22 protein-coding genes and 6 pseudogenes (1 of these 28 cut by a window edge) are annotated in these 57,671 nt (G+C 71.8%); 22 read left to right on the plus strand and 6 right to left on the minus strand.

What is annotated here, in order from left to right; all coding sequences use genetic code 11:
* The first annotated feature begins 1,530 nt into the window (after window positions 1–1,530).
* From UK82_RS25280 to UK82_RS25305, 10 genes and pseudogenes are all read left to right on the plus strand, one after another.
* Window positions 1,531–1,974 carry a YbaB/EbfC family nucleoid-associated protein gene (locus tag UK82_RS25280; RefSeq protein WP_044888453.1) on the plus strand — a complete coding sequence of 148 codons (444 nt, stop codon included), beginning with the start codon at window positions 1,531–1,533 and terminating at the stop codon, window positions 1,972–1,974.
* An 8-nt stretch (window positions 1,975–1,982) separates the two neighbouring features.
* On the plus strand, window positions 1,983–2,312 hold the full coding sequence (locus UK82_RS25285) for a hypothetical protein (protein WP_236706420.1): 330 nt from the start codon (window positions 1,983–1,985) through the stop codon (window positions 2,310–2,312).
* A gap of 103 nt (window positions 2,313–2,415) precedes the next feature.
* Window positions 2,416–3,885, plus strand: a pseudogene (locus UK82_RS40070) (hypothetical protein); the annotation flags it as partial.
* An 18,336-nt stretch (window positions 3,886–22,221) separates the two neighbouring features.
* Window positions 22,222–24,666: pseudogene (locus tag UK82_RS40080) on the plus strand (hypothetical protein); the annotation flags it as partial.
* 246 nt (window positions 24,667–24,912) lie between these two features.
* A partial coding sequence (locus UK82_RS40085; RefSeq protein ID WP_236706421.1) for a hypothetical protein occupies window positions 24,913–25,971 on the plus strand: 1,059 nt, incomplete at its 3' end.
* A gap of 90 nt (window positions 25,972–26,061) precedes the next feature.
* Window positions 26,062–27,474: hypothetical protein (locus tag UK82_RS40090; protein WP_236706422.1), on the plus strand; the 1,413-nt coding region annotated here is incomplete at its 3' end.
* Window positions 27,475–31,040: 3,566 nt separating this feature from the next.
* The gene (locus UK82_RS25295; RefSeq protein WP_152990017.1) at window positions 31,041–32,486 is read left to right on the plus strand and encodes a hypothetical protein; all 1,446 of its coding nucleotides are present in this window, start codon (window positions 31,041–31,043) and stop codon (window positions 32,484–32,486) included.
* A gap of 25 nt (window positions 32,487–32,511) precedes the next feature.
* The coding region (locus tag UK82_RS25300) for a right-handed parallel beta-helix repeat-containing protein (protein ID WP_236706423.1) at window positions 32,512–35,003 on the plus strand (2,492 nt) is incomplete at its 3' end.
* A gap of 1 nt (window position 35,004) precedes the next feature.
* Window positions 35,005–36,021, plus strand: a pseudogene (locus UK82_RS40095) (AAA family ATPase); the annotation flags it as partial.
* A gap of 79 nt (window positions 36,022–36,100) precedes the next feature.
* Window positions 36,101–36,874 carry a DUF6461 domain-containing protein gene (locus tag UK82_RS25305; RefSeq protein WP_055409750.1) on the plus strand — a complete coding sequence of 258 codons (774 nt, stop codon included), beginning with the start codon at window positions 36,101–36,103 and terminating at the stop codon, window positions 36,872–36,874.
* A gap of 151 nt (window positions 36,875–37,025) precedes the next feature.
* Here UK82_RS25305 and UK82_RS34450 read toward each other — a convergent pair whose 3' ends face one another.
* On the minus strand, window positions 37,026–39,170 hold the full coding sequence (locus UK82_RS34450) for an Hsp70 family protein (protein WP_055409752.1): 2,145 nt from the start codon (window positions 39,168–39,170) through the stop codon (window positions 37,026–37,028).
* A gap of 424 nt (window positions 39,171–39,594) precedes the next feature.
* On the opposite strand from UK82_RS34450, the gene UK82_RS25315 reads away from it, so the two are divergent.
* The 4 genes from UK82_RS25315 (at window position 39,595) to UK82_RS43355 (ending at window position 46,961) form a co-directional block, all read left to right on the plus strand.
* Window positions 39,595–39,975, plus strand: a complete 381-nt coding sequence (locus UK82_RS25315; RefSeq protein ID WP_044887775.1) for a hypothetical protein — start codon at window positions 39,595–39,597, stop codon at window positions 39,973–39,975.
* Window positions 39,972–41,438, plus strand: a complete 1,467-nt coding sequence (locus tag UK82_RS25320) for a hypothetical protein (RefSeq protein ID WP_055409756.1) — start codon at window positions 39,972–39,974, stop codon at window positions 41,436–41,438. The genes UK82_RS25315 and UK82_RS25320 overlap by 4 nt, the downstream gene beginning before the upstream one ends.
* A 1,479-nt stretch (window positions 41,439–42,917) precedes the next feature.
* The gene (locus UK82_RS33160) at window positions 42,918–45,431 is read left to right on the plus strand and encodes a hypothetical protein (RefSeq protein ID WP_152990018.1); all 2,514 of its coding nucleotides are present in this window, start codon (window positions 42,918–42,920) and stop codon (window positions 45,429–45,431) included.
* Between the two features lie 513 nt (window positions 45,432–45,944).
* Window positions 45,945–46,961, plus strand: a complete 1,017-nt coding sequence (locus UK82_RS43355; protein ID WP_396230647.1) for a right-handed parallel beta-helix repeat-containing protein — start codon at window positions 45,945–45,947, stop codon at window positions 46,959–46,961.
* Between the two features lie 6 nt (window positions 46,962–46,967).
* On the opposite strand, the gene UK82_RS25345 is transcribed toward UK82_RS43355, so the two are convergent.
* Window positions 46,968–47,528, minus strand: coding sequence for a sigma-70 family RNA polymerase sigma factor (locus UK82_RS25345; RefSeq protein ID WP_236706424.1), 561 nt, complete (start codon window positions 47,526–47,528; stop codon window positions 46,968–46,970).
* Window positions 47,529–47,828: 300 nt separating this feature from the next.
* Between UK82_RS25345 and UK82_RS25350 the strand changes: the two genes are divergently transcribed.
* From UK82_RS25350 to UK82_RS40105, 8 genes and pseudogenes are all read left to right on the plus strand, one after another.
* Entirely contained in the window at window positions 47,829–48,824 is a 996-nt protein-coding gene (locus UK82_RS25350; protein ID WP_044887781.1) for an ATP-binding cassette domain-containing protein, read from the plus strand.
* On the plus strand, window positions 48,821–49,657 hold the full coding sequence (locus tag UK82_RS25355; protein WP_055409762.1) for an ABC transporter permease: 837 nt from the start codon (window positions 48,821–48,823) through the stop codon (window positions 49,655–49,657). Before UK82_RS25350 ends, UK82_RS25355 begins: the two co-directional genes overlap by 4 nt.
* Before the next feature lie 97 nt (window positions 49,658–49,754).
* Window positions 49,755–51,125 (plus strand): sensor histidine kinase, encoded by a 1,371-nt coding sequence (locus UK82_RS25360; protein WP_236706425.1) that lies wholly within the window; start codon window positions 49,755–49,757, stop codon window positions 51,123–51,125.
* Window positions 51,122–51,820 (plus strand): response regulator transcription factor, encoded by a 699-nt coding sequence (locus UK82_RS25365; RefSeq protein WP_044887797.1) that lies wholly within the window; start codon window positions 51,122–51,124, stop codon window positions 51,818–51,820. The genes UK82_RS25360 and UK82_RS25365 overlap by 4 nt, the downstream gene beginning before the upstream one ends.
* 117 nt (window positions 51,821–51,937) lie before the next feature.
* Window positions 51,938–52,798, plus strand: coding sequence for an SAM-dependent methyltransferase (locus tag UK82_RS25370; protein WP_044887784.1), 861 nt, complete (start codon window positions 51,938–51,940; stop codon window positions 52,796–52,798).
* Window positions 52,799–52,927: 129 nt separating this feature from the next.
* Window positions 52,928–53,842, plus strand: a complete 915-nt coding sequence (locus UK82_RS25375; protein WP_044887785.1) for a hypothetical protein — start codon at window positions 52,928–52,930, stop codon at window positions 53,840–53,842.
* A gap of 644 nt (window positions 53,843–54,486) precedes the next feature.
* The coding region (locus UK82_RS40100) for an ABC transporter substrate-binding protein (protein ID WP_255354361.1) at window positions 54,487–55,165 on the plus strand (679 nt) is incomplete at its 3' end.
* A gap of 1 nt (window position 55,166) precedes the next feature.
* Window positions 55,167–55,659 (plus strand): annotated as a pseudogene (locus tag UK82_RS40105) (ABC transporter substrate-binding protein); the annotation flags it as partial.
* An 11-nt stretch (window positions 55,660–55,670) separates the two neighbouring features.
* Here the strand turns inward: UK82_RS40105 and UK82_RS43360 are convergent.
* The 4 genes and pseudogenes from UK82_RS43360 to UK82_RS25395 all read right to left on the minus strand — a co-directional run.
* Window positions 55,671–55,741: pseudogene (locus UK82_RS43360) on the minus strand (ferredoxin); the annotation flags it as partial.
* A gap of 1 nt (window position 55,742) precedes the next feature.
* Window positions 55,743–55,913, minus strand: a pseudogene (locus UK82_RS43365) (ferredoxin); the annotation flags it as partial.
* Window positions 55,914–55,943: 30 nt separating this feature from the next.
* Window positions 55,944–57,146, minus strand: a complete 1,203-nt coding sequence (locus UK82_RS25390) for a cytochrome P450 (RefSeq protein WP_055409771.1) — start codon at window positions 57,144–57,146, stop codon at window positions 55,944–55,946.
* A 220-nt stretch (window positions 57,147–57,366) separates the two neighbouring features.
* Window positions 57,367–57,671 carry the 3' portion of an APC family permease gene (locus tag UK82_RS25395; RefSeq protein ID WP_055409773.1) on the minus strand. It continues 1,402 nt past the right edge of the window, so only the last 305 of its 1,707 coding nucleotides appear in the window; the start codon falls outside the window, past its right edge; its stop codon occupies window positions 57,367–57,369.

Below are 57,671 nucleotides of genomic sequence, written 5' to 3' on the forward strand. Positions count from 1 at the left end.
GGTCTGAACGATCTGGGTGGCGGGCTGAATGGCCTGAACGACAACCTGGGTAACGGCCTGAACGGGCCGGGGGGAGACCTGTCCGGCGTGGTCGGCGGGCCCGGTGCCCTCGCCGGGCTGAACAACCCGAACGGCCCGAACAGCGTCACCGGTGGCGGGCTGAACGGCCTGGGCGACGGCCAGAACCTTGGCGGTCTCAACGCCTCCGGACCGCAGACGCTGGGCGACCTCAGCCCCCAGCAGCNCAGCACACTTCAGCAGGCCGGGCAGCTCGACGGCGTGCCGTTGACCCCGGAGCAGTCGGCGGCGCTGGAGCGGGCGGGTCTCGGCGCTCCCGGCGCCCACACCCTCGGCGACCTCAGCCCCGAGCAGCTCCAGGAACTGCAGCGAGACGGCCTGCTGAACGACGTTCCGCTCACCTCGCAGAATCTGCAGACGCTGGGTGACGCCGGCCTGCTCGGAGCGACCAACGGCACGCCGCACACCCTGGGCGATCTCAGCCCGGCGCAACTGGCCGAGCTCGGCTCCTCCGGGGCGCTCGACAACGTGCCCGTCACCGACGCGCAGCTCAACCAGCTACGTCAGGACGGACTGCTCGGCCCCAACGCGACCGGCCTCCATTCACTCGGGGACCTCAGTCCGGCCCAGCTCGCCGACCTGCAGCAACACGGACTGCTGGACTCGGTGCCGGTGACCCCGGGCGAGTTGGACACGTTGCGTCAGGCGGGTCTGCTCAGCCCCCAGGCCACGACCGGGGCCGGCATGAGCGATCTGTCGCTCAACCCGGGCTCCGTCGGCGGCATCGGGTCCAGCGACAACGGCCTGCTCAACCCGTCCGATCTGACTGGTCAACAGACGCCGAGAACGTTTTTCCCCACCCCCGTCGACGGGCTGGACGTGAGTACCCCCGATCCGCACGCCCTCGCCGCCGGCACGGGAGTGCAGGTCGGGAACATCGGGCAGCCGATGGCCCGGGCCCTTCCCGGAGCCGGCGGCGGCTTCGGGACGGCGGGCGTCACGCTGCCGGGTTCGCAGCCGCTCGTGACGGGCGACAGCTCCATCCTCGGCCGGGACGGCACCAGCGGACTGAACGGCTCGGGGGGTGCCAACGGTTCGGCCATGTCCGGCGGGATGCCGTTCATGCCGATGGGCGGAATGGGCGGACTCGGTGGCGGCGGCCAGGGCCAGCAGCCCAAGGAACGTCAGCGCAACACGTGGCTCACGGAGGACGAGGACGTGTGGGGCACGGAACCCGAATGTGCGCCGGCCGTCGTCGGCCGCGGCGACGGCCCCGCCGACGGCGAGCCCGACCGTCCCGCCAGCCCGGTGCTGGTGCCGCCCACGCCGGATCGCAGGACCCGCCGTGGGCGTTGACCTCCCCGGCACCCGCTGAGCCAGCGTGGCCCGCCTCGAGGCGGCGAAGGCGCCCCCCCCGGGGCGGGCCACGCGCGGTGTCTGGACATGGGTCGCGCAAGGACCCCGGTAGGACGCGATGACCCCGACAGGAAAGGGACAGGAAGGGGAGACGTGATGGCGATGTTCGACGAGCACCAGTTGGAAGCCGCGATGGCCGAGCTGGCGCACACCGAGGAGGTCACGGAACGGATCCGGCGGCGGGGCGAGGAGACGACCTACCGGACGACCGACAAGAACAAGCTGCTCTCGGTGACCGTGGGCGGGCGAGGCGAGATTCGTGATCTCACCTTCCGCGGCGACGGCTACCGGGACCTCGCCCCGGCCGAACTGGCCGATCTGCTGGTGAAGACGATCGAGCGGGCCCGCAAGGAGGTCCGTCGGCAGGTCCTGGCCGGCGCGCAGGAGCTGATGCTGGAACTGCCGTCCCCCGTGGGCAACCTGGCCGAGGTCGACTCGGCGGAGAGCCTCGTGGACGAGCTCCTGCGGATGTTCACCCGGAACATGCCCGACGACGGTCGTGAGCTGGCTCCGCCCGAGGGAAACGGGCTGTGGCGATGAGTGACGGCGTGATCAGGCACGACGGCGACGAGATCGCGCAGAAGGTGCCGGCGCTCGGCGCCTTTCGCCAGCACGTGACCGATCTGGGGGGTGAGCTGGCCGACACCCTCGGCCGGAACAAGTTCGCCGACGGCGCGAAGGACGAGGTGTCGCTCTACGCGCAGGAGACGTTCCAACAGCTGATGGACGCCTTCGGGAAGATCTACGGGGCGCTCGGGGAGGCGATCGGACTGCAGGGCGACCGGCTGTCCGTCGTACGCCAGATCGGTGACAACACCGAGGGCGAGACGACCGAGCAGGCCGGCAACTGGCAGTCTCCGGGCGGCCACCACGGCTGACAGCACGGCTGACAGCACTGAGGGCCCAGCGGGACAGGCCGCCGCGCGCGGCGGCCCTGCGCGGGCGTTGTCCTGATCGGCGCCGGGTCGGGGAGGTGAACGGATGTCCAAGTCGATGGACGAGGCCATCTATGTCTTCACCGGCATGCGCCTGCCCGGCGCCGATCCGAAGAAGATGTGGGCCCTGGCCGACGATCTGGACCACTTGGGCGACGTCGTTCTCAACACGTTGTCACCGGAGTTGACAAAGATCGTCCGCGCGGTCCAGACCTCCGTGCACGGTCAGGCCGGACGGCGGTTCACCGCCCAGACACTGCCGTTCGTCATCAGTGACCCGAAGCTCCTGCTCCAGGCCGGCATGCTGCTGAAGTCCGCGGCCACGCTGCTACGCAGCCAGGCACTGCAGGTGGACTACAGCCGCAAGCAGGGCTTCGTCATGTTCATCTTCATGCAGATCCAGCTCGCGATTGCGGCTATCGAGGCCGCGCTCGGGGACGAGGCAGATGCGGAAGCCCGCATCATCCAGACCCGGACGATCATCCAGCGCGTCCTGTCCAAGGAATCGGCCAAGACGGTCGGCGAGATCGGCGCGATGCAGATGCTGTTCATGCCCGGCTCGTCGATCGTGGCCCAGGCGTGGCAGATCCTGGCCGGCAAGCGGAGCGGCCTGGACGGCGGCGAGATCGGGCATATGGTCGAGTACGGATTCGCCGCCGCCGCCTTCTCCATCCTCTCGCTGCCCGGCATGAAGTCCGGGATGGGCAAGCTGGACCAGTGGCTGAAAAACGCGGGCCTCACGAACGGCCTCAAGAACCCGCTCGCCGGACTGGCCGTCGCGACTCTTGTCTCCGGATTGACGGAAACCGGCGGCGGGATCTTCGCCAGCGGCGTGGTGGATGGTCAGTGGGGACTCTCCTCCGTCATCGACGACCTGATCTCCGGCGCCGTCGAGGGCAGCACGGAGCATGCGGCCCACCTGTTCGGTAAGGGGGTGCGTGGCGGGGGCAAGGGAGCCCACATCAATCCGGAAATCGCCGCGCTTCTGAACAAGCTGAATCTCAACAACGGCGGCCCCGGACCGGCGGACTCGGGTCCCAACCTGAACCCGGCCGACGGGTCCGACGACGACGGCAGCGATGACGGCCCCGGCGTCGGCCATGACAAGGGCGGTCCGTCTGCCGGCATGACCGGACCGGCCGACGGGGCGGACTCGCATCTGCCCCCCGCCGGTCCGCTCGACGGTCCCCCGGAGCACACGCCGAGCCTGCACAACGTCGACCTGGACCCGTTCTCGGATTCCGATTCAGACCTGTCGAGCGTGTCGGACCTGTCGAGCGTGTCGCACCTGCCAGACCTGCCAGACCTGCCGGACCTGCCAGTCTTGCCAGACCTGTCGGACTCGTCGAGCCTGTCAGACCATTCGGACTCGGACTCTCTTTTCAGCCAGGCCTCGGACGGCTCCACCAACACCGACCTGAGCGACCTGGACCTGACGTCGATCTCCGACCTGGTCGGGCCCGAGCTGCACGGGCCGAACCTGAAACCGCACCTGCCGGATCTGGATGCGGCGGGGNTCGACGGCCTGGCAGAGTTCGACGACCATTTTGTCGCTCCGTCGCCGGTGCCCGACCTCCACCTGTCCGACGACCGGGTGCCGGACAGCCAACCCCGGAACAGCCAGCCTCTGGACAGCCAACCCCGGAACAGCCGGCCTCTGAACAGCCAGCCCCTGGACATCCATCGGCCGGACGGCTGGACCGCGGACACCCCGGACAGGTTCGCCGGGCCGCTGTCCGATGCTCCCTCGGCGATCAGGTCCGAAGCGCCCGCGCCCCCCGTCCCCGCGCCCCCCGTCCCCGCGCCCCCCGTCCCCGCGTCGACCAGTCCGCTGGTGTCGACTGACCCGCTCGTGTCGACTGCCCCCACGGGACAGGTCGAATTCTCCGGTCCAGGTCTGAATGTCCCCGCTCCCCAGCCCGCGGTCGGTCTCGGTCGTGGTCACGATGCCGTCATCGCGCCGATCGATAGCCCGCAGCACGTCGAACCGCTGGTGTCGGTCGATGAGATCCCGCCGCGGCCGACGCCGGCGCCGGCCGGTCCGCTCTCGGCCACCTCGCCCCTGATCCCCGCCGAGGGCGCCACGCCTCCGCGGACACCCGCCCTGCTGCCGAGCCACCAGGCGTCCGCGGACTCGGACCTCGACGTGGTGGCGCCCGACCCGCGCGTGGGGTCCACGACACCTCCCGACCTGCGTGACCGGAGCACCGGCGAGGCATTGACGCTCATGCGGCCTGGGCCGGTTCCGCCGTCGGTCGGTGGCGCGGGACCGTCGGAGTCGGCGCTCGGGAGCTGGGCTGTATCCCAGCTCGATCCCGCGCCCAGCAACATCCCCGCACCCGCACCCGCACCCGCTCCGGCGCCGCTGGTGCCGCAGGGCCCGCCGGCTGCTGCGTTGTCGCCTGCTGCGTTGTCGCCTCCGACGTCGCCGGTTCCGCCGGTGGGTGGGCGGCCGCCCGCGGTGCCGACGCCTCCGGCTGCCTCGGGGCCGCCCGTCGTGGGTTCGGACACGCCCGGCGGATCGCGCACGGTTCCGGCCCCGTCGCCGGAAATCCGGCATCCCCTTCCCCCGGAGCAGACCTCCTTCCCCGATGGCGCCTCCCCGGGCGCGCCGGCGACACCGGCCCCCACGCCTCCGCCTGCCAGCGACTCTCCAGAAGATCACCCGGAATTGCCCGATCCGGGCGCCGCCGGCTCGGCCGGCGAGCTTCCGGATTCCGCGGCGCCGGACGAACCCGCGGTCACCCCGGCTCCCGGGTCCGACTCGCCGCCGTCGTCCGCCGCTCCGATGAGCCCGCTGCCACCGGCCACGGACGATGCGCCGCCGTTGGCCCCGACTCCAGCCGCGGACCTGCCCGCCACCTATCCCGGGATGGTCGACGAGATCCTTCCGGTGCCGGCGGGGCAGGAAGCCATTCCGGGGCAACAGACGGAACTCGAGCCGCTGCGCCCGGTGGGTGCCGAGCATGATCTCCTGGACTGGGTGCGCATTGATCTACGGCACCGTCCGGCGGGTCGGGAGATCGGTGACAGCGAGATCCTGCGGGTCTACCGTGATCTGCGGTCCCAGATGGCGAACCGGTGGAGGGTGACGAAGGACCTCGCCGTCGATGTGGCCTCGCTCCTGCGAGGCGAGGAGATCGGACGGCTGCGCGGGGGGGCCCCGGGTTACGCTGCCGAACCGAATCCCGCAACGTGGGCCGATCCGCCCGATATCACTACTGCGGGAGCGTCCCAGCAGGCCGACCAGTGGCGCGGCGTCCGCCTGGAGCTGGACGTCCCGGAAGGCGTCCGCTCGTTCACCAATACCGACCTGAGCGCGAATCAACGACAGAGTCTGAACCGCTTCGCTGAACAGATTGTCGCCGACGCCGCGCGGCGGGCTCGCGACGGGCTTCCACCGCTCACCGTCCACCTGGAAGGCGGGGGCAACGGCAGAACCGTCGGCTACAGACGCGCGGTCAGAAGCGGACAGCTTCGCGCCGACTCGGCCTGGCGAGTGCTCGCGCCCGTTGTGGCCACCCGTCTGGTGCAGATGGGCCTACAGCCCAACGCGGTCACCTACCAGACGCACACTCGAGGTGCTCAGCCGGCGGGCGCCGCGCCTCCGGCCCCAAGGCTCGGCTCCGGCGGAGGTCGGTCGAATCCGCCCGCGGATGTGAGCCAGCAGCACCGTCAGATAGTGGGATGGCTGACCGAGAGCACCGCCGCGACCCCCGCAGTGATTCCCGCGGTGGCGCCGCGTGGCCCGGAGCCTCAGGCTGACGGGCAATCCCCCCCGACCGTGGAATCTGCCCCACCACCCGCCGGGGTGCCGGCACCGGTCGATCCCGCTCCGCCCGCGGATTCCGCTCCGCTGGTGGGTGGTGATGTGCGGCCGGTTGGCAATTTGGATCATGAGTTTGCTCCTGCGGTGGAGCCGAAGGGCGTGAAGGACTGGGAGCTTGACAAGGATGGTCGGCTTCGGGTCAACCCGTTGTGGAGCAGGTTGGAGGATTTCTCGCCCAAGCATTTGGAGGCGAGTCCGGCGGGGGCGTTGTGGCAGTTCGCGGTGGGTGTGGACGGTCAGGTTTTTGTGGGTAGTGAGTCGGTGACGTCGATTGTTTCGGCGGCGGAGTTGGATGAGTTGTTTGCCTGGATGTCTCCGCATAATCCGGGGTTGACGCGGGATCAGTTGGAGAGCGATCTGATGATGCATGGGCATCCGACGATCGTGGTGGGTTTTGATCCGGTGTCGGGTCGGACGGTGACGGTGCCGGCTCGGGTGAGTGGTGAGCTGAGTCGGGGGTCTGATGGTCGTTGGGTGATCAACGACAAGTCGGGCCGGTATATGAGTAAGAAGGTGCGGGGTAATCCTTCGACGGCTGATCTGACGCGGTGGATGTCGAACGTGGCTGATCTGATGTCGGCGCATTTCGGTTTCCCGGTCGGATTCGAACTTCTCAAACACGCCGACCCTGCCCCCGCGGCTCTGCCCCCCGCAGCCCCGGTGCCGGCGGACCCCGTCCCGCCGCCGGCCTACGATCCCGCGGCGCCTGTCGACCCCGCGGCGCTCGGAGATCCAGCCGCACACGTCGATCCCGCTCCGCCGGTCGACCCTGTGGCTCCCGGGGATCCAGCTCTGCTCGTCGACCAGGCTGCGCCGGCCGGTTCCGCGGTGCGGGTTGATCCGCCGCCGCAACCCGGTGCCATTCCGCCGACCGATGATCCGATCCTTCCCGTGGTGGATGCGGCCACGACGACCGCGGACCCTGTCCAGTCGTCGGCCGCGCCGTCGGCGGTCGACCCAACTCCGATACCGGGGAGCGAGGAGCCTGATCTGTTGGATTGGGTGCGTCTGGATCTGCAAGCCCGTCCTGCGAATCGGGAGATCGGCGTCGGCGAGATCCTGCGGGTCTACCGTGGCCTGCGCGCCGAGACGGCGAACCAGGGCAAGGCGACGAAGGTGCTCGCCGGCGATGTGGCTGCACTGCTGCGAGGCGAGCCGCTCGGACGGCTGCTCGGCGGCGCCCCGGGTAACGCGGCGGATCTGGGCCTCGGCACTCCTCTCGAACCGCCGGTTTCGACTCCGCCGGTTCCGCCGATGCCGTCGCGGCCGGCGCCGGGCCGCCCGCTGACCCTGGACCTTCCCGCGCTGGATCCGGACGGTGACCAGTCGGCCGAGCACACGATGGCCTCACTGGATGGCAGTCTGGCATCGGTCGAGCCGACGGCCCCCGACATCCGCGGCACCCGGAACACCCAGGACAGCCAGGGCCCCCAGGGCCCCCAGGACACCCAGGACACCCGGATCAACAATGCCCGCACCGCCGGTAATACCAGTAATGCCGGTGTCGCTGGTAATGCCAGTGGTGTAGGGAATATCGCCGACGGCGTCGCCGTCAGAGACTCCGCCTTCGAGCCCGGGAATCGACCGCTGGAAGAGCCGCCGCGCCAGGTGGACGCGCACGGAGGGCAGCCCGGCCTTCAGGTCCCGCCCCGAGGAATGGCCGCCCCTCAAGCCGAAGCTCTTCCGTCGGGCCCCGACCATCCGGCCGGGGGTCAGACGACCACCCCGCGGCCTTCCCCGACCCCGCCGTTGACGACCCCGCAGCCATCGGTGACGCCGGTGACGGCTCGGTCTGCGGACGCGAACACGGTGCGCCGGTCCGGTAATGTGGTCAGGCTGCCCGACGGCCGGTCGTTCCGGGTACGCAACGTCCCCGGGAAAGTCGGGGACTGTTTCCCCTGGGCGCTCAGGCTGAGCGCCCAGCAGCAGATTCAGCCCGGCGCCACGGCGTCGACGTCGCGGGCCCCCGCAGGCCTGTCGAGTTCCGTTCCGATCAGGAATTTCCGTTCCGAGCTGGCCCGGCGGTACCGGGAGGAGGTGCGCCAGGCCGCCCGCCGCGGTGAGACCCATCCGGACGCCGTCCGGGAGATCGTGCCGCTACTGCTCGGCGATCTTACGGACAATGCCGTCGTCGCCATTCTGCAGGATGCCGGGAGGAGCATTACCCCGACCCAGAGGCAGATCGATGTCTGGTCTCGGGAGGAGCAGCACCGGGCGGCCAGGAATCTGCTGGCCGACCGGCGGGCCGCTGCCGGAGAGGACCGGGCGCAGGCGTGGGACCGGGTGCGCGACCTTTCCATCGAGCTCGTCGAACAGGAGGTCGGCCGCCAGCCCGCGCCCGATCCCACGGGGTTCGCCTTGACCGACCCTCATCTACGCGCCCTGCGCGCGGACCTCGGAGACTGGTTGAGGGAGAGCCCCGCCACTCGGTTCCGGCTGATTCAGCCCTGGCTTCCCCGGCCCATGGCGCCCGTCGTCCCCTATGTCCGGGCCGCGCTCCTGCGAGACGGCCGGCTGCCCACGTTCACCGACCTGCTGGCGTCGGCCATCGAGGACCGCGATCTGTGGAACACCCCGATCGGCGAGGAGGTGCCGGGCGCGATCGCCCGTGTCGCCGACCTGGACATTCGCGTGTTGCAGGCGGGGCAGGAAGAGCTCGGGCTCAACGAGGCGGCCGTCGGCCGCCCCACCGTCTACCTGCTACGGAGCCATAACCACTACCTCGGGCTGGAGCCGATCGTGCGCCCGGGCGTCACCGGCCCGACAACTCCCTCGACAGCGCGCACGCCGACGGCTCCTGCGACGCCGGGCAAGCTCGGGGAGGGCAACGGACCGGACGTTCCGAGCCCGACCTCGCCGACGCCGGCATCGGATGCCGCCGGAGGGAAGAAGGCCGGCCCGTCGTCGCCGTCGTCGAAGTTCGAGCCGAAGCGCTGGCTGGAGAAGACCAGCGGCCGGCCGGGCGGTTCCACCTTCCCGCCGCCCGCGAGAATCTCCCGGCATGGCCGGCTGAGTGCCTCGGACACGGTGATCGGGCTGTATCCGGGGGAGAACGATGCCTACCGGTGGATCGAGCAGCAGCTGAAGGAGCCCCTGGGTGGGGCCTGGGCGGAGATCGAGCCGGATGTGCGGAACTTCGTCCAGGCCTCGGTGATCAAGGCGCGGATCGCCGGGATGTCCCGCGGTGATCGGCGTCGGCTCACGATCAACCAGCGGGGATGGACGGGCACCATCACCCTCGATGCCCTGGTCCGGGACTTCTCGCCCGTCCGTGAGGTGCAGAAGTTCGAGTTCGAGAGTGGCTCGGAGTCGCAGGGCACCGGAGGTGATCTTCATGAGTCGCGGTGGAGAACCAACGTCAATCTTCCGGTGCGGGCCACGACGCCGAAGTTCCAATGGACCGGCGTCCTCGGCCGGTACTGGGACTCCAGTCACGGGACCAACGAGACGAGCAGCGGGCGGACGGTCGCGAAATCCAAGGTGGTCGAGCCTGCCACGCTTTACGACGGTACGACTGATCTCGGCGTCACCATCGATCTCCGTCGCCTGAAGGTCGGGAAGAGTATCGCCCCGAAACGCCAGGTGTTCGCGATCGGCACGCGGATTGCGACGCCGAGCGCCGACAGCCCCGACGCCGACGGCAGTCCTCGGCTGCCCGAGACCCACTACACGGCTCCGCAACGGGTGCAGCGGGATCACCGCCTCGGGTCCACGGACGTCGTGCTGGACGTGCACCCGCTGATGCTGAAAGGGATGCGGTACATGCGGGACACCCGCGGCATCGAGGGGGTCCTCGACGACCTCGATCTGTCGGGCGCCACCGTCTACGGCTCGATGTGGCCGCGGGTGAAGCAGGAGATCCTCGCCGAGGTCGACCTGGACCGCATCCACCAGCACCTGAAGGGAATGATGTCCGGTGATCCGCTGGCGGTGAGACTGGAGTCGGTCGACGAGACGCTCGAGATCTCCGCGGAGCTGGTCGCGCTCAACCATGTGCGGGCGACGGCCCAGACGGAGTTCAACTCCGGCACCGAGACCTACCGCTTCACCTCCGACCAGCGCATCACCTCCGACGCTCTGCAGCTCCCCGCGGGCGGCCAGTTTCTCGGCACGGCGAAGACCGCCTTCGACATCACCGGCACCGGAACCGGGCAGATAGGCCGGGACACGGTCGTGCTGAGGGACTCACTGACGAAGTCAGGCGTGGCGAACAAGACCAAGAACCCCAACGGGCAGAAGTTCGACGGCCGCATCAGACTGACCTTCCACCTGCGCAACAAGCCGGCCGTCGGCTCGGTGCGGACGGCCCAGCCGACGGCGGAACTCGGCATCACCACGGTGATCGAGACGGACGAGGCGCAGCGGGTGGACAAGCCGGACCACTGGGTGGCCATGCCGACGACGCCCGCCCCCCACCCGACCCGGCCGAGACGGGCCGCAACGGATCCGACCGCGCCGACCGCGCCGACCGCGCCGACCGCGCCGACCGCGCCGAGACGGGCCGCAACGGATCCGACCGCGCCGACCGCGCCGACCCCGCTGACCCCGCTGACCGCGCCGATCGCGCTGACCGATCTGACCGCGCCGGCGCCGACAACCCCAGGGGCGGCGGGCTCGACGACGTCGGCCGACGACGACACGCCCCCGCCGGTCGCGCCTCGCGACGTACTGGTGCCGCCGGCACGGATCTGGAGCAACGGTCCGGGAACGGGGCTGCGGGACACGGACACCGTCCGCGACCTTTATCACATGGAGCGTATCCGGGCCGCGCTCGATCAGCAGGGTCTGGCCTTCTTCGGTGAGCGCACCTGGAACGGGATCCGCCAGGAGGTCCTGACCTGGTTCAACCGGGATCGGCTCGCGGCCTACCTGGCCTCGATGACACGGGGAGCCGTCCTCGACGGCCCGGAGCTCAACCAGCGGGACGTGCCGCCGAGGGCGTTCATCCAGGCACGGGCGAAGGTCACGTCGACCACCTTCCGGCGGATAACGGGGACCGAACTGTCCCCGCAGGACGAGACGAGCGCGCAGTTCTCCCGGCGGCGGCTGAACTGGTGGAGCCAGCAGACGACCGCGGTGCTCGGCGGTGTCCCGACCTTCGCCGGTGGGGAGGTCGCACTGCAGGGTCTGGGGGGCAAGGAGTTCCGGCGCCGGACCGGCTGGCGCCTGCTCAGCTCCGGAAAGATCGTCGCCGGTGCGAAGTTCCCCACCCGGGTCGGGATCTTCGACAGCGACGTCGAGTTCACCTTCACCTTCGGCGCCCTCGCCAAGAATCATGTGTCGACCCCGGCGACGGTGCAGTCCGAGATCACGATTCCCGAAGGGGAGGGATTCCGCTTCCCGGACTCCATCCTCCCGGCGACCAGGATCACCGCGAATACCCACCCGGCGGAGCTGACCGCCCATCAGGCGGAGCTGGACGCCAAGCCGACGACGCGGACCGACAGCGACCCGGCACCCTCCCCGGTGCAGCCCAGCGGCTACATCGTCGGCAAGCCGTCCGCGTCGAGCGAGAGTGTCCACGCGCCCGCCAGGGTGACGGACGAGCGCCGGATCAGTCCGAGCGACATCGCGCTGAGCATGGGTGCCGACGACCGGGTCGTCATGCGGGCGGTGACCCGCGACCTGCAGCCGCTGCTCGGATTCCGCTGGCGGCGAAACGAGCGGCGGCTGAACCGACGTTACGAGGGCGACCCGCTGCGGGCGAGACTGTCGGAACTCTCCGGTGGGGAGGAGGTGACGACCAAGGTCAGGGGCTTTCTCGTCTGGGGCAAGGTGGCCGTGCGGGCCGAGATCGGCAACCTGGCCTACCACGAGCCCGTGCCCGGCATCGAGATGGAGAGCGGGACCGAGACGTCGCATTCCCTCGGCGGCAACATCGACTCCCGCAATCGGGACGTCGTGCTGTTCCCGGAGAAGGTGAAACTCGACGGCCCCCATCTGAATATCAACGCCACCGCCGCCTACAACCGGGACAAGGCGACCTCACACGCCGGTTTCGGCGGCGGACGTACCGTTGCCAAGGGCAAGACGGTGGAAACAGGGGCGCATTTCAAGGGACCCGTCCGCTTCGTCGTGAGCTACGACCTGCGTCGCCTGGGCTTCCCGCTGCGCCGGGGGCCGCGGACGGTCACCATTCCCGACGCCTCGGTCATCTTTCCGATGCGTGACACCCGGACCGGGACGGCCGGCCAGCCGCCGGTCGACCGGACCCCCGCCACCGCCTTCGCCCCGCCGCCGCGGATCCGGCAGACGCGCCGCCTCGGATCCTCCGACATCGTGCAGGACCTGCGCGGCCTGCCCGCCACTGCCGGCGATCGCCTGCGGGGCATGGACGACATCCTGCGCCACCGCGACGTCAACAAGGAGGGCCGCCGGGTGTTCGGGCACCGGTGGAACGCGGTCAAAGACAGGATCAAGAAAGAAGTGCCCCTGGTCCGTCTGCAGTACGACTTCCGGTCCATGACCGCGGGCGACCCGATCGAGGTCGCGGTGCCCGGCGGCCGCGTCCTGATCACCGCGTCCCTGCCGGCGGATCTGCCGCACGTGGGCAACACCGACCAGACCGAGTTCAACACCGGCACCGAACAGAGCAGCGCCACCGCGACGACGGACGGGGTCACCGCCTACGGCATCTCCCACAGCGTCACCACCACGACGCAGATCTTCTACACCACGGACCCCTTCGGAAAGTCGCCGTTCAAGGGCCGATTCGGCGGAAACGTGATTGCCCAGGCGGGCAAGGACGACATCATGACCCAGTCGATCACGTCGCGCGCGGCGATGACGACGAAGACGAAGAAGCCGGGCGCGGTTTTCGACGGCCGGGTCCTGCTCCACTTCCGCATGGAGCGCAATCCCTGGTACGACAAGCCCAGAGTCGGGATTCCCGATGCCCACGCGCGGCTGCGTGTCCTGACGGAGCAGGCGGAGGCCGAGGCGCGGCCGGCTCCGGACCGTCCGCAACCGGCCGAACCGGCCAAACCAGCCGCCCCGATCCCACCGGCCGCGACTCCGGTTCCGCCGGCGCGGATCTGGAGCGATCAGGCCGACCGTGGTCTGCGGGACACCGACGTCGTGCGAAGCCTGCCCGAGACCGCCGGCCTGCATCAGGCTCTCGACCTCGCGGGCCGGGAGTTGTTCGGAAAGCGGACGTGGCAGAAGGTCGGTCCCGCCGTCCGGGCGGCGTTCAGCAACCCGAACCTGACCGCCTCGCTGACGGGGATGACCCGCGGCGAGCCCGTCACCGTTCCGCGGCTGCTGAACAACGTGATCTCCAGATCGACCTCCGTCTCGGCCACCGCCCGGATCCTGCACCTCCGTCACCTGCGAACCGACGAGGCCGCCGAGCTCAATCCGGTCAACGAGACCACCACCGCGGTGTCGCGACGAGGGCAGTACTGGACGGCCGGCGGCCTGCAACCCCAGGTCGGCTTCGTTGCCGCCGCTCCGGGGGCGGACGTGAGCCTCGACCTCGTCGCGGGTCCGACCTACCGGACGAGGAACACCGACGTCGCCGGCTCGGCCGGGCGGGTGCTGGGCAACGGCAAGTTCCTGAGCCCCACGGCGAACTACGAGGGATTCGTCGAAATCTCGATCACCCTCACCCATGGCAACACCACCCGCGTCGTCACCGGCGTCGTGCCGGTGGAGCTGGGCTTCCCGGTCGAGGAACTGTCGATCGACTTTGATCCGGGCACGGTCACCACCTTCGACCTTCCCGGGGACGACGGCGTTTCCGTCCAGTGGTACGGGCCGCGGGACATGGACCTTCCGGAGCCCCGCGTCCCGGCGCCGACGGCGCCTCCCGCAGAGGAGCCGGGGGAGTCGTGGCGGGCCATCGGGCTGGAGCTGGATATCCCGGAGGGCATGCGGGTTTTTGGACCTGCGGATCTGCGAGTGTTCCAGCGCAACCATATTGATCAACTCGCCGACGAGATTGCGCGGGAGGCGGCGCGACGGGCTCGGGCGGGGGAGCCGGGCCTGGTCGTGCACCTGGAGGGTGGGGGTAGCGGTCAAGCGGTTGTTGTTGGCCGTGCGGTGCGGTCTGGGGGTTATCGTGCGCTGTCCGCCTGGCAGGTGCTGGCGCCGGTGCTGGCGCAGCGGCTGCAGGCGGTCGGCCTGCCGGCCGCGGCGGTCGGGCACGAGACGCACACGCGAGGTGCCGGTCCCACGTCCGCGCCGATGCAGGCCGACGAGGCAGCCGCTTCAGGGCAGACGCGGGAGCAACGTCGGGAGCGTCGTCGGGTGTCGATCTGGCTGGCCGAGGACCCGACGGTCCGCCCGCCGGTCATCGGCCCACTGGCCACCTCGGCGCCGGCGCCGGAATCGGCCGACGCGAGCACGCCTGCCCCCACGCCGCGTCCCGGTCAGCAGCCCGCCCCGCCGCTGGTGGCGCCTGTCCCGCGGCCGGTCGAGCCGGTCTCGCCACCGGTGCAGACGGCGTCCCCGGAGCTCCCGGCCCCCGCAGCACTGCCGCCCGATTCCCCGACGCCGCCGGCCTCCGGTGCGCCGGCCGGCGGCCGTTCGCAGGAGCCGGGCCGGCCGGGGTCCTTCACGCGCGGCAAGCAACCGGTCGTTCCCCGACGGACATCGTCGTTGCGACCTCCGCCGGCCGTCGCGCCCGCACCGCCGCCGCTGCCGCGCGGACCGGAATCCGTCTCCCCGATGCCGCCGGCCTCCGGTACGCCGGCCTCCGGTGCGCCGGCCGGCGGCCGTTCGCAGGAGCCGGGCCGGCCGGGGTCCTTCACGCGCGGCAAGCAACCGGTCGTTCCCCGACGGACATCGTCGTTGCGACCTCCGCCGGCCGTCGCGCCCGAGGTTGCCCCGCAGACCTCGTCGTCGGGCTCTCCGCCGGCCGTCGCACCTGCTGTTTCCCGGCAGACCTCGTCGTTGGGCTCTCCGCCGGCCGTCGCACCTGCTGTTCTCCAGCGGACCTCGTCGTTGAGTCCTTCACCGCCCGTCGGTCTCCCCTCGGTCCTGGAGGTCCCGGAGGAGGACCTTACGGAGGAGGGCCTCCCGCCGCAGGATCCCCAGTCGCGGCAGCCGCCCTCGTCTGGCGTCGCCCAGGACGATCAGTTGGCGATCTCCGAGCAGCCGAGGGACGGCGGTGCGACTCCGTCGGCGCCTGAGCCACTCGATCCGTCCGCTGTCCCGGCCGAAGGGAGTCCCCGGCGGGCTGTGGATGTCGACGCGATCACCGTCGCTGCGCCGGTTGCCGTGAGCGAGCCGGCTGTCGAGCAGGGTTCTGGACTCGAGGCACCGTCGACCCGATCCCCCGCGCCGTCTCGTGCGGTGGATGAGGAACGGGAGCTCCTGCAGTCGGTGCGGGCGAGGTGGCCGGTCGGGTCGGCGCGTCAGGAGCCTGACGATGGGGAGATTCTGGCGGCGTACCGGGAGCTTCGGGCGCTGCCGCAGAACAGGCGGCGGCTGACGAGCACGCTGGTCGACGGTGTGGTTGTGGTTCTTCACGGTGGCCGGATCGGCGGGCTTTTCGGCGGGGCCGGTCTCACCGATTCGCCGGGGGAGCCGGTCGACCCGTGGCGGGCCATCGGGCTGGAGCTGGACCCTCCCGACGGGTTGCGGGTCTTTGGGCCTGCGGATCTGTCGGTGGAGCAGCACGCCGACCTTGATCAGCTTGCCGAGCAGATTGTGGGGGAGGCGGTGCGGCGGGCTCGGGTGGGGGGGCCGGGCCTGGTGGTGCATGTGGAGGGTGGGGGCAGTGGTCGGCCGCTTGCTTTTGGCCGTGCGGCGCGCTCCGGGCAGTATCGTGCGCTGTCGGCCTGGCAGGTGCTGGCGCCGGTGCTGGCCCGGCGGCTGGCAGCGGTCGGTCTGCCGGCCGCTGCGGTCGCCCACGAGACGCATACGCGAGGTGCCGGAGTCACGTCATCGCCGATGCAGGCCGACGAGGCCGCTGCCCGAGGTGAGGCGGAGGACCAACGTCGGGTGGCGATCTGGCTGGACGAGGACCCGACGGTCCGCCCGCCGGTCATCCCGGCGCCAGAGCCTGCGGCGCTGCTCCCAGAGCCTGCGGCGTCGCCTTCGGAGGCTGCGGGGTTGAAGGTCGAGTCCGTCCCACCGGCGGTGGCGACGTCGGTGGCACCGCCGGCTTCTCCGCCGCTTGAGCCGCCGCGTCTGTTCGACGATTCGGCCGCCGATTCCGCGCGCGGCGAGGAAAGTTCGCCCGGGGTCGGCGTGGAGGCGGCCGCACCGGCATCCCCGATTGCCGGCTCATCCGTGTACGAGTCCGATGCCGGGGAATCCGAGCCGGTGGGTGGCACGGGTTCCGGGCTGCTGGCCGGCCCGGACGCCTATCGGTTCGCGGTGGACGATGCCGACGCCGTCATGGCCGGTTCGGACTCGTCGGACTCCCGCTCTGAGTATTCGGACCATTCTGACGACTCCGACTCCGACTCCCGCGAACGCGATGAGCCGGTACCCGCCGAATGGTTGGACGACTTCGACGTCCGGGTCGATGCGGAACGTGGACTGGTCGTCGCGGGTGGAATGAACAGGTTTGCGGACGAGTTGCGGGGCCAGCCGCATGTGACAACGATTGTCCTACCGCGGATGGACGACGGCGCGCTGGGCATCCGCTGGCGGGATGGCGGCGTGGAGCGGCTGGGGCCGGAACTGCTGGAGGACCTGCTGGCGGTGGCGGGTTGGCGGGGCGGTCCGGTTCAGGTGTGGGCGCCGAGGGAAGCGGCGGGGGGCTGGGCCGATCAGGGCGACGAGAAGGCCGAACACGACACGTTGCGCGGGCAGCTGCAGGCTTTCTCGACGCATCTGCGGACCGAGTTCTGGCTGCCGGTGCTGGGCGTCGACCCGCAGGTGGTGGACGGCCGACTGGTCGCCCGCGACGACCGGACGGGGCACGGGTGGAGCGCCGCCCTGCGACCCGAGGAGGCGGACGGCCGCAATCTGTTGAGGCCGCCGGTATGGCTGTCCCCCGCGCAGGACGGCTCCCTGGTGCCGGGCGAGATCGGCGGCCCGGTGCTCTGGAACAACGGGATGGCGTCCCTGACGCTGCCGGAATATCTCGCTGAGATTGACTTCCTGCGCGCGTTGGCGGCCGCCGAAGCCGGGCCCTTCGAGTTGGTGCTGCCGGCGCACGAGGGCGGCATCGGCCTGACGATGCCCGATGGCCACCGGCTCCGCTTCCGGGAGGACTTCGAGGATGCGCCGCCGGCGGGGGGCGAGCATCCCTCCTTCGTGTCGTTTCTCCAGGACAACGGCTGGTCGAACCACGCCATGCACTACGTGGACCTGCGCCTGTGGGTCGCCGGGGGGCCGGGTCGGTCGCAGCAGATGCTGCACCGGTTCGCCGCCGCCGAGGGCGTGGAGATGCTGGTGCTCGACGGGAGCAGCCACGGCGAGTTCGACGATGCGGGCGGCGGCCCGCGGGCGGTGGACGCCGCGGGGCAGCGGACGCCGTGGCAGGTGCTCGGACCGCTGGCTGAGCAGGACGCGAGCAAGTGGGACACCGCGGATGGCGGGGCGTGGCTTCGCTCCGAGGACGCGGTGGTTCGCACGGCCACCGGATTGATCGCGACCAACCTATATGACTACCTGTCCACGGTCCGTGACGCCGCGGAGCTTGCGGCCCGGGATGATGTCTACGAGGTGTCGGGATTCGAGGTCGAGCGAGACGATGCCGGAGAGCCCCAGTTCGTGATCAGACGGCTGGACGGAAGGTCCACCACCCTGGCGCCGTCGGAGATGCCCGCCTACCTCGAGGACCGGGGGTGGCAGCGAGATCGGCCTCTCGCCGTCATCTATGAGGACGCGGAACCAGCTGAGGCCGACCTGCACCGGGAGGCCTGGCGGCAGGTCGGCCTCGCGGCGGACGCGACCGTGTTCGCCGCGGGCTTCGATTCCGTCATCCTCATGGGTCGCCGATGGAGCGTCATGCCGCCCCATCGATGGGAGATCCTGCACGAACCGGCCGACCGGCCGGCTGCCCTGGTGACCGACCCGGCGGGTCGGCTGGGGGCGCCGGATGCCCCGGCCTGGTTGTCGATGGACAGCAACGGCCTGGCGGCGCCCACCGAGGACCTCGTCGCACTGAACGGGACGCGGTACCAGGAGCCTGATGCCGGCTTTCCGTCGGGCTCGTTCTCGCTTGATCTTCCCCTCCTGCCGGATGGGCGTATTGGTGTGACGTTCGGCGACGGAAGTGTGCGTCCCCTGGCGGAGGTGGGGGCGGACACGGTTGCCGCCGCCGCGCAGGCCGAGCGACGCGATCCGTTCGGGACGGTGGTGCTGTGGACGGAGTTGCCGGCGGACGAAGCCGAATTCCAGGCCTTCGCCCGGGACACCGAGCTTCTCGCGGCCGCGTTCGCCATGCCGATCTTCCGGGCCCGCCGGGGCGTCGATCCGGTCGCGAGGCTGGAGCTCGTGGCTTCGCCCGGCGAGGCGGAGCGGCCCCCGGGCTACCTGTCACTGAACGCCGACGGTCGGCTCGTTGCCGACAACGACAGGAACATCCAGGCGTACGAGAGCGGCGCCCTGCTGCTCGGTACCGGCAGCGATCAGGAAGGGGTCCGGCGGGCCCTGGAGGAATGGCACAGCTCGCTGCTCGCCATGCCGCCGGTCGCCGGCGCTCTGCCGCTGGTGGTCGTGAACACGCTGTCGACGGGCGAGCCGTCGTGGCGCGCCGACCGGCCGGTGCCGCTCACGGCCCAGGCGGTGGTCGATGCTCTGAACGGGGCCTTCGGGAGTTCAGGCCAGTCCCCCCGGAGATCCCCGATCCGGCTGGTCGCCACCCGCAGCGTGCAGAACGAGGGTCCGCTCGAGGCGCTGGCCGCGGAGATATCGGCGCTGCTCGGCGGCGAGCCGGTGTATGTCGGCCATGACGCCGCCTATGTCTCCGATCTGGGGGATGTTCTCGCGCCGAGCTGGGTTCCCGTCGTCGCGCCGGCCGGGACCGCCTCCGCCGTGGCGCGGCTGGAGCACGTCCGGGACAGTCTGACGGGTGCGCTTGTTCCGCTCGATCACGGTTTCGAGCTGTCGGGGTCGGAGACGTCGGAGTGGTACCTGGCGGGGGCGTCGATCGCGGATCTCCTGGCGGTGCCGTTGGTCGACGATCAGGGGATCTTCGGAGTCGATCTGTCCGGTCGGCTGTCCGACGATCGGCTGCCGCCCGGGATCAGCCTGTCCGACGAGCCCGACGCTGCGCCCGCGCCGCCGTCCGAGGCGCCGTCGGCGCCGAACAGACCGGTGCGGCGTCCCGGTGGGTTCGTGGTGGTGGCCGACGGCGATCTGGATGCGGTGTACGGCCAGCATCCCTCGTTGGGCGGGGTGCGGATTCCGCCTGACCAGTTGGCCGCGATCGTGTTGGCTCATGCGCCGCGAGACTTCGCCGGGCCGGTCCATCTGGGCGTCGGGTTCCTGGAGCAGGACCCAGGGTCGCTGGCGCCCAGGCTCGGGAACGTGGGGTATGCGGCGTCGCTGCGGGCCGAGCTCGGTACACCCGTGTACGCGACCCATCAGCGGGAGCCGGACTACAGCGAGGCCGGTGTCTGGCACGAGGCCCCACCTCCCCCTTCGGGTGAGACGGGCGCCGTCGGCCCCCATGCCGCGCTGGATCTCGCCGGGCCGGAATATCTCGACGCCGCGCTGGTCGCCCCGGTGGATCAGGCCGTGCAGCAGGGATTCCTGCCCGTCGTCGTCGCCACCACGCCCGATGGTCGGGCGGCCGTGCGCATCGAGAACGAGTTCGAGTCGACGACGCCACGCCGCCTCGCCCGGCACATTCAGCTCATCGTGGCCGGTGGCCCCGCGCGTGACCTTCCCGTCAGAATCTTCACGATCCCCCCCGAGGATGCTCTCGGTGAACCCCGCCAGGCCGGCTACGAGGCCCGGCGGAGCCGCTTTCTGAGCGAGGTACACACCCAGCTGAAGACCGTGCCGCCCGAGGTGAGGACCGAGCTGGTCCGCGAGACGCCGCCGTATCCGGGACCGGGGCTCGTCCTGCGGTTGGGGTCGGCCGGGCATGGACGGGTGGTGCCGGTGCCGCGTGCTGTCCCGCATGACGAGGAGGGTCTGCTCACGGCCGTTCTGCAGAGTGTGGCCTCGCAGCGGCCGGGGACTGATCTGGCGGACCTGTATGTGTTGCTCCGGTCGGCGCCGGGGCCGGTGGCCCGGATGGTCAGGGCCGAGCTCGGCGTGGTCCTGGCGGATGCGCTGGCTGCTGGCGGTCGTGGGTTCGGTACCGGCCCGGCGACCGCCGCCCTCGTTGATCTGCTGTCCGACGACGAGGTGGAGCGGCTGGTTGCCGGGCAGGAGCGGGACGGCGCACAGCCCCGCGAGGTCGTCGGGGAGGCGTTGTCCGCGGGGCCGGATCACCCGATGTGGGATCGGGTGGCGGGTCTGCCATCCGAATCGCCGCGGGAACGCCGCCGGGCCGTGGTGGCGGCGGCGGTGTGGGACGCGGCGCGAGGTTTGGGGCGGGTGCCGTCGGCAGGGGAGATGGCGGCGGCGGCCTTGCGGGGGGATGGGCCGTATGACGGCGGGCTGCTGGCGGTGTTCGGTCGGGATGTGGTTCCCGACCTGTTGGGTGTCGGGGTGGAGTGGGTGTCCGCTCGGTCCGGCGGGGCGGGGGAGGCGCCGACGGAGGCGGTGCGGGTGTACGAGCATCCCGACTGGGACACGGCGCTGAATCGCTATCACGCGGTGGAGCCGCTGGGGCTGGGTTCGACGGTTCCGCCGATGGAGGACACGAATCCGTCCGTGTCGGAGGAGGCCGTTCGGGACGCCGTGCTGGGGGCCTGGCGGATTCTGCGGAATCGGGTGTGGAACCCTCCGCCCTACTCCTCGTTGGAGCCGCCCAGTACCTCCGCCGACCCGTCGGAGGCGAGCCGACCCACCGGCACGGGGCAGCCACCGGGCCCCGCGGTTCCGCGTGACTCTCCGGCCGGGCGGCTGGTTCCGACCGCGGGTCCGGTGCTCGGCACCGTGCGGGTCGATGGCGGCGATTTCCAGGTTCTTCGGGTTCCCGGGGACGGCGTGTGTTACTTCACCTCGGTGATCGTCGGAGCCCGGGATCAGGTGCCGGATTCCCCGGTGGCCCGCATGACGGTGGAGGAACTGACCAGCGGAGTGCATGAGCTGTTCACCGGGCCGGCGGGGGAGGAACTGCGCCGTGCCCTCGACCGGCCGGAGCTGGGGGGTGGCCCGGCGTCGATGGTCCGGGAGTTGGCCCGTGGCCTGGGCCTGGGTGGNCTGCGGTTCGTGGTGGGAGGGTCCGCGGCGCGTTGGGGCCGCGGGGAGGCGTCCTACCTCCTGCGCCAGTTGGAACGGAAGGTGGCCGCCGATCCGACCGGTGCGCAGTGGAACCGTCTGCTGCGGCTGTCGCCGGCTCTGGCGAGCGTGGGTCAGCGGGAACGGCTCGCCGGTTTGGGGGTGAGTGATCTGGTTGCCCGTGCGATCCGTGATCCTGCCGCCTGGCGGCGGACGCCGTTCTTCGACCGGGTTCCGGAGATTGTCGCGCTGGCCACCGACCTGGACGTGGTGACCGTGACGACCGGGGATGCCGGCGAGGTGGGGACATACCATTTCCATCCCTCGTCGGCGGGGGCCCCGCGGGCCAGCGTGTATGTGCACTACAACGGCGTGGATCATTACCAGGCCATGGTGACCGTCCCGGGCGCGGCGCCGGCTTCCGCCGGTCATCCGTTGCCGCGCGGTGCGGGAGGCCCGTTCGGTGCGGGAGGGCCGAGCGAGGAAGAGGATCTCCTGCGGTGGGTGCGGGGGAGGCTGCCGGTCGACTCGGTGTATCGGGAACGCCCTGACGAGATTCTGGCGGTGTATCGACGGTTGCGGTCGCAGCCGCAGAACAGGCGGCGGCTGACGAGAACGCTGGCCCCCGACGTGGCTGCGGTTCTTCACGGCGGCCCGGTCGGGCGGCTTCTTGGGGCCGGTCCCACCGATTCGCCCGGGGAGCCGGTCGACCCGTGGCGGGCCATCGGGCTGGAGCTGGACCCTCCCGACGGGTTGCGGGTCTTTGGGCCTGCGGATCTGTCGGTGGAGCAGCACGCCGACCTTGATCAGCTTGCCGAGCAGATTGTGGGGGAGGCGGTGCGGCGGGCTCGGGTGGGGGGGCCGGGCCTGGTGGTGCATGTGGAGGGTGGGGGCAGTGGTCGGCCGCTTGCTTTTGGCCGTGCGGCGCGCTCCGGGCAGTATCGTGCGCTGTCGGCCTGGCAGGTGCTGGCGCCGGTGCTGGCCCGGCGGCTGGCAGCGGTCGGTCTGCCGCCCGGCGCGGTTGGGCACGAGACGCATACGCGAGGTGCCGGTCCGACGTCCGGGCCGATGCAGGTCGACGGGTCGGCTGCTTCATGGGAGGCGTGGGAGCGTCGTCGGGTGTCGATCTGGCTGGCCGAGGACCCGACGGTCCGCCCGCCGGCCCTCCGCCCACCGGCCATCCCGGCGCCGGCGCCGGAGGGGCCGGAATCGGCCGACGCGATCACGTACGCCTCCACGCTGCGTCTCGGCCAGCAGTCCGCTCCGCCGATGGTGGCGCCTGTCCCGCGGCCGGTCGAGCCGGTCTCGCCACCAGTGGAGATGACGCCTCTGGAGCCTGCGGCGACGCCTCTGGAGCCTGCGGCGCTGCTCCCAGAGCCTGCGGTGTTGCAGGTGGGGTCCACCTCGTCGTCGGTGGAGTCCGCTCCGGAGCCGGTGGAGTCCGCTCCGGAGCCGGTGGAGTCCGCTCAGCCGGAGGCCGTGCTGCCCGTGGTCGACGCTGTCCCACCGGCGGTGGCGACGCCGGCAGCACCGCGGGCCTTCGGCTTCTCCTCCCCGGAGTCGCCCGCCCCGGAGTCGTCAGAAACGTCGTCGTCCGATCCGGCGCTTCCGTTCGACGAGAGTGATCTGCCGGGGCTGTTGGCTTCTCCGCCGCTGGAGTCGCCGCGTCTGTTCGACGATTCGGCCGCCGATTCCACACATGGCGAGGAAAGCCTGCCTGTGGATGGTGACGGGGTGCCTGGGCCGGTGTCTCCGGTTGCCGATTTGTCCGTGTACGAGTCCGATGCCGGGGAATCCGATTCTGCTGACTCGGATGCTGGTTCGCTGGCGCCGGTGAATGTTGAGGATCTCGCTGTTCGGGTTGATTCGGGGCGTGGGCTGGTGGTGGGGGAGGGGATGGCGGGGCTGGCGGAGGGGTTGGTGGGCCAGCCGCATGTGACGTCGGTGTTCCTGCCGCGGACGGAGGACGGTGAGCTGGGAGTGGCGTCGCGGGCGGGTGGTGAGGTGGTGCCGGTGACGTTGGAGGTGTTGCGGGCGATGCTGGCGGCGGCGGGTTGGCGGGGTGGGCCGGTTCAGGTGTGGGCGCCGAGTGGGCCGGCGGCCACGGCGGCCGATCAGAATGACACGGATTCCGACTCCGACTTTGACGAGGATCCGGAGTTTAGTCGGCTGGTCAACCAGCTGCGGGCTTTCTCCCGGAATCCGGCGAGGTGGTTCCTGCTGCCGACGGAGTTCTGGCTGCCTGAGCAGGGTGCTTCGCAGCGGGTGGTGGAGGGACGTCTGACAGCGCAACCTGGTCGCTCGGGGCGTGCCTGGCGGGAGGTGCGGGCGCGCCACATTCCGGGGGAATCGCTGAGAGTTCCCTCATGGCTGTCTGTGGCGGAGGATGGCTCTCTGGCGCTGGCCGAGATTGAAAGCCCGATGGAATGGAATGGTATCCTTGCGTCGGTGACGTTGGCGGATTATCTCGATCAGCTTCCTTTGCTGCAGGCGTTGAACCGGGCGAACACCGGGGTCCTCGATGTGGTTCTTCCCTCGCATGAGGGAGGCGTCGGGATGACCCGGCCCGATGGTACCCGGGTGCGTTTCCGTGATGATTTCGAGGATGATCCCGGGGACGGGGTCGCGGGTCCCACGTTTGCGGAGTTCCTGCAGCGGGCGCTCGGGGACGTCCGGCATTTCAGGGCTTTGCGGTTGTGGACCGCGGGTGGGCCCGGCCGGTCGGAGCGGATGGTGGAGCGTTTCGCGGCCAGTACCGGCCTGGAGGTGCTGGTGCTGGACGCGTCCAGCCATGGGGCCTTCGACGGTGCGGGGCCGCGATCGGTGGATGGGCAGGGGCGGCCGACGCCGTGGCGGGTGATCGGGCCGTTGGCGGATCAGGGTGCCAGCAGGTGGGAGTCGGTCGACGGGGTGGCACGGCCGCGCCGGGATGACGCGGTCGTCCGCACCAGCACCGGGCTGATCCAGCAGGGTTCCGACTCGTCGCCGGAAAACGTCCGCGAGTCTCCCAACAGGGATGACCTTTACGATGTGCGGAACTTCCGTGTCCGGCGCAACGCTGCCGGCGAGCCCGAATTCATGATTGGCCGCCGGGACGGGACGTTCTACGCTCGATCACCCGTCGAGATGGTGGAGTTTTTCGAGCGTCACGGTTGGAATCCGGGTCGCCAGCCGCTCGTCGTCGCCGAGCCGCTCGACACCTACGGCAGCGACCCGGACTGGCTGATCNCCCTGCGCCAGGAGGCGTGGCGGCAGGTCGGTGCCGCCGCCGGTGCGTTCGTGTTCGCGCCGGCTCTCGACAACGACGTTCTGATCGCCGCGGGCCTGCATGCGAGGGTCGCCCAACGTCGCGGGCGGGCCCGGGGGGCCCGGGGGGTCTGGGACGTCCTGCACGCGCCTGCCGATCGGCCGGTTCCCCTGGTGACCGATCCGCTGGGCCGGTTGTGGNCGCCGGACGCACCGGCGTGGCTACAGATGACCGGCAACGGGCTGGCGGCCCCCACCGAGGTCACCGCCCAGCGAAACCTGACGCAGTATCTGAGACCGAGTCTGGGATACCCGCCGGGTGTGTTCGCGCTTGATCTTCCACTGCTGCCGGACGGTGGTCTCGGGGTGACCCTCGGAGATGGGAGTGTGCGCCCGCTCGCAGAGATCGGGACGGAGACGGTCGTGGCCGCCGCGGAGGCGGCGCGGCGCGAGCCGTTCGGGACGGTGGTGCTCTGGACGCCACCGCCCGACTCCGCCGCCGCCGATCAGAACTTCGCGCGTGACACCGAGAGTCTTGCCGCCGCCTTCGGCCGATCGGTCGTCCGGATTCAGTTCGGGATGGACCCGTTCGTGAGCCGTGACGTTCCAGGCGGCCCAGCCGTGCGTCCGGAGAACAGGGCGCGCGGGGTGGGCGAGACCGGTGCGCGGCCGCTTGAACTGAATATCGTCCGCCCGCCTACGGGAAGGGGGATCCCGAGCTATCTGACGATCGACGGCAGGTCCCAACTCGTCGAGAGCATCACGGATAACCACGGGGTGCAGTCGTTCGAGAGCGGGGCGCTGCTGTTCGGCGCGAGCAGCTCCGATCCCGCCGCACGGGCCGAGATCGCCTCTTGGTACAAGAATCTGCACGCCATGCCCCCGGTCGCCGGCGGCTTGCCGCTCGTGGTGGTGCACACGAGCCCGTCGGACGAGCCGTCGTGGCGACCGGAGCGGCTGGATCCGCTCGACGCCGAGACGGTGAACGCATTTCTGCGCAATGCCTTCCTTCAGCCTGGGCAGGAAGCCCTGCCGGCCTCGCCGATACGGTTGATCACGACCCGAGTCGGGGGGAATCGGGTGCTTCTCGAACGGTTTGCCGCGGAGATCTCCGCGGCGCACGACGGCCAACCCGTCTATGTCGGCCACAACGCCACGTTTGTCGAGGACCTGCAGGACTTCAGCGCGGAGTCGTGGGTTCCCATCATCGCGGAGGCGGGATCCGAGGCCGCGGGTGGAGGACATCCGCCGGTCGTGGATTGGATCCAGGACAGCATGACGAATGTGNTGGTCCCCGTCGACCACAGTTTTGAGAGGCCGGAGTCCGACGCGTCGGAGTGGTATCTGGCCGATGCGTCGGCCGCAGATCTTCTGGCGGTGCCGCTGATCGATGGTCACGGTGTCTACGGGGTCGATCTGCGGTCGGTTGACGACGGGGAGAGAGGGCCGACGCCGAGGCGGCGTCCGGGTCGGTTCCTGGTGCTGGCCGACGGTCACCGGGACGTCGTGGTCGGCCATCATCCGTCGATCGGGACGCTGCGGATCCCGCCCGAGCAACTGGCCGCGATCATCTTGGCCCAGGCCCCGCCGGGCTTCACCGGGGCGGTCTACCTGGGTGTCGGGGGCCTGGACGAGCCGCCTGGCCTCCGGCGGCCCAGACCGGTGAGCACCGGGTACGCCGCGTTGCTGCGCGGTGAGCTCGGTCTGCCGGTGTATGCCACGCACCGCGACGAACCGGATTTCGACACCGACGGCATCTGGCAGGAGGCGCCCCGGCTGAGGTGGTCACCTCTGATCGGAGAGTTCACCGCGGGCGGCATGAATCTCCTGTCGGCGGATCTCGCCTGGTCCACGACGGATCTCGCGGTGGAAACGCGTCAGTTGATCGACATGGCGCGCGAAGCCGGTGCGTTCCCGGTGGTCATCGGCAGCGAGTTCGACGGCCGTCTGGTGTTGACCAGTCGTCGTGGCCTCGAACCGGCCGCCCCGCGACCGCTGGCTCGACTGCTGCGGGCCGAGATGGACCGCATGGGCGTCGCCGCCGATCAGCGTGTCACCTTCATCGCGGTGCCGGTTCAACCGACGCAGGGGGCGGGTTGGGAGGCCCGGGCGGAGCGGTTCATCACCGAAGCGGCCACCCACCTGCTGGCTGCGCCGGCCATCCGGCCTGCCGAGCTGGCGCAGGAGCCGCCGTCCTATCGGGGGCCGGGGACCGTCATGCGGTCGGGACCGGGGGGACACAGCCGGGTGGTGCCGGTGCCACGTGGTACTCCGAACGACGAGGAGGGGCTGCTCACGGCGGTTCTGCACAGCGCGGCGCGCCAGCATCCGGAGCATGACCTGGCGGAACTGTACGCACTGCTGCGCACCGCTCCCGGCCCGGTGGCCGGGGCGATCCAGGCCGAGCTCGGTAAGGCTGTGCTCGATGAGGCTGTGCTCGATGAGGTTGTGCTCGGTGAGGTTGTGCTCGGTGAGGCTGCGCTCGGTAAGGCTGCGCTCGGTAAGGCTGCGCTCGGTGAGGCTGTGCCCGGTGAGGCTGTGCCCGACGCGCCCGCCGCCGGCGGCGAGCGGTCCAATGATCGTTCGGTGGCCACCACGATCGTCGAGCTTCTGTCTGACGCCGAGGTGGCTGGGCTGGTTCCCGAGGAGGAGTGGGACCCTCGGGGCGCGCGGGAGGTGGTCACCGAGGCATTGGCCGAACGTCCGGATCATCCTATGTGGGAGCGCGTGGCGGACCTGTCGGCGCAGTCGCCGCGGGGGCGGCGCCGGGCCGAGGTGGTGACGGCGGTGNGGGAACAGGCCCGGGTGCTGGGGCATGTGCCGTCAGTGGCGCAGGTGCTCGGCGCGGCGATGCGGGGGGACTCGCCGTACGGCGGCGGGCTGGTTGCGGTGTTCGGTCGGGATGTGGTTCCGGGGCTGCTGGGCGTTCCGGTGGCCTGGGTTTCCGGGGACACGGTGGAGGCCGGCCCGGCGGAGGTGGTGCGGGTGTACGAGCATCCGGACTGGGACACGTCGCTGAGCCGCTATCACGGGGTGGAGCCCCTGGGGCAGGGGCAGGAGGTTCCTTCCCTGGCGAGTCCGACCGGGGAGGAGCCGAACCCGCCGGCCTCGGCGGCGGCCGTCCGGGATGCGGTGGAGGCGGCCCGGCGCATCGTGCGGGACCGTCTGACCCGGCTGCGGTCCACACCGCCCCCTACCCCGTCCCTAGATCCGCCCGGTCCTGTGCAGCCGTCCGGCCCCGTTCAGCCAGCCTCCCCCCAGCAGACCGACGCGGCTCAGCCATCGGATCTCGCTGCACGTCCGGAGCCCGAGGTCGGCCAGCCGACCTCGGTGGCGGGTCCGGCGGTGGGCACGGTGTCAGCCGATGGTCGGGACTTCCGGATTCTTCGGGTTACCGGTGACGGCCTGTGCTATTTCACGTCGGTCATCGTGGGCGCCCGGGATCAGGCGCCCGGTTCGCCGGTGGCGAGGATGACGGTGCAGCGGCTGCGGGAGCATACGCATGCCTGGTTCACGGGGCCGGCGGGGGAGGAACTGCGGATCGCGCTCGACCTGCCGGAGCTGGGGGGTGGTCCTGCTCGGGTGGTCCGCGAACTGGCCCGGGGTCTGGGCCTGCCGGGCCTGCACTTCGTTCTCGGGGGATTGGAGGCGCTGCGGAACTGGGGCAAGACGCCCCGGTCCCGCCGGGACCGGGGCGAGGCGGCCCGTCTCCTCAACGATCTGGAGAGGGCGGTCACCCGGGAGCCGACCGATGATGTCTGGAATCGCCTGCTGTTGGTTTCACCGTTGCTGGCGCGCCTGGGGCCCCGGGGACAGTTCGTCGGGATGACGGTGAGTGATCTGGTGGCCCTGGCGATTCGTGACGCCGCCTGGTGGCAGACGCCGTTCTTCGACCGGGTTCCGGAAATTGTGGCTCAGGCGATCGATCTGGACGTGGTGATCGCGACGACCGGGTCCGCCGGCCTGACGGGAAGCAACCATCTCCATCCGCCGTCGTCCGATGAGTCCCGGGCCAGCGTGTATGTGCAGTACAACGGCGTCGATCACTATCAGGCCATGGCACACGTCCCGACCGCGGAAACCGTCGGCGGCCAGACGGAGCCCGCCGGTTCGGACGGTGCGCGCGACGGTGACCGCGTGCGCCCGAGGCCGATGGTGGAGATGGCGGATTTCGCCGTTCGAGCCGATCCGGGGCGGGGCCTGGTGGTGGCCAGGGGGATGGAGGCGGTGGCGGAAGGCCTGGTGGGTCAGCCGTACGTGACCACGGTGCTCCTGCCGCGGACGGGCGACGGCGCGCTGGCGGCGCGGCCGCGGGCGGGTGGCGCGCCGGTGCGGCTGTCGTCGGAGGTGCTGCGGGACATGCTGACGGCGGCGGGCTGGCGGGGCGGGCCGGTTCAGGTGTGGGCGTCGGACGGACCGCCGGTGGGGTCACCGCAGTGGTGGGCTCAGCTGGTGCTGGCGCCGCCGCGGACGGCGGCGCTGCGCAGGCAGGCGCAGGGTTTCGCCGCCGACCTGCGGGCGGAGTTCTGGCTGCCGGAGGAAGGCGTCGCGCAGGAGGTGGTGGGCGGCCGGCTGACCGCGCGGTACGGCCTGGAAGGTGGCTGGAACCTCGTGCGGCCGGAGACGGTCGCGCACCGCGGTGTGGTGACGCCTCCGGTGTGGCTGGCGCCCGAGGACAGCGGTTCCCTGGCACCGGCTTCGTTGCGCCCGGTGGTCTGGAGCACGGGGATGGCGTCGTTGACCTTGCCGGAATATCTGGATTCGCTCCCTCGCCTACAGCAGTTGGCGCGGGCCGACGAGGCCGGTCGGGTCGCTGGCGTCTTCGACCTGGTTCTCCCCTCGCACGAGGGTGGACTGGGGATGACGATGGCCGACGGCAGTCGGTCGCCTCTCGTGGAGGACGTCGACGACGAGTACGGGTTCGGACCCCGGCTGCCCTCCTTGTCGGACCTCCTCATGCGCGGGGGATGGACGAACGATGGTCCGCACCGGAGGGATCTGCGGGTGTGGACTCCGGGCGGCCCCGGTCGGTCGGAGCAGAACCTCCAGCGTTTCGCCCGCATCCAGGAGGTGGAGGTCCTCGTCCTCGACGAGAACAGTCACGGCGCCCTCGACGATGCGACCGCCGGGCTGCGGGCGGTGGACGATCAGGGGCGGCCGACGCAGTGGCGGGTGCTGGGGGCGCTGGCGGCGCAGGACGCGAGCAAGTGGGTCTCGGAGAACGGAGTGGCGCGGCGGCGTCAGGACGACGCCGTGGTGCGCACGAGAACGGGCCTGACCGCGGCCCAGCCCGCGGCGTACCTGTCCGCGATGAACCACCGTGCGGATCTCGCGACTCGCGATGATGTCTTCGAGGTGCGGGGATTCGACGTCCGGAGCAATCAGGCCGGCGAGCCCGAGTTCGTGATCGAGCGGTTGGACGGAACGTCGCACGTCATGTCGCCGACGCAGATGCCCGCCTACCTGGAGGGCCACGGGTGGCGCCGCGGTCAACCCCTTATCGTCGCCGAGAACCTGCCGGGCGTCGAATCCGACGGGAACGGCGAAGCCCCGCCGGTGGGCCGGCGGGCGTGGGCGCAGGTCGGCGCGGCGGCGGATGTCTTCGTGTTCGCGCCGCCCAGCGGGGTCGACGTCACCTCAATCGGGAACCACACCGCCCTCGCGGACGGCGGCGGCTCCTGGGAAGTCCTGCACAGGCCCGCCGGTCGGCCGGACCCGTTGGTGACCGACTCCGCGGGGCGGCTGTGGGCGGCGGACGCCCCCGCGTGGCTGCGGATGACCAGCAACGGGCTGACGGCGCCCACCGCCGACATGATGAGAGACCACCGCTACCAGTACGAGCTTCGCGCTGAGGGTCTTCCGGCCAACGCTTTCATGCTTGATCTTCCCCTGCTGCCGGACGGTCGTCTCGGCGTGGCGCTCGGGGACGGCAGCCTGCGCTCTGTCGAGGAGATCGGGGTGGACGAGATCGTCGCCCAGGCCGAGGCGGGCCGGGACACGCCGATCGAGATCGTGATGCTGTGGACGGCGGCGCNGACGGTCGACGCCCACTACCAGGCTTTCGTTCGCGACGCGGACCGCCTGGCCGCCGCGTTCGGCCGGGAATTCCACCGGTCCGGTCCGGGGCACGATGTCAGGGAGTTCGCCGAGTCCCGTCGGGGCATCAATTTCATGCAGCTCATCCTGGAAGGTCGGGGCGAGGAGATCCTGCAGCGCCTCGTCGGGACCAGGCCCGCGGACGAGTAGCCGGACGCCGTGAACCGTCCGACCTCCTGACGTCGTGTTCTCGGCAGAGGGTCCGCCACCGCGGTCGCGGGAGCCGGGCGGCCCAGCGAGAACGGTTCACGGAGGCGGAGATGACCGAGACCCCGGCAGGCCCACTCCCGCCACATCCGCTGTCGCTCTCGGTGGCGCCATCGACGGCGCCATCGGCGTTGGCGTCGGCGTCGGCCAGTGCCGACCTGGGGGGCGAGGACGTCCCCGAGGCCGGTGAGGTGACAGTGGCGCTCGGGATGACCGTGATCAGCGTCGGGGACGATGCCGCCATGGTCGCCGCCTGGCATCGGGCGCTGCTGGGGCTCGCCGGCTACCTGCCGGACGAGCTGATCACCGAGGCGCGCACCTGGCTCGCCGCGGGCCGGCGGCTCGACCTCGCGCGGGCGGTCGCGTTCGCCGTGGCCGTCGGCCAGCTCAGCCTCGGGGGCGAGGAGATCCTGCTGGCCCGGGAGGAGCTGACCGCCGGCGGACAGGACGGCGCGGGCGACGGCGATGGCGCGGGCGACGGCGCGGGCGACGGCGATGGCGACATGGTGGGAGTGCTCGACGCGCTGCCGCCCGGCGAGCGGGTGCCGAGCGCCTGGCAGTTCCGCTCCGCCGCCGACGCGGACGCGCGTGGGCCGGCGGCGGTGCTGCCGCTCGACCTGACCGCCCCGGACGCGGCGGTCGCGCTGGGGGACGTCGAGGCGGTCGTCGTCGAGGCGGTCGGGGCGGAGCCGGACGCCGTCGGCCTGTGGCGCTCCTGGCGGGCTCCGGCCGCGGGGTCGTCCTGGCCGCCGCCGAAGCGGGTGTTCGTCGTCACGGCCGAGCCGCGGTCGGGCCCGGCGGCGGCCCTGGCGGCGCGGCTACAGACCGCGCTGCTGGCCGTCGGCGAGCCGGCACCGCAGGTGGAGGTGTGCACGGCGGGCGAACAACCGCCCCCTTACCAGCGCCTCGCGCAGATGTCGGGCGCCCTGCTGTGGGCGCGTGAGCCGGCCGTCGAGGTGTCGGTGGCCCGGACGTTCGACGAGGTCGACCCGGTCGACGGCCCCCGGTTCGACCCGGACCGGCCGCGCATCGACGACCTGGGGCTTCGCGATGACCTGCTCGGCTACCTGGACGCCGGCGTGCCGATTCTCGACACCTCCTCGTTGATGTCCGACGTGGTCGACCCGGCCCGCGGCGAGGTGGTGCCCATGACGTTTCGCACGGACGGCCGCTGGGTGTGGACCGACGCGACCAGCTACTACCTGGACGAGCATGGCCTCGCCCCGGACCCGGACCTGATGCGGCACGTGGCCGAGGCGCGAGGCCCGGCGCTCGACCCGTCGCCGCCGGTGGACGGGTCGCCGTCGGTGGACGGGTCGCTGACCGTGGACGGGTCGCTGACGGCCGACGGATTGCTGCCGGTCGACGAGGTGGCCCTGCACCGGGTGCTCGCGCACCTGTTGAACCCGCGGCAGGAGGAGAACGCGGTGTGGGTCGTGCCGCAGATGGGGGTGGCGCTCCTGGACGAGGAGCCCCTCGCCTCCGTCGACGCGTCATGACCTGCTCGAGCTCAAGGAGCCAGCGATGACCGCAGCCGTCCTGTCCGTCTCCGCCACGGACGCCGAGTGTGTGACCGCGATCGCGCGCGCGCTCGTCGCGGCCGGTCCCGGGGACACCGTGGCCGTCCGGCCGGGGGTGTATCGGGAGTCGCTCGTCTTCACCCGTGACGTGGTCCTGGTCGCGGAGGAGGGCCCGGGCAGCGTCGTGATCGAGGTGCCGCCCGGATCGGCCCTGCTGTGCGCGGGTGGTGATATCCGGCTGCGGGACCTGACCGTGCGCGGGGGCGACGAGGAGCTGCCGCTGGTGCAGGCGGCGGGCGGGCGGCTGGGGCTGGACAACTGCCAGCTCGAGGCCACCGCGTCCGCGGCCATCCATGTGCGCGGGGGACGGGTCGGGGTGCGCGCCGGCCGGATCGGGAACGCGAACGGTCCCGGGGTGGTGGTCGACGCCGGCGTCGCCGAGTTCACCGAGGTCGCCGTGGAGGCGACCGGCGGACCCGCCCTCGTGGTGGCGGGCGGCGCGGAGCCGACGTTCCGGCACTGCACCTTCGCGGGCCTCGACGGGTTCGGGGTCGTGGCGACCGGAACCGGGACACCGCGGATCGAAGGCTCCCGGATCAGCTCGGCGAGCAGCGTCGCCGTCCTCGTGCAGCAGGCCAGCCGGCTGCGGCTGGTCGACACCCAGATCGACGGCGGCCAGGTCGGCCTCTACGTCGCCGACCGGGCCCAGCCCGTTCTGGAGCGGTGCCGACTGCGGGAGGCGACCGCGCACGGCGTGATCACCGTGGAGCAGGCCGCGCCGTCCCTCGTCGAGTGCCTGATCGAGAACTCGGCCGGCCACGGGCTGCACGCCACCGGCCGCTCGGCCGCCGAACTGCGCCACTGCATCGTGCGGGCCAGCGGCGCGGCCGGGGTGGTCGCCGACGAGGCGGCCCGGCCGGTCCTCGTCGGCGGGGAGGTCGCCGACTGCGGCGACGTGGGCGTCCTGCTGCTCGGCGAGTCGACGGCGCAGCTGCGCGGTGTCCGCGTCCACGGCAGCCCGATCGGGGTGTCGATCGAGGGCTCGGCCGCGCCGCTGCTCGGCGGACTCGACCTCGACGACGTCGCCTACGGGCTGCACGCCGCCGGCGGTGCCGGCCGGTTCGAGGACGGCCGCGTGCGTGGTGCCAGCCGGGCCGGGGTGCGGCTGGCGGGGGCGGCCACGACCGAGCTGCACAACTCCACGCTGACGCAGTGCCGGATCGGCATCGAGATCACCGCGGCGGCGCGGCCCTCGGTCGCCGGCGTCGAGGTCGACGGCGCGCGCGACGCCGGCATCCTGGTCCGCGACGCCGCCCACCCGAACCTGTCCCGCATCCGCGTGCACGGCACGGCCGGCCCGGGGCTCGTGCTCGAACCCGGCACCCAGGCGACGGTCTGTGACGCCGAACTCGTCGGCAACGCCGGGCCCGGGGTACTGGTGGAGACGAACAGGCCGGTCGTCATCCAGGGTGGCGTGATGCGCGGCAACGGCGGGGAGGCGGTGCGGACCGCGACGCCCACCACGGAGCTGCGCATCAGCGGCGTCGAGACCGGCCACAACAACGTCGAGCTCCCCGCGCCCGCAGGCCCCCGCGCCGACGATCGGGATGCCGACGCCGCCTCGCGCTGGGCACCGCCGTCGGCCGACGGACCACAGTCCCCCGCGGGGGGTGACCCGACTCGGACGCAGGACCCCTCCCCGCCGTCCCCGTCGGGGAACCCCGCGGGCACATCGCCTCCCGCCGTGCCGCAGGAGGATGCGGGCGGTCCGATCGCCGTCCAGCAGGAGCATTCCCGCCCGGACCCGGGCTCCGCCGGCGGCGGGCCGGCCGCCGACCCGCCGGGCGGCTCGAACCCGGTGACCGCGCTGCTGGCGGAGCTGGACGCGCTGGTCGGCCTGGAGGGCGTCAAGCGGGAGGTGGCCACGCTCGTCGGGCTGCACCAGGTGGCGAAGCGGCGCCAGGAGGCCAGGCTGCACGCGCCGCCGATGTCGCGGCATCTCGTCTTCGCCGGGCCGCCGGGAACCGGCAAGACGACCATCGCCCGGCTGTTCGGGAAGATCCTGGCCGCCCTCGGGGTGCTGCCCGGCGGGCAGATGGTGGAGGTCGCCCGCGCGGACCTCGTCGCGGAGCACGTCGGCGGGACGGCGGTGAAGACCACCGCCAAGTTCGAGTCGGCGCTCGGCGGCGTGCTGTTCATCGACGAGGCGTACACCCTGTCGCCGACGGACGGCGGCGGGCACGACTTCGGCCGGGAGGCGATCGACACGCTGGTGAAGCTGATGGAGGACCGGCGCGACGAGCTCGTCGTGGTGGTCGCCGGGTACTCGCCGCAGATGCGCACCTTCCTCGCCGCCAACCCCGGCCTGGCCTCCCGCTTCTCCAAGACCATCGAGTTCGAGAGCTACTCCAGCGCCGAGCTGGTCACGATCGTCGAGCGGCTCTGCCGCAAGCACCACTACGCGCTGGAGTACGAGACCCAGGAGGCCCTGCGCCGNCATTTCGACACCCTGCCGCGGACGGAGACCTTCGGCAACGCCCGGGCCGCGCGCCAGGTGTTCGAGGAGATGCTGGGTCGCCAGGCGTACCGGCTGGCGACCACCCCGGACGCGCCGGAGCTGGAACTCGCCAGGCTGCTGCCGGAGGACCTGGCGGAGACCGCCGCCCGCGGGCGGGACGCGGCGGCGGGTCAGCGTCAGGTGGTCGACGCCCTGATGCAGCGGCTCGACGCGATGATCGGACTGGACGAGGTCAAGCGCGAGGTCGCCGACCTGGTGGATCTCATCGCCTCGGCCAAGGCCCGCGCGGAGGCCGGCCTGCCGGCCCCGTCGATGTCCCGGCACCTGGTCTTCGCCGGGCCGCCCGGGACCGGGAAGACCACGGTGGCCCGCCTCTACGGCGAGCTGCTGGCCGCGATGGGCGTCCTGCGCACCGGGCAGATGGTCGAGGTGTCCCGCGCCGATCTGGTCGGGCAGTATGTCGGCCACACCGCGGTGAAGACGACGGAGGTGTTCAACAAGGCCCGTGGCGGCATCCTGTTCATCGACGAGGCCTACGCGCTGTCCTCCTCCCGCGGCCAGGGCGACGACTTCGGCAGGGAGGCGATCGACACGCTGGTGAAGCTGATGGAGGATCACCGGGACGAGATCGTCGTCATCGCCGCCGGCTACACCGGTGACATGAAGCAGTTCCTGGCGAGCAACGCGGGCCTGGCGTCCCGGTTCAGCCATCAGATCCGCTTCGCCTCCTACTCGGCGGACGAGCTGGTGGCCATCTTCGAGAATCTCGCCCGCGCCGGTGGCTACGAGCCCCACGGCGGCACCCTGCAGGTGCTCCGGAAGCATTTCGACACGCTGCGCCGGGACGAGACGTTCGGCAACGGCCGTTACGCCCGCCAGCTTCTGGACAAGGCCGTCACCCGGCAGGCGAGCCGGTTGCGGAAGATGCCCGATCCGACCGTGGACGACCTGCAGAACCTTCTCCCGGGCGACGTGACGGCGGCCCTGGCCCGCTGAGGAATCCCGGGGACGTCGCCTGGATGCTCACCGGCCATTGGATGCTCACCGGCCATAGTGGTCAGATCCGGAGTGTGGAATGACCCAGTCGCCCCTAAAACACGGGTGGGAGGCCGTCGTCCGCTACCGGCCGTTCTGCCTCACCTTCACCCTCGGCGTGACCCCCTGGAACCTGGTCGAGCGTTACGGGGCCGATCCGACGGCAGCCCGCCTCCTTGCCATCGGCGAGACCTACGCCGTCGGCCAGCCCGGCGCCGACCGCTCCATTCTCGCCAGTGGATCCCTCGGGGACTGGGCGTTCGGCTTCGAGACCATGGGGGTCGAAGGCATCATGTCCGGCACCCTCGCCGCGCTGTCCCGCGGCACGCAGACAGTGGCCGTCAACGATTCCGCCAAGGCGCTGCACGTGCTCCGGTACTGGGTCGACGGGCAACCCCGCGAGAGCTTCGAGCTCGGGGTTCCCGACACCCAGCGTGCCGTCGGCGCCCATCCCTTCTGGGGTGCCGTCGAACGCCACCGGGCCGCCCATCCCGACCAGTCGAAGGTCATCGCCGCTCTGCGGGCCATCGGCGACCACGTCGGGGGCCAGCTCACCGCCGACATGCTGGCCCGTCCACTGCTCACCGCCATCCTGCCCGAGGATGGTCGCCCGCGCTCCGCACCGGCAGTCGATCTCCCCCTCGTGCGCCCCGGGGAACCCAGGCAACCCGTTCCGCTCGGCCGATACCTCGGCACCCTCGGCCCACGTGCGCCGATACCGTCATCGCCCTTGCACGACCGTGCCGAGGTGTCCCCCCCGGGTGGGCTCACGGGGATGGGCCAGAAGAGGGTCGAAGGTGGGGACACGCCGTGACCTTTGCGGCCGGGGTCGAACCGAGCGGGGTGGCGCGGTCCCGCGGAACCGCACCACGCTGCCGGGCGCGACCTCGACTTCCACGATCGTGCCCTGCACGCCTCGACGGTCAGGATCGAGGCACCCGACCCCCCAAGGTCACAACCACAACCTAAGTCCGGGACCAGTGCTGGAAGTTTCCCCCGTTGCAGTCCTGGGTGTAGAGGCGGCCCTGGCCGTTGCTGTCGAGGCATTCACCCGTGGCCACGTTCGTGAACTGATAGCCGAACGAGTTGGTGGCGGCAACCCAGGTCAGGCTGTTCTGGCCGGTGCAGGTCGTGGTGAACACCGAGCCCTGATACTTGGTGCCATCCGTCGCGGGGTTGGCGCGGGCCCCCGCGCACAGGTTGGTCGCGACGTCCGTGAGGTGGTACCCGCCGCTCACCTGTACCAGTTTCCATCGCTGGTAGTCGCCGCCGTTGCAGCCCATCGTGTAGGCCGACCCGGAGGCGTTGCTGTCCAGGCACAGGCTGGTCGAGACGTTGACGTAGGTCCAGGAGGTCTGCGGTGGGGCCGCGGGGGCAGCCGTCACCCGCGGTGCCGGTGCCGGTGCCGGGGCGGGCGCCGGTGCCGGGGCCGCCTTCGGAGCGGCCACCGAAGGGGCCGGCAGTGGCTTGGCCGGGTTGGTCGGGAGCCGGCCGGCCCGATCCGCCGGGGTGGCCCCGACCGGCGGGGCGCTTGCCGGGTCGCTTGCCGGGTCGGAGGTGGCCGCCGGGCTCGGCGGGTCGGAGGTGGCCGCCGGGGCGCTGGTCAGCGAGACGCTCATCGATGCCGCCGGCCGGGTCGGGGACGGGGGAGTGCGGGGTGGGGTCACCTGGGCGTCGATGGAGGTGGCCAGGCCGGGCGGGTCCGAGTCGCCGACACTCAGCGCCACCGCGGTGGTCCCCGCCGCGAGAACCACCAGCATGCCCACGGCGCCGACGAGAGTCAGCCATCGGCGCCGCGCCCGCGCGCGCGCCGTCGGGTCGATCGTCCCGGCAGCACTCCTGCCCCCGCCCTCGCCGCCATCCGCGGGGCGGCCCTGGGCCTCGTCGTCGGCCCCGGTGTCGTCGGCCCTGGAGCCGTCGTCGGCCCCAGTGTCGTCGTGGGTGTCGGAGCCGTCGTGGGTGTCGGAGCCGTTGTGGGTGTCGGAGTCGTCGTGGGTGTCGGTGCCGTTGATCGGTCCCATCGTCGCCGGGGGGAGGGCGGTGGGGGCGAGCTGCGCGGCGGCGAGCCGGGCCGCGCCGAGTGCCACGACGTGCTTGGGATGCGCGTCGACGACCGTGGGGCGCTGCAGCGCCGCCTCGATCGTCCGGGCCACCATGGGGATGCGCGAGGAACCGCCGGCGAGCAGCACCGCCGACAGGTCGCCGGGCTTGACCTCGGCGGAACTCAGTGCACGGTGCAATGCCTCCACGGTGGAATCGATTGCAGGCCTGATCATCTCCTCGAACTGCGCCCGGCCAAGCGTCACCTCGTGCTTTGCGCCGGGCAGAAACACCGGGATGACGGTGTCCTCATCGGCGGAGAGGGCCTCCTTGGCCAGGACGCATTCCTGCCGCAGCCGCCACAGCGCGACGGCGGTGTCGTGATCACCGGGATCGGCCGCGGAGACGGCGCCGTTCAGCGCGCGGTCGACGTGGTGGACGATCGCCTCGTCGAAGTCGGCGCCGCCCAACCACTCGATGCCCTCCGGGTTGCCGAGGATCCGCGGCTGGCCCGCCTCCATCCGCAGCACCGCGGCGTCGAACGTGCCGCCGCCGAGGTCGTACACGGCGACGACGTCGCCGTCCGACAACTGCCGACTGGCGGCATAGTAGGTCACCGCGGCGACCGGCTCCGTCACGAGTGGAACGTCGGTGAGCCCGGCCAGCCGGGGCACCTCGTCGAACTGCTCCAACCGGTAGGGGCCCCACACGGCCGGCCGGGTGAGGACGATCCGTTCCGGGGGCGATCCCTGCAGGCGGACCGCGCTGTCGACCGCGTCGCGCAGCATCGCCGCCAGCAGCGCCGCCGGCGAGAACGGGGCCTCGCCCAGGAGCACCGGAGTGGGATCGCCCAGCCGTCGCTTGAACTCCCGCGCCGCCCGGTCGGGTTCCTGCACGGCGCGGCGTTCGGCGGCGTCGCCGGTCAGCAGCGGCCCGTTGCGGCCGGCGTAGACGACCGTGGGGGCGACGATGCTGCGATTGCCGAGGCTGACCATCTCTGTTCGGTCGGACCACCCGATCGCCACCGCCGTGAAGGTGGTCCCGAGATCGATTCCGAGGCCGTACGTCACCGTGCCGGACTCCGCACAGGCGTGACGACCGATCGCATGGAACCTCCCGAAATGTCTACCTCCAGCAAGCTACTCCGGGGAAAAGGCCAGGGTCTAGTGCGCCCCGGGACCATTGATCGCCGGCTGGCGGCACCGTTTCCAGGAAAGGGCTTCCGAGCTGGGCAGACCGGGCAGGTCGAGAGTGTTCCGACCGGTGGGAGTCGGCGGTCTCCGTTCTGTCGTCGACGCTACCGTCGCTTACATTTCATCTATCAGCTACCTTCTGTCCGGGTCCCTTTCCGGTAAAGGGGAGCGTGAGCGGGTGGCCATGGTCGCCGCCGCGGAAACGCACCCACCAAGGTGGTGCCTCCAAGGTCGTCCGCGGGCATGCCGTGAACCGGGGACGCTCGCTGCACCGTGTTGCGAGCATGGGACGAGGACTGTGATGAGCGGCACCATTAGATTCGATTCGGGCAAGTACGATCAGTTGATCACCCAGCTTGGTGCGGCCCTGAAGGAGCTTGGGGACGGCGCCGCCGGTCCGCTGGCGCTGACGGCTGACGTGCAACTGCAACCGAGCGGTCAGACCTGGCAGCCGGCCGTCGATCTGGTCGGCGCGGGTACCGCGCTGTTCGGTCTGATCAGCGAGAACAACGATTCCCTGAAGACGGGGCTGGGCGACCTGAGCACCGCCCTCGCGCAGGGGCGGTCGATCTTCAACGACGTGGAGGACCTGGCTGCGGCCACCGCCGGGCAGTTCGACCAGGTGGTAGGGCATCCACTGGGCGCCGTCCACGCCCGGAACGAGGGCGCTGGCGCGTTGTGAGCGCTTCGGAGACGCTGACCGACTTCGCCTCCGCACTGGCGGCTGTGACGGGTGTTCGGGTGGATCTGCGGGGCGCCGCGTCTCCGGCGGACGGCTGGATCACCTTCGGCAGCCCGGGATGGTGGACCTACGCCCCCTTCGGCAGCCCGCTTTTCACCGTCGGCCTCAACCTCCAGGCGTTGGCGGACTGGGGGTCCGCGGTGTCGAGCCTGGACGACGTCGCCGACGAGCTGTCCGCCGGGACCCTGGGCCTCATGGACGTCCGGCGGCTGCGGGACGCCGAGCAGACGGTGCGGCTGCACACCGACCACCTGAGCGCCGCCAACGGCGACACGAGAAACGCTGCCCTGCTGTTCGGTGACGGCGATGCACTGACCTCGGGGAGCGCCGCGCAGGAGATCTCCACCGTGGTGGGGGGGCTGGCCTCGGGCCTGTCCGGCTATTACGACAAGCTGTCCGGTCCGCCACCGATCGCCTCCGCGCTGCACGACGTGGGCGAGGCGCTGGCCGCGTTCGGTCGGGGGATGGCCGGCGCCTACTGGGAATCGGCCCTGCACAACTCGGCCGCCGACGGGATCAACGGCATCGCGGCCAACATGCAGAAGTACCTGTTCGGCCAGCCGGTGACGACGCAGACGGTGGCGCAGGTTCTCGCCGGCTACTCCTCGTCGGCCGTGGGGGGGCTTCCGAGCGGGATGGCCGACTTCAGCGGCGATCTGGCCCAGGCCGCCGTGTGGAGTGCCGCCAGCGCCGCCGTGACCAATCGGATCCTCGGCGAACTGGACACGCTCGACGCACGGGCCAAGGACCTCGCCGGCACGCTCAGCGACGCCTACCAGACCGCGACGGAGAGGCTGGACGGCGTGTCGGGGAAGCGCGCGCAGAAGCGGTTCCGACGGTCGGAGAAGCCCCAGGCCGGGAAGCCGATCGAGGGCACGGTCAACCGGCTCTCGGATCCGTTGACGCGGAGCCGGGACAGTCTGTCGACGATGGTGCAGCCGTCGCGCACGAGGATGCTCGGGCAGGTCGAGTCCATGAGGTCGCCGGGGGCACTGGCGGGCATCGTGAACGGCGGGCCGGACGGGACGCTCCAGGTGAGCAAGGGGCAGCCGCTGCCCGGGCCGGGTGACAGCCAGGGCCAGAACATCGAGGCGTCGGGGACGCCGACGCCCGCGGGAACGACGACGCCCGTGTCCGGCGAGATGCGGGTGCGAACGGAGGCATTGGATCCGATGGACCCGAAGACGCAGGTACCGGGCGAGCGGATGGAGGGGGTCGAGCCGCTGACGCCGCAGGGTCAGCAGCCGGTGGGGGCACTGTCGGGCATCGTGAACGGCGGGCCGGACGGGACGCTCCAGGTGAGCCAGGGCCAGCCCCTGCCCGGGCCGGGTGACAGCCAGGGCCAGAACATCGAGGCGTCGGGGACGCCGACGCCCGCGGGAACGACGACCAGCCCGGTGTAGATGACCAGCCCGGTGTAGACGACCAGCCCGGTGTGACGATCAGCCCGGTGTAGGAGCCACGCCGTGGTGGGGTGCGGAGCCCGCATTTCTCCACCCCTCGAAGCCCTGCGAATCCGGTCCGTGAGTGCCCGGTGGGTGCCCCACCCGTGAACCAGGCGGCCCGGCAGGACCGTGCTCCGGCCAAGGGGCCCGCGGCGGTGGGCCCGACGGCACGCTGTTCAGGCAAGTCTGGAGGTTCTGGTGACCGAGGCCCCGACAAGCGTCGTGTCGGTGGGAGGCGTCGACGGTGTCGCTTCCGATGCTCGTGACGCATGGATGACCGACGCCTGNCATCGGGCGCTGCTCGGCCTCGCCGGCTTCCTGCCCGACGAGCTGATCAGCACGGCGCGGTTCTGGCTGGCGCAGGGCCAGCGGTTCGACATCGCCCAGGCGGTCACGCTCGCCGTGGCCACCGGCCTGCTCGACGTGGGCGGCGCCGAGATCGGGCTGGCCCGCGAGGAGTTCAGGGCCGCCGGGCAGGAGAAGGACGGACTGCTGGGAGCGCTGGATGTCCTGCCCATCGCCGAACGGCTCCCGACCGCCTGGGAGTTCCGCTCCGGTGATCCCTACGCCGACGGGACGGCGGCATCCCTGCCCATCGACCTGACCACCGGCGTGGGGCCAGCCGAGCTGGCCGACACCGAACAGGCGATCCTCGCGGCCATCCTGGCCGAGCCGGACGCCGCCGGCCTGTGGCGGACCTGGCGGGTTTCGGCCGCGGGCGAGCCCTGGGCGCCGCCCAAGCGGGTCTTCGCGGTCACGATCGAGGCGGGTACGCGACCACCGGTCGAGGTGACCTCACGGCTGCAGACCGCGCTGGTCGCCGCCGGGGAGCCCGACCCGCAGGTCGAGGTGAGCGTTGTGGGTACCGACACGCCCTCGTACCAGACCCTCGCCCGCATGTGTGGCGCCCTGCTCTGGTCGCGTGAACCGGCGCTCGGCGTGTCGGTCGCCCGAGTGTTCGACGCGGCCGACCCGGTCACCGGCCCGCGCTTCGCCCCGGACCGGCCCCGGATCACCAACGTGGCCGTTCGGGCCCGCCTGCTCGGCTACCTGGACAACGGCGTCGCCCTCTTCGATGGCTCCGCGCCGATGCCGGACGTCCTCGACCCGGCCCAGGGGGACGTCGTGCCGGGCACGTTTCGCACGGACGGCCGGTGGGTGTGGACCGACGCCGTCGGCTACTACCTGCGTGCGTACGGCATCGCGCCGGAGCAGGGGTTCCGGTGGCACCTGGAGCACGGCGAACCGGCCGAGCGGATCGACGAGGTCGTCCTGCACCGCGTGCTGGCGACCGTGCTGAGTCGGCGGCGGGAGGACGAAGCCGCGTGGGTCGTCCCGCCGGCGGGCCAGTCCGCCGCCCCGGACGCGCCGTGACCGCGCGGGGCCTCGGCGCGGGTCCGGACCTCGTGAGGACCTGACTATGAAGCCGGCTACGTCATGAGCCTCGCCACCGGCTATCTCGTCGGTGCCGAGCCTGCCACCGAGGCTGTGCGTGCCACCGAGGCGGTACCTCCTGCCACCGACGCCTGGCGCGACTGGGCTGACCGGTACGACGAGACCGAGGCCGTCGAGCATCACCCGGGCCCCGGGGCGGGGTCGGGTCCGGTTCCCCTCGCCGCGGTCGCCGGCTGGCTGCCCCCCGAGACGAGTGTCGGATGGAGCGCCGCGGGCCGGCCGGTGCCGCGGCTGCTGGCCTCGCCGTCACAGGCCCCGCGGGATCCCGCCGGACGGGCGCAGGGAACGCCCCCGCCGGAGCCGACGGAACCGATCCTGGCGCGGCTGCTCGAGGGCACCCTCGCCACCGCCGCCGGCCGGTTCTTCGAGCCGGCTCTGGCCGGAGCAATGCGGCGGCTGCCGGTGGCCCCACCCGGGATGTTCACCGTTCACCTGGGCACCGGCCCGGCAGGCTTCCAGGTCAACGGTCGCCCCGTCCCGCCCGCGCTGCTGGCCCGGCTGATCCGTGCCTGTCCCGAGTGGCGCGGCCGGCCGCTGCTGGTCCTGGCGCATCCGCAGCCGGCACCGAACCGACTGGCCGCCCTGGTCCGTGCGCTGCTCGCCGGGGTCGGTGTCCCGGTGTACACCGCGGACGCCGGTGTCCTGCTGCTGCCGGGCGGGGCGATCACCGGAACGTCGTTCCATCGATGGTCGGTACCGGCGGAGGGGCAGAGCGAAGCGGAAGCGTCTTCGTCCGTCGGCCCATGGCTGCCGCACGGGTGGCCCGCAGCGGCGCGCGCGGGCGAGCGCGGCACTCCACTCGTTCGGACGCCCGAACCATCCGAACCATCCGAACCATCCGAACCATCCGGACTATCCGAACCGCCTGAACCGCCTGAACCGCCTGAAACCAGGCCGCTCCCCGCGCCGGTGCCGCTACCTGCGTCGCTTGCCTCGCCGGCTGCGGGGGGATCGTCAGCTCCCGGTCCGATGCCCGGTGTCATCCGGCGCTCCCTTCCCACGGCGACCCCCTGGTCACCTCCGGTCCCCGCCTCGCCGCCACCCGCATCCCCGCCACCTCCTGCATCCCCGCCACCTCCTGCATCCCCGCCACCTCCTGCATCCCAGCCACCTCCTGCATCCCAGCCACCACCTGCATCGCCTCCTGCGTCACCGCACCCTGTGTCCGGTTCCTCGGAGCTCTCCGCTCCGGTCGGGCAGTCGCCGGCGCAGGGGCTCTCGCGGGGCGCGGATCCGGTGGCCGACATGGGTGGCGGGGCGCAGCCCGGCCCGCGTTGGTACCAGCGGATGCCGCCCGATGGCACTCCCGCCCGGCCCGGGGCGGCCCCGGTCGGATCCGCGGTGGATTCCGCGCTGGAGGAAGCTCTCGGCCACGGCCGGGACCTGGCGGCGGGCCCCCACCGCGTCCCCGGTGCCGCACCGCCTCCGCTCGACCCGACCGAGGCCATGCCCGCCGACAGCGCCGCGGAGGGGAGCCACGAAGCGGCCCGCGTCCCCCGCCAGGTCACCGGCGATGGCCGCTTCGATGACGGCCGCTTCGAGAGAGGCCGCTCCGGCCGGGACGCCGCCGGTGGCGGCTTCGGCGCGGACCGGGCTGACACCGGGCACCTCCTGCCCTGGCTCGCGGTGCTGCCGCGGGTGACGGCGGAGGACCGGGACCGGCTGCGGACGCTGCTCGGGTGGCGCTACGAGACGCACGCACGCGCCGTGATGGGCGCCCTTGCCCTGCAACCGGGCCTGCGGGCGGGAGCCGGGGCGGACGACCTGCTGGCCGGGCTGGTCGCGGTCCGCGCCTATCTCTCGGCGGCGGGACGGCTCGACTCCGCCGACCGGTCGGTGAACGCGGCGCTGCGCAGCGCCGAACGGCGGCAGGACGACGACGGCCTGATCCTGCTGGCCCGCTGCGTCCAGGCCGGCCTCGGTCGGCTGCCGGCCGTGGTGGGTCCGGTGTTCCGCCCGGCGGCTGCGAGCCCGGACGTGGTCGTGCGTCACCGGCCGGGGGACATGCTCGTCGAACCCGCCTTCCTCGAGGTGTCGACGGCCCCCTGGGAGCTGCCGGGACGCACCGTGGAATACGTGATCTGGTCCTCGACGGCCCGCCGGACGACGTGGCTCGGTGCGGACGCGACACCGGGCGGTTCGTCGCGCGAGGCCCTGTTCGTGGCCGGCACCCGGTTCGTCGTCCTCGGCGTCGACCGGCCGACCGACGCCGAGGACGGCCACGCCGGAGTCGGCGAGACCCCCACGCGGGTGCTGCTGCGCGAGGTGGTCGGTGGCCGCGTCGACGACGCGCTGGCGCAGCGCGCGCTCGGGCGGCTGCGCGACGTCCTCGCCGGGCGGTCTCCCGCCACGAGCGGGGCGGCTGCGCCCGACGGCCCGGACGGTGCGCTGCCCGAGCGACTGCGGTTCGCCCTCGGCGTCGGCGCCGGCGGCCGCCCCTTCGCACCCGACGGCGCGCGCCTGGCCGACGCCCTGGGACCGGCCGCGACGACGTGACCCGCCACCCCGCCATTCCGCCACTCCGCCCACAGCCACTCCGCCCCACAGCCACTCCGCCCCACAGCCACCCCGCCACGCCGAGACCCAGGGAGCCTCGCGATGACCGCAGCCGTCCGGTCTGACCTCGTCGCGCCGGCCGAGGGCGCGGCGGTGATCGCCCGGGCGCTGGCCGTCGCCGATCCGGGCGGCACGGTGGCGCTGGGCCCGGGCTTGTACCGGGAGTCACTCGTCTTCTCCCGGGACGTGACCCTGGTCGCGCGCGAGGGCCCGGGCAGCGTCGTGATCGAGGTGCCGCCCGGGGGGACCCTGCTCGTCGCCGACGGGGAGATCAGGCTGCGGGGGCTGGAGCTACGTGGCGGCGACGAGCGAGCGCCGCTGATGCGGGTCGTGGGCGGTCGGCTGCGGATGGACGGTTGCGATCTGCGGGCCACCGCGGCGGTGGCGCTGCACCTGCACGGCGGGCGGACTCGAGTGGTCCGAGGCCGGATCGGAANCCCCGCCGGTGCCGGGGTGGCGGTCGAGGCCGGCCTCGCCGAACTCGTCGACGTCGCCCTGGCGGGCATCGGCGGTCCCGGTCTCACCGTGTCGGGCGGGGCGATGCCGATCCTGCGACGCTGCACGTTCACGGACGTCGAAGGCGTGGGTGTGCTGGCGGCCGGGACGGGAGCGGCGCTGCTCGACCGCTGCCGGATCAGCTCGCTGTCCAGCGCCGCGGTCCTCGCCCGGGAGGACTGCCGCCTGCGGATGGTCGGCTCGCTGGTGGACGGCGGTCAGGTCGGCCTCTACGTCGCCGACCGGGCCCGGCCGACCGTCGAGAACTGCCGGTTTCGCGACACCGCCGGTCCGGCGGTGGTCACCGTGGACCTGGCCGCGCCGAGCCTGGTCGAATGCGTGGTCGACAGCCCCGCCGGCCACGGGCTGCACGCCTCGGGTCGATCGGCGGCCGAGATCCAGCGCTGTGCGGTGCGTGGCAGCGCTGTGGCGGGGGTCGTCGTCGACGGTGACGCAAGCCCGACCCTCCTCGGCGGGGAGATCGTCGGCTGCGGTGACGTGGGAGTCCTCCTGCTCGGCGACTCGACCGCCTGGTTGGACGGCGTCCGGGTGCACGGCAGCCCGATCGGGGTGTCGGTCGAGGACGCCGCCGCGCCGCGGCTGGTCGGGCTCGACATCGGCGACGTCGGCGTCGGCATCCAGGTGCGGGAATCGGCGCATCCGCGTCTTTCCCGCAGCCGGGTACGCGGCACGGCGGGCGCCGCGCTGGTGCTCGGACCCGGTACCCGGGCCACGGTCACGGACACGGAGCTGGTGGGCGACCGTGGGCCCGGGGTTCTGGTCGAGACGGACCGCACGGTCTCGATCGACGGCGGCGTGATCGGCGGCACCGGCGGCGAGGCGGTCCGGCTGGCGACGCAGGCGTCGCGGCTGCGGATGAGTGACGTCGCGACCCGGCAGGACGGCGTTCCCGGCACCGTTGCGGATCCGGGTCCGATGGCGATCCCGGCGGGCCGCACCGCGTCCTGCACCTGACGCGCCCTACAGGACGGTCAGTTCCGCCTGCCGGCGCAGGGTCCGCAGCGCGTAGTGCACCCGGCTCTTCACCGTCCCCTCGGGGATGCCGAGGGCCGTCGCCGCCTGCGCGCAGGTGCGGTCGCGCAGGTAGACCTCGACGAGGGCGGCCCGGTGCTCGGGCCAGATCCGGCCCAGCGCCGCCTGCACGGTGGCGGCGACCAGCACCGACTCGGCGTGGTCCGGCTGGGCCTGGACCTCGGTGTGCTCGGGCTCGAGCTCGAGTTCGGTCAGCCGGGCCCGACGTCCCCGGTAGCCGTCGACGACGAGGTTGTGCGCCACCCGGCGCAGCCAGCCGTTGACCGAGCCGCGCTCGGGGGTCAACCGGTCGAGGTTGTGCCAGGCGCGCAGGAAGGTCTCCTGCACGACGTCCTCCGCCCGCCCGCGGTCGCCGCCGGTGAGCCGGGTCGCGTAGGCGAGCAGGGTCGTCCGGTGCAGGCGCACGAGCTCGTCGAAATGGTCATCCGCCATCCGCGGTTCCACCGTGTTCGCAGGCGGTTCCACCGTGTTCGCAGGCGATTGCGTCATGCTACGACCGTCGCCGTTCGGCGCCGCGCTCGATACCAGGCGCTCCCTACGCCTGCGGGGGAGGACCCGATCCGGCCAGAGGGCTAGCCCTACCGTTGCTCGTCGCCGCGCGTGCTGCCGCTGGCGCGTGCTGCCGCCGGCTCGGGGTGGGGGCGGCGTACCTCCCGTGGCGTAGGCGGGTACGCCGCAAGGAGGACATCGGCGCCCGTAAAGATCGCTCTGTGGGCCGTCGTCGCGCCGTGTCCATCGGATTAGGTTCGGCACTGCTGGACTTGGATCCCTAGAGATGGGCGATCAGCGATGATCGAGGTGCAAGGTCTCACCAAGCGATACGGCGAAAAAGTCGCCGTATCGGAGCTGAGTTTCACGGTCCGGCCCGGCATCGTCACCGGATTTCTCGGGCCGAACGGCTCGGGAAAGTCGACGACGATGCGAATGATCGTGGGTCTGGACCAGCCGAGCGAGGGCAGCGTCCTGATCAACGGGCAGCGGTACCGGGATTTCCGGGCACCGCTGTGCGAGGTCGGTGCGTTGTTGGAGGCGCGGTCGGTGCACACCGGTCGGTCGGCCTACAACCACCTGCTGGCCCTCGCCCAGACCCACGGCATCCCGCGCCGCCGGGTCGGCGACGTCATCGAGCTGGTCGGGCTGGGCGGCGTGGCCCGCAAGCGGGCCGGGGGCTTCTCGCTGGGCATGGGGCAGCGGCTGGGCATCGCCGCGGCGCTGCTCGGGGATCCCGGGACGCTGATCCTCGACGAGCCGGTCAACGGTCTCGACCCGGAGGGCATCCGCTGGATCCGCACCCTGCTGCAGGATCTGGCCGCGCAGGGACGCACGGTGCTGGTGTCGTCCCACCTGATGAGCGAGATGGCGCTCACCGCCGAGCATCTCGTCGTCATCGGCCAGGGCCGGCTGATCGCGGACATGTCCGTCGCGGACTTCGTCGCCGGCGCCTCCGAGAACGTCGTGCACGTCCGCTCGCCGCGCGCGCCGGAGCTGCGGGATCTGCTGCTGGCGGCGGACGTCACGATCCGCGCGGACGGAGCCGACGTGCTCGAGGTGTCGGGGCTGCCGAGCAGTCGGATCGGTGAGATCGCGGCCGCGGCCGGCATCGCACTGTCCGAGCTGACGCCGCGGCAGGCGTCGCTGGAGGAGGCGTTCATGGCGCTGACCCATGACGCCGTCGAGTACCACGGCGGCTCCGCGTCGGCGCTGCCGCACCAGCCGGGGGACGGGTCGGCACCGGCGGCGGGCGGCGCCCGCCTCGAGACGCACGGGGCGGGAGCGAGATCATGACGACGCTGACGGACGTCGGACCGGCACGCGGCGAGCTGACGGCGCAGGCCGGCTACGGGGTCACCCAACGGCGGGTCCTGCTGTCGGAGTGGACGAAGCTGCGGTCCCTGCGCTCGACCCTGTTCTCCCTGCTCGCGGCCATCGTCTTCGTGGTCGCCCTCGGCATCCTCATCTCCTGGGCGCAGGCCAGCCACTGGAATCAGGAGTCGCCGATCGACCGGCTCACCTTCGATCCGACGAACACGAGCCTGAGTGGCGTGTTCCTCGCCCAGCTCGCGATCGGCGTGCTCGGCGTGCTGATGTTCAGCGGCGAGTACGGCACGGGCATGATCCGTGCGACGATCACCGCGGTGCCCCACCGCCTGCCGGTGCTGTGGGCGAAGTCGATCGTGTTCGGGGTCGTCACGCTCGTGCTGATGACGGTCTCGTCGTTCGTCGCCTTCGTCGGCGGCCAGGCGATGCTGTCGTCGAAGCACATCGACACCACGCTCGGTCATCCCGGCGTCCTCACCGCCGTGTTCGGCGGCGGCCTTTATCTGACGGTCGTGGCCCTGCTGGGGGTCGCTCTCGGCGCACTGGTCCGCAGCACCGCCGGCGGGATCGCCACCCTGTTCGGGGTGCTGCTGATCCTGCCGCTGATCGTCAACTTCCTGCCGTCGAGCTGGTCGAACAACATCGACCCGTACCTGCCCAGCAGCGCCGGCCAGGACATCTTCACCGTCGTGCGGGACTCCTCCTCGCTCGGGCCCTGGACCGGCTTCCTGCTGTTCTGCGGGTACGCGGCGGTCCTGCTGGCCGCCGCGGCGGTGGTCCTGCGGCGACGGGACGCCTAGGCTCGTGGCCTCCTCGACGCGGGGCATCGGTCGGGGCCTTCGGCGGGGCATCGGTCGGGGCTTCGGACGGGTCGTCGCGAGCACGGCCGCGAGCACAATGGAGCCCGTGGCCCTCGACGTGGCTGTCGACGATCTGCCCGGCCTGCGCAGCCCCGGGCGGCTGCTGCGGCTGCTCGCGGCGCATCCGACCGGGGTCGACGCGGCGGTCGTGCTGCCGTGCGCGGCGCTGGCGCTGATCGCCGCGGTGCTGCACCCCGAGGGGCAGGCGCTGAGCCTGGTGTTCGCGGCCGTGCTGCTGGTTCCGCTGATCTGGCGGCGGTCGCGGCCGCTGGCGGTGTTCGCCCTGCTCGCCGCGATCGCCTTCGTCCAGTGGCTGCTCGACGTGACCTCGCCCGGCGACGCGGCGCTGGTCATCGCCCTCTACTCGGTCGCCGCGTCCCGGCCCCGCCGCTGGACGCTGCTCGCGGCCGGCGTCACCGAGCTCGGGGTGGTGCTGGCGGCCGTGCGCTGGGGCGGGCCGCCGGTGCGGGAGATGTTCAGCGCCTTCGTGTTCCTCACCGGCATGATGATCGCGGCCTGCGCGACCGGGGTGAACATCGGCGGGCGCCGCGCCCGGCTGGCCTACCTGGAGGACCGCGCGGCCCGCCTCGAACGCGAACGCGACCAGCAGAACCGCCTGGGCGCCGCGGCGGAACGGGCCCGCATCGCCCGCGAGATGCACGACGTCGTCGCCCACAACCTGTCCGTGATGATCGCCCTCGCCGACGGCGTGGCGTTCACCCTCGACACCGACCCCGCCGAGGCCGGCCGGGCGGTCCAGGCCGTGTCCGACACGGGCCGGGAGGCGCTCGGGGAGATGCGCCGGCTGCTCGGCATCCTGCGCGACGACGCGCAGCAGGACACCCGTGCGCCGCAGCCCGGCCTCGGTGATCTCGACCGACTGGTCGAGCAGGTCCGGGCGACCGGCCTGCCCGTCACCCTGGAGGTGGGCGGCGAGCCGCTCGCGCTGTCCGCCGGCGCCGCCCTCACCGTCTACCGGCTCGTCCAGGAAGCCCTGACCAACACCCTCAAGCACGGCGGGCCCGCGGCGACGGCCCAGGTCCGGCTGCGGTACGGCGCCGGCGCGCTCGAGGTCGAGATCCTCGACGGCGGACCGCTCGCCGGTGCTGGTGGGCAGGGCAGTGCTGGTGGGCCCGCCGGTGCTGGTGGGCAGGGCAGTGCTGGTGGGCAGGGCAGTGCTGGTGGGCAGGGACTTGTCGGGATGCGGGAACGGGTGGCGGCCTTCGGCGGCATCGTGGTGGCCGGACCGCGGCCGACGGGCGGCTGGCGCGTCCACGCACGGCTGCCCGCCGCTCCCGATCCGGTCGCGCCCGCCGACGGCCCCGCGCCGGGCACCGCCTCGCCGGGCGGCCCTGTGCCGGGCGGCCCGGTGCCCAGGTGGGTCGCGGCGCAGCGGGTGGCCGGGTGACGATCTCGGTCCTGCTCGTGGACGACCAACCGCTGCTGCGCCTCGGCTTCCGGATGGTGCTGTCCTCGCAGCCCGACCTGACCGTCGCCGGGGAGGCGGGCGACGGCGCGGAGGCGATCCGGCTGACCGCCGAGCTCGCCCCCGACGTCGTGCTCATGGACGTCCGGATGCCCGGCGTGGACGGGATCGAGGCGACCCGTCAGATCATCGGCGCCGGCGGGGCGGCCCGGATCCTCATCCTGACCACCTTCGATCTCGACCAGTACGCCTACGCGGCCCTGCGTTCGGGTGCCAGCGGCTTCCTGCTCAAGGACGTGCGTCCGGCGGACCTGCTGTCCGCGATCCGGGCGGTGGCGGTCGGCGACGCGGTGGTCGCGCCGAGCATCACCCGCCGGCTGCTCGACACCTTCGCCCACCGGCTGCCCGACCCGGACAGCCCGCGCGCACCCGCCGATCCCCGCCTGGGCCGCCTCACCGACCGCGAGCTGGTCGTCCTGGGCGAGGTCGCGGCCGGACACTCCAACGCCGAGATCGCGGCGCACCTCGTGCTGTCGGAGGCCACCGTGAAGACCCATGTCGGCCGGATCCTCGCGAAGCTGGAGCTGCGCGACCGCGTGCAGGCGGTCGTCTTCGCCTACGAGACGGGCCTCGTGCGCCCCTCCGACCGGCCACCCACCCAGCCGGGGACGGCCTGACTCCCGCCACGGTCCCAGCTCCTTGCACAGGCCGGCGATGACCTCCGCCGCCGACGAGAACCCGCTGCGGCTAGGGTGATTAGAGGTGTTCGTCCTGATGTGAGGAGGCTGGCTGCGATGACGGGCGCAGGCGAGCGGGATCCGGCGGGCGGGCGGTGGTGGCAGAGTCTCGTCGAGGAGCGCAGCCCGGTGGATCTCAGGACGGACCAGCCGCATTCGGCCCGGATGTACGACTACTACCTCGGCGGAAAGGACCACTTTCCCGCCGACCGGGAAGCCGCCGAGCAGGCCCTGCTCGCGTCCCCGAACGTCGCCACCGCCGCCCGGACGAGCCGGGCGTTCATGACCCGGGTGATGCGCTTCCTCGCCGGTGAGGTCGGGATCCGCCAGTTCCTCGACATCGGCACCGGCATTCCCACCTCGCCGAACCTGCACGAGACCGTCCAGAGCATCGCCCCGGACTCGCGGGTCGTCTACGCCGACAACGACCCGATCGTGCTCGCGCACGCCCGCGCCCTGCTGACCAGCAGCCCCCAGGGCGCCACCGCCTACCTCGACGCCGACCTGCGCGACCCCGAGCGCATCCTGGGCGCCCCCGAAGTGCGTGCCACGCTCGATCTGCGCCGGCCGGTCGCCCTGTCCCTGATGTCGATCTTCCACTTCATCCCCGACTCCGACGACCCGCACGACCTGCTGCGCCGGCTGCTCGACGCGCTGCCGTCGGGCAGCTACCTCGTCCTGAGCCACGGCACCGGTGATGTCGACCCGGCGGTGGCGGCCGCGGCCGAGGCCTACCGGCGGCGCGGCATCCCCACCCGGCTGCGCAGCCTGGCCGAGGTCGAGAGCCTGTTCACCGGGCTGGAGCTGATCGAGCCCGGGGTACGGCTGCTGCACCGCTGGCGCCCCGACGGCGCCATCCCGGGTGACCTGACCGATGCCCAGGTCAGCGCCTACGGCGGCGTCGCCCGGAAGGCCTAGCGGGCGGCGCGGGGCCCCATGGGGGCATGGACATCCGCTCGATTGTGTCGTACTAAATGGGCAGGGGCCGGTGGGGCCGGCGATCGCCCGATCGAGGCTCGGCCGGCGCGGGAGCGGAGGCGGCGAGCGATGAGCACAACAAGTCACGACAGGGACCCCTACGCGTTACGGGACAGGATTCTGGCGCTCGATCCCGTCGAGAATGCCCGGGAGATCGCCCATCTTTTTCACCGCGACTTCCAGCGGGCCCTGCTGCCGCAGATCGCGACCGGCTTCTTCGCGACGATCTCACCGCCCCGGATGACCCGCATCCTGATTCGCACCGGTGAACTGGAGTTCCGTAACCGCAAACGACTGGTGGATCAGATGCTCATCCACCACGAGATGCTGACCCACGGATTCGTGCCGGGTCGGGGGCGCGACGCGCTGCGGCGGATGAACGAGATGCACCGCCAGTACGCGATTACCGCGGAGGATTTCACGGCCGTGTCGGTCGAGACCACCCTCGGCCAGCTCACCGCGGCCCGGGAGTACGGGTGGCGGGAGCTCACCGAGCACGAGGTGCTCGGCGTCGTCGAGTTCGAGCGCGTGCAGGCCCTGCACATGAACATCCGGGACGTGCCCGCCACCGAGGCGGAGATGGTGGCCTTCCGCGACGACTACTTCGCCCGGCAGGTGCGGTTCGCCCCGTCGAATCGGCGGCTCGCCGAGGCCGCGCTTCGGCTGCTGGCGACCGCCGTGCCGGTGCACATCGCCCCGCGGGTCGAGAAGGTCATGATGAGCCTGACCGATCCCCGCATCGTCGCGGCTTTGGGTTACGACTATCCCGACGCCGCCTACCGGGAGCGGGTCCACCGCGCCACGCGCGAGCATGCGGCCCGGGACGCCACCGACAAGCGGGCGCCGCAGGTCGTCCTCGACCTGATCGCGAGCGTCTACCCCGACGGGTACGAGATCGACCGGCTCGGCACGCATCTGCGCGGCCAGGGGCAGCCGGAAGGGCGACGGGACCACGCCGGCCCGCCGCCCATGTGCCCGGTGTGACTCACGCGACGTGACCAAAGCAGCGTGACCAAAGCAGCGTGACCAAAGCGACGTGACCAAAGTAACGTGGACGGGGTGGCTGTCGGACCGCTGCCCCGAGCATCGCCGGGTTGGCGCGCATGGGCCTGCCTCGTGCCGTCCCCGGCGGTGCGACACGTCGATGTGCGCCGCTTCGCGAAACCGGCTTCCCACATCTCGCGCTACACATCAACGCGGAAAGTTCTTACATCCACCGGTCGACCTGTGTCTGTCAACGCGCAAATGTGTTTGTGTAAGTGTCTCGCGGTCTGATATAGCCCGTCTGGGTGGACCCGGGACGCGCCCCTGGCCGCTCGATCGCCACGGCTTCCCTGCTAGGCTTCCGTCGGACGAAACATGAAGATCCGATCGGGAGATAGGCAGCATACGAACTGTCGTATGTGAGTGACATCTTCCGATCTCCGTCGGCCCGGAAGACGGGTGACGCTGGAGGTTGCAGCACACATTGCGGTGGACGCAATGTGTGCTGCCGTCATCCCGGCGGAATTGCAGCCGAGTGGGCGTCGCCACGGGGGGGGTTCGGTCGGGTCTTAACAACAGTCGAGAGGTGGCTCATGCGGGTGTTGCGGACGAGGTTTGCCGTGGCGATGATTGCGGCGGCGACGATGCTGGCGGCGTGCAGCTCCGGCGGACCCTCGGATGCTTCGCAAGCGAGCGGGACCTGTGCGCCGGGGGTGACCGACAACTCCATCAAGGTGGGGCTGCTCTACCCCGACACCGGGGTGATGGGGACCCAGTTCTCGGGTTACCGGGCCGGTGTCAACGCCCGGATCTCGGCGCAGAACGCCGCCGGCGGTGTCAACGGACGGAAGATCGACTACGTCTGGGAGGACGACGAATCCGATCCCCGGGGCAATCTGCAGGGCGCGCGGACCCTCGTCAACGAGGGGGCCTTCGCCGTCCTGGAGTACACCTCGTTCTCCCAGGGATCGGGCCAGTACCTCGACGACCAGCACATTCCCGTCGTCGGGGTGGCCGATCAGCCGTTCTGGGGTGACCACGACAACATGTTCACCTACACCTTCGTCACCGACGCCGGTCGCAGCACGACGACGCTCGCCGACTTCGTGCGTCAGCAGGGCGGCACCAAGGCGGCGCTGGTCGTCACCTTCCTGACCGAGGCGTCCAAGCTGTACGCGGCGGGCGTCCGGCAGAGTCTGGAGAACGCCGGCATCCCGGTGGTCCAGGACGACATCGACTCCACCAACGCCACAGACGTCGCTCGGAAGATCATCGATGCCGGCGCCGACACGGTCATCGCCGCCTCGCCGCTGGACCTGTACANCGGCGCGCTCGACGCGGCCATCAGCGCCGGCCATCCCATCAAGGTCGCCGTCTCGGCGGTCAGCTACGACCCGCGCCTGCTCGCGCCCTACGGCCAGAAGCTCGCCGGCACCTACTCCCAGCTCACCTTCGCCGCCCTGGAGCGGAACCTGCCCGCGCAGCAGCGGTTCCTGCAGGCGATGGCCGCCTACTCGCCCGAGATCCAGCCCGCCGGCCAGCAGAGCGCCATCGCCGGCTACATCAACGCGGACCTGTTCATCCGCGGACTGAAGACCCAGCACGGCTGCCCGACCCGGGCATCGTTCATGACCGGCATGCGATCGATCACCGACTACGACGCCGACGGCATGATGGTGCAGAAGATCAACCTCACCGCCGACCACGGGCAGCTCGACCGCTGCTCGGACTTCGTGCGCATCGCCGCCACCGGCGACCGCTTCGAGGTCGTCAACCCGCAGCCGCTGTGCGGACAGCGCATCGGCGGCAACGGATAGATCGGCGGCGGTCAGTCCTCCACCGCGCGCAGCGCCGTCGCCGGGCAGCGGTCGACCGCCCGGCGCGCGGCGTCGACGCTGGNCGGGTCCACCGGGTCGGCCTCGTCGACCAGCGGCGTCACGAGGCCGTCCTCGCCCTGGTCGAAGACCTCCGGCGCCGTCATCACACAGTTTCCGGCGCCGATGCACCGGTCCCGCTCGGCCACGATCCGCACGGCGGCACTCCTCTCTCGATGATCCTCAGCGACCCTCACGCCGGCGCCGGCGACGGCGGACCGCGCCCGTCACCACGTGACGGGCAGCGCCTGCAGTCCGTGGATCACCGAGTAGGGCCGGAAGGCGATCTGCTCGTACGGCACGGCGAGCGCGAGGCCGGGGAAGCGTCGCAGCAGGGAAGGGTAGGCGATCCGCAGCTCCAGGCGGGCCAGCGGCGCGCCGAGGCAGTGGTGCAGACCGTGACCGAAGGCGACGTGCCCGGTGGGCTCGCGGGTGATGTCGAGGTGGTCCGGATCGTCGACGAGCGCCGGGTCGCGGTTCGCCCCGGGCAGCGCGAGGACGACGTGTTCCCCGGCCGCGATGGTGCTCCCGGCGATGGTCACCTCCGTCGTCGCCGTGCGCGGGATGCCGGCGTGGACGATGGACAGCCAGCGCAGCAGTTCCTCGACGGCCGGTTCGACGCTGGCCGGATCGTCGCGGACCCGGGCGAGCTGGTCGGGGTGGCGCAGCAGCGCGAGGGTGCCCAGTCCCAGCATGTTCGCGGTCGTCTCGTGGCCGGCGAGAAGCAGTAGGGAGGCGATGCCGACGAGCTCCTCGGCGCTGACGTCGTCGCCGTGTTCGCGCACGAGCATGCCGAGGATGTCCTCCCCGGGATCGCGGCGCGCCCGCTCGACGAGGGTGGCCATGTACGCGCGGCTGGCCTGCTGCAGGGCGAGGCGGCGCTGCGGCGGCTGGGAGGCGTCGAGCTGGTCGGCGGTGCGCCGCTGGAAGTCGGCCCGGTCGGCATAGGGAACGCCGAGCAGCTCGCAGATGACCAGGGACGGCACCGGCAGGGCGAACGTCGAGACCAGATCGGCCGGCTTGCCGGCCCGCTCCACGTCGTCGAGGGCCGCGTTGACGATGTCGACGATCCGCGGCTCGAGTGCCCGCATCCGGCGCATGGTGAATTCCGGCGTGAGCATCCGGCGCAACCGGGTGTGCTCCGGCGGGTCGTAGGACAGAAGATTTCCCACCCGGGCCCGGGCGTATTCCTCCTCGGTTGGCCCGGCGGCGTCGGGGGGTGTGAGCGCACGCCGATCCGCGGTACTGAACCGCGCCGAATCGGAAAGCACCTCCCGAACGTCGTCGTAACGGCTCACGAGATGGGCGGGCACGCCGAAAGGCGTCACCACCGGACAGACGCCCGCCCTGTCGCGGACCTCGCCGAGCTCGGAGATCGGATCGAACTGCGCGCGCCGCATGTGCAGTGGTATTTCCGATACTTCGGTCATCACCTCTCCGCCCTTCGCCGATCGCGCTGAACGTGACGCCGACGACGCTACCACTGAAGTGAAAGGTCGCTATCACTTCGCTGGGACGGATCTTCGAGGCCGATCTCCCTCGGTGCGACGGGTGCCGCGAACCGGCCACGAAGTGCGCTTACCGCCAGGAGGCGGTCAAGACCGACGGACCCGTCCGGGGGCACCTTGGTGGTAATCACGTCGATGCCATTCACCGGCCGGGCGGGCCGTGCCCGGGGATGGCCTCGTTCTCGCCGCCCTCGATTTCGCCGCCCCCGGTCTCGCCGCCGGCGGCGTCCGACGTCTGGATCCGCGCGATCTCGACCCGCCGCCGCCCGACCCCGGTGGACACCGCGGCGCGCACAGCCGCCGCGAAGACGACGAGGGCGAAACCGGCCACGACCGCGAGGTCGATCCAGAACGGGAGCACGCCGCGCCCCCCGAACTGGCCCAGCCAGGACAGGACCGCCAGGCCACCGAGCCACGGGGCGATCCACCACGCGGCGCGCCACTCCA

Origin of the sequence: Frankia sp. ACN1ag, from assembly GCF_001414035.1 — a bacterium.
Taxonomy (GTDB): domain Bacteria; phylum Actinomycetota; class Actinomycetes; order Frankiales; family Frankiaceae; genus Frankia; species Frankia torreyi.

Coding starts and splice junctions, on each gene's coding strand:
- UK82_RS25295 (WP_152990017.1), top strand. CDS start 31,041: ATGACCGAGACCCCGGCAGGCCCACTCCCGCCACATCCGCTGTCGCTC.
- UK82_RS25350 (WP_044887781.1), top strand. CDS start 47,829: ATGATCGAGGTGCAAGGTCTCACCAAGCGATACGGCGAAAAAGTCGCC.
- UK82_RS25355 (WP_055409762.1), top strand. CDS start 48,821: ATGACGACGCTGACGGACGTCGGACCGGCACGCGGCGAGCTGACGGCG.
- UK82_RS25305 (WP_055409750.1), top strand. CDS start 36,101: ATGACCCAGTCGCCCCTAAAACACGGGTGGGAGGCCGTCGTCCGCTAC.
- UK82_RS25360 (WP_236706425.1), top strand. CDS start 49,755: ATGGAGCCCGTGGCCCTCGACGTGGCTGTCGACGATCTGCCCGGCCTG.
- UK82_RS25370 (WP_044887784.1), top strand. CDS start 51,938: ATGACGGGCGCAGGCGAGCGGGATCCGGCGGGCGGGCGGTGGTGGCAG.
- UK82_RS25315 (WP_044887775.1), top strand. CDS start 39,595: ATGAGCGGCACCATTAGATTCGATTCGGGCAAGTACGATCAGTTGATC.
- UK82_RS25345 (WP_236706424.1), bottom strand. CDS start 47,528: ATGACGCAATCGCCTGCGAACACGGTGGAACCGCCTGCGAACACGGTG.
- UK82_RS33160 (WP_152990018.1), top strand. CDS start 42,918: ATGAGCCTCGCCACCGGCTATCTCGTCGGTGCCGAGCCTGCCACCGAG.
- UK82_RS25375 (WP_044887785.1), top strand. CDS start 52,928: ATGAGCACAACAAGTCACGACAGGGACCCCTACGCGTTACGGGACAGG.
- UK82_RS25390 (WP_055409771.1), bottom strand. CDS start 57,146: ATGACCGAAGTATCGGAAATACCACTGCACATGCGGCGCGCGCAGTTC.
- UK82_RS25280 (WP_044888453.1), top strand. CDS start 1,531: ATGGCGATGTTCGACGAGCACCAGTTGGAAGCCGCGATGGCCGAGCTG.